The 56,215-nt window shown below is 65.8% G+C and carries 52 protein-coding genes (1 of these 52 running past the window's edge); 32 read left to right on the top strand and 20 right to left on the bottom strand.

Translation table 11 applies throughout. From position 1 onward, the window contains the following. Nucleotides 1–42 precede the first annotated feature (42 nt). From AC3FKH_RS04535 to purN, 3 genes are all read right to left on the bottom strand, one after another. Entirely contained in the window at nucleotides 43–1,419 is a 1,377-nt protein-coding gene (locus tag AC3FKH_RS04535) for a mechanosensitive ion channel family protein (protein ID WP_488673283.1), read from the bottom strand. A 69-nt stretch (nucleotides 1,420–1,488) separates the two neighbouring features. Then, the gene (locus AC3FKH_RS04530) at nucleotides 1,489–2,883 is read right to left on the bottom strand and encodes an RsmB/NOP family class I SAM-dependent RNA methyltransferase (protein ID WP_488673281.1); all 1,395 of its coding nucleotides are present in this window, start codon (nucleotides 2,881–2,883) and stop codon (nucleotides 1,489–1,491) included. After that, nucleotides 2,880–3,545 carry a phosphoribosylglycinamide formyltransferase gene (purN, locus tag AC3FKH_RS04525; protein ID WP_488673279.1) on the bottom strand — a complete coding sequence of 222 codons (666 nt, stop codon included), beginning with the start codon at nucleotides 3,543–3,545 and terminating at the stop codon, nucleotides 2,880–2,882. Before purN ends, AC3FKH_RS04530 begins: the two co-directional genes overlap by 4 nt. 236 nt (nucleotides 3,546–3,781) lie before the next feature. Between purN and AC3FKH_RS04520 the strand changes: the two genes are divergently transcribed. Then, complete coding sequence (locus AC3FKH_RS04520; protein WP_483709138.1) at nucleotides 3,782–4,441, top strand: response regulator; 660 nt, start codon at nucleotides 3,782–3,784, stop codon at nucleotides 4,439–4,441. 26 nt (nucleotides 4,442–4,467) lie between these two features. Here AC3FKH_RS04520 and AC3FKH_RS04515 read toward each other — a convergent pair whose 3' ends face one another. Beyond that, nucleotides 4,468–6,273, bottom strand: coding sequence for a hybrid sensor histidine kinase/response regulator (locus tag AC3FKH_RS04515; RefSeq protein ID WP_488673277.1), 1,806 nt, complete (start codon nucleotides 6,271–6,273; stop codon nucleotides 4,468–4,470). Nucleotides 6,274–6,492: 219 nt separating this feature from the next. On the opposite strand from AC3FKH_RS04515, the gene AC3FKH_RS04510 reads away from it, so the two are divergent. From AC3FKH_RS04510 to dut, 6 genes are all read left to right on the top strand, one after another. Further along, nucleotides 6,493–7,494 (top strand): bifunctional riboflavin kinase/FAD synthetase, encoded by a 1,002-nt coding sequence (locus AC3FKH_RS04510; protein WP_488673275.1) that lies wholly within the window; start codon nucleotides 6,493–6,495, stop codon nucleotides 7,492–7,494. A 133-nt stretch (nucleotides 7,495–7,627) separates the two neighbouring features. Then, a complete protein-coding gene (ileS, locus tag AC3FKH_RS04505) occupies nucleotides 7,628–10,519 on the top strand; it encodes an isoleucine--tRNA ligase (RefSeq protein WP_488673274.1) in 2,892 nt (963 codons plus the stop codon). Then, entirely contained in the window at nucleotides 10,519–11,070 is a 552-nt protein-coding gene (gene lspA / locus AC3FKH_RS04500) for a signal peptidase II (protein WP_488673272.1), read from the top strand. The genes ileS and lspA overlap by 1 nt, the downstream gene beginning before the upstream one ends. 78 nt (nucleotides 11,071–11,148) lie before the next feature. Then, nucleotides 11,149–12,351, top strand: a complete 1,203-nt coding sequence (gene coaBC, locus AC3FKH_RS04495; protein ID WP_488673271.1) for a bifunctional phosphopantothenoylcysteine decarboxylase/phosphopantothenate--cysteine ligase CoaBC — start codon at nucleotides 11,149–11,151, stop codon at nucleotides 12,349–12,351. 6 nt (nucleotides 12,352–12,357) lie between these two features. Continuing rightward, complete coding sequence (locus tag AC3FKH_RS04490; RefSeq protein ID WP_488673269.1) at nucleotides 12,358–13,383, top strand: LLM class flavin-dependent oxidoreductase; 1,026 nt, start codon at nucleotides 12,358–12,360, stop codon at nucleotides 13,381–13,383. A 51-nt stretch (nucleotides 13,384–13,434) separates the two neighbouring features. Further along, nucleotides 13,435–13,935: a dUTP diphosphatase gene (gene dut / locus AC3FKH_RS04485; protein ID WP_488673267.1), complete on the top strand. Its 501-nt coding sequence runs from the start codon at nucleotides 13,435–13,437 to the stop codon at nucleotides 13,933–13,935. Between the two features lie 12 nt (nucleotides 13,936–13,947). Here dut and AC3FKH_RS04480 read toward each other — a convergent pair whose 3' ends face one another. From AC3FKH_RS04480 to clpS, 4 genes are all read right to left on the bottom strand, one after another. Further along, a complete protein-coding gene (locus tag AC3FKH_RS04480) occupies nucleotides 13,948–14,796 on the bottom strand; it encodes a VOC family protein (RefSeq protein WP_488673266.1) in 849 nt (282 codons plus the stop codon). Next, nucleotides 14,796–15,797, bottom strand: a complete 1,002-nt coding sequence (locus AC3FKH_RS04475) for a Bug family tripartite tricarboxylate transporter substrate binding protein (protein ID WP_488673264.1) — start codon at nucleotides 15,795–15,797, stop codon at nucleotides 14,796–14,798. The genes AC3FKH_RS04480 and AC3FKH_RS04475 overlap by 1 nt, the downstream gene beginning before the upstream one ends. 122 nt (nucleotides 15,798–15,919) lie before the next feature. After that, nucleotides 15,920–18,217 carry an ATP-dependent Clp protease ATP-binding subunit ClpA gene (gene clpA / locus AC3FKH_RS04470; RefSeq protein WP_483730250.1) on the bottom strand — a complete coding sequence of 766 codons (2,298 nt, stop codon included), beginning with the start codon at nucleotides 18,215–18,217 and terminating at the stop codon, nucleotides 15,920–15,922. Beyond that, nucleotides 18,214–18,540, bottom strand: coding sequence for an ATP-dependent Clp protease adapter ClpS (clpS, locus tag AC3FKH_RS04465; RefSeq protein ID WP_116318045.1), 327 nt, complete (start codon nucleotides 18,538–18,540; stop codon nucleotides 18,214–18,216). Before clpS ends, clpA begins: the two co-directional genes overlap by 4 nt. 524 nt (nucleotides 18,541–19,064) lie before the next feature. On the opposite strand from clpS, the gene AC3FKH_RS04460 reads away from it, so the two are divergent. Further along, nucleotides 19,065–19,274, top strand: coding sequence for a cold-shock protein (locus AC3FKH_RS04460; RefSeq protein WP_483709152.1), 210 nt, complete (start codon nucleotides 19,065–19,067; stop codon nucleotides 19,272–19,274). Nucleotides 19,275–19,606: 332 nt separating this feature from the next. On the opposite strand, the gene icd is transcribed toward AC3FKH_RS04460, so the two are convergent. Continuing rightward, nucleotides 19,607–20,857 carry an NADP-dependent isocitrate dehydrogenase gene (gene icd, locus AC3FKH_RS04455; RefSeq protein WP_488673261.1) on the bottom strand — a complete coding sequence of 417 codons (1,251 nt, stop codon included), beginning with the start codon at nucleotides 20,855–20,857 and terminating at the stop codon, nucleotides 19,607–19,609. A gap of 253 nt (nucleotides 20,858–21,110) precedes the next feature. Between icd and AC3FKH_RS04450 the strand changes: the two genes are divergently transcribed. The 3 genes from AC3FKH_RS04450 to AC3FKH_RS04440 all read left to right on the top strand — a co-directional run bounded on the left by AC3FKH_RS04450 (nucleotide 21,111) and on the right by AC3FKH_RS04440 (nucleotide 22,657). Further along, the gene (locus AC3FKH_RS04450) at nucleotides 21,111–21,746 is read left to right on the top strand and encodes a pseudouridine synthase (RefSeq protein ID WP_488673259.1); all 636 of its coding nucleotides are present in this window, start codon (nucleotides 21,111–21,113) and stop codon (nucleotides 21,744–21,746) included. Between the two features lie 103 nt (nucleotides 21,747–21,849). After that, nucleotides 21,850–22,050 carry a hypothetical protein gene (locus tag AC3FKH_RS04445; RefSeq protein ID WP_483730253.1) on the top strand — a complete coding sequence of 67 codons (201 nt, stop codon included), beginning with the start codon at nucleotides 21,850–21,852 and terminating at the stop codon, nucleotides 22,048–22,050. Nucleotides 22,051–22,207: 157 nt separating this feature from the next. Continuing rightward, nucleotides 22,208–22,657 carry a DUF192 domain-containing protein gene (locus AC3FKH_RS04440; protein WP_488673256.1) on the top strand — a complete coding sequence of 150 codons (450 nt, stop codon included), beginning with the start codon at nucleotides 22,208–22,210 and terminating at the stop codon, nucleotides 22,655–22,657. 54 nt (nucleotides 22,658–22,711) lie between these two features. Here AC3FKH_RS04440 and AC3FKH_RS04435 read toward each other — a convergent pair whose 3' ends face one another. Further along, complete coding sequence (locus AC3FKH_RS04435; protein WP_483709162.1) at nucleotides 22,712–23,197, bottom strand: YajQ family cyclic di-GMP-binding protein; 486 nt, start codon at nucleotides 23,195–23,197, stop codon at nucleotides 22,712–22,714. Nucleotides 23,198–23,332: 135 nt separating this feature from the next. Here AC3FKH_RS04435 and murB point away from each other — a divergent pair, with 135 nt between their 5' ends. Next, entirely contained in the window at nucleotides 23,333–24,343 is a 1,011-nt protein-coding gene (gene murB, locus AC3FKH_RS04430; RefSeq protein WP_488673254.1) for a UDP-N-acetylmuramate dehydrogenase, read from the top strand. 18 nt (nucleotides 24,344–24,361) lie between these two features. Here the strand turns inward: murB and ppnP are convergent, their stop codons facing one another. Continuing rightward, nucleotides 24,362–24,673 (bottom strand): pyrimidine/purine nucleoside phosphorylase, encoded by a 312-nt coding sequence (gene ppnP, locus AC3FKH_RS04425; protein ID WP_483711532.1) that lies wholly within the window; start codon nucleotides 24,671–24,673, stop codon nucleotides 24,362–24,364. Nucleotides 24,674–24,763: 90 nt separating this feature from the next. Further along, nucleotides 24,764–25,687, bottom strand: a complete 924-nt coding sequence (gene argF, locus AC3FKH_RS04420) for an ornithine carbamoyltransferase (protein WP_483730257.1) — start codon at nucleotides 25,685–25,687, stop codon at nucleotides 24,764–24,766. A gap of 416 nt (nucleotides 25,688–26,103) precedes the next feature. Here argF and AC3FKH_RS04415 point away from each other — a divergent pair, with 416 nt between their 5' ends. Next, a complete protein-coding gene (locus AC3FKH_RS04415) occupies nucleotides 26,104–26,403 on the top strand; it encodes a DUF3579 domain-containing protein (RefSeq protein ID WP_011298910.1) in 300 nt (99 codons plus the stop codon). A gap of 122 nt (nucleotides 26,404–26,525) precedes the next feature. Here the strand turns inward: AC3FKH_RS04415 and rpsT are convergent, their stop codons facing one another. After that, nucleotides 26,526–26,792 (bottom strand): 30S ribosomal protein S20, encoded by a 267-nt coding sequence (gene rpsT, locus AC3FKH_RS04410; RefSeq protein ID WP_011298911.1) that lies wholly within the window; start codon nucleotides 26,790–26,792, stop codon nucleotides 26,526–26,528. Nucleotides 26,793–27,164: 372 nt separating this feature from the next. Between rpsT and murJ the strand changes: the two genes are divergently transcribed. After that, a complete protein-coding gene (murJ, locus tag AC3FKH_RS04405) occupies nucleotides 27,165–28,715 on the top strand; it encodes a murein biosynthesis integral membrane protein MurJ (RefSeq protein ID WP_488673251.1) in 1,551 nt (516 codons plus the stop codon). A gap of 82 nt (nucleotides 28,716–28,797) precedes the next feature. Continuing rightward, nucleotides 28,798–29,646 (top strand): SirB1 family protein, encoded by an 849-nt coding sequence (locus tag AC3FKH_RS04400; RefSeq protein ID WP_483730260.1) that lies wholly within the window; start codon nucleotides 28,798–28,800, stop codon nucleotides 29,644–29,646. A 19-nt stretch (nucleotides 29,647–29,665) separates the two neighbouring features. Here AC3FKH_RS04400 and AC3FKH_RS04395 read toward each other — a convergent pair whose 3' ends face one another. Continuing rightward, nucleotides 29,666–30,319 (bottom strand): VTT domain-containing protein, encoded by a 654-nt coding sequence (locus AC3FKH_RS04395; RefSeq protein WP_488673839.1) that lies wholly within the window; start codon nucleotides 30,317–30,319, stop codon nucleotides 29,666–29,668. Between the two features lie 140 nt (nucleotides 30,320–30,459). On the opposite strand from AC3FKH_RS04395, the gene mutL reads away from it, so the two are divergent. From mutL to AC3FKH_RS04380, 3 genes are read left to right on the top strand one after another with little or no spacing between them, the layout of a single operon-like run. Continuing rightward, nucleotides 30,460–32,421: a DNA mismatch repair endonuclease MutL gene (mutL, locus tag AC3FKH_RS04390; protein ID WP_488673248.1), complete on the top strand. Its 1,962-nt coding sequence runs from the start codon at nucleotides 30,460–30,462 to the stop codon at nucleotides 32,419–32,421. A 41-nt stretch (nucleotides 32,422–32,462) separates the two neighbouring features. Next, the gene (gene miaA / locus AC3FKH_RS04385) at nucleotides 32,463–33,419 is read left to right on the top strand and encodes a tRNA (adenosine(37)-N6)-dimethylallyltransferase MiaA (protein ID WP_488673246.1); all 957 of its coding nucleotides are present in this window, start codon (nucleotides 32,463–32,465) and stop codon (nucleotides 33,417–33,419) included. 45 nt (nucleotides 33,420–33,464) lie between these two features. Then, on the top strand, nucleotides 33,465–33,968 hold the full coding sequence (locus AC3FKH_RS04380) for a GNAT family N-acetyltransferase (RefSeq protein ID WP_488673244.1): 504 nt from the start codon (nucleotides 33,465–33,467) through the stop codon (nucleotides 33,966–33,968). A gap of 2 nt (nucleotides 33,969–33,970) precedes the next feature. On the opposite strand, the gene AC3FKH_RS04375 is transcribed toward AC3FKH_RS04380, so the two are convergent. Beyond that, complete coding sequence (locus AC3FKH_RS04375; RefSeq protein WP_488673242.1) at nucleotides 33,971–34,897, bottom strand: LysR family transcriptional regulator; 927 nt, start codon at nucleotides 34,895–34,897, stop codon at nucleotides 33,971–33,973. Nucleotides 34,898–35,014: 117 nt separating this feature from the next. On the opposite strand from AC3FKH_RS04375, the gene AC3FKH_RS04370 reads away from it, so the two are divergent. Next, the gene (locus AC3FKH_RS04370; RefSeq protein WP_488673240.1) at nucleotides 35,015–35,908 is read left to right on the top strand and encodes a sterol desaturase family protein; all 894 of its coding nucleotides are present in this window, start codon (nucleotides 35,015–35,017) and stop codon (nucleotides 35,906–35,908) included. Between the two features lie 46 nt (nucleotides 35,909–35,954). Continuing rightward, complete coding sequence (locus AC3FKH_RS04365; RefSeq protein WP_488673238.1) at nucleotides 35,955–37,394, top strand: coniferyl aldehyde dehydrogenase; 1,440 nt, start codon at nucleotides 35,955–35,957, stop codon at nucleotides 37,392–37,394. Between the two features lie 139 nt (nucleotides 37,395–37,533). Here AC3FKH_RS04365 and purM read toward each other — a convergent pair whose 3' ends face one another. After that, nucleotides 37,534–38,586 (bottom strand): phosphoribosylformylglycinamidine cyclo-ligase, encoded by a 1,053-nt coding sequence (purM, locus tag AC3FKH_RS04360; protein ID WP_488673236.1) that lies wholly within the window; start codon nucleotides 38,584–38,586, stop codon nucleotides 37,534–37,536. 157 nt (nucleotides 38,587–38,743) lie between these two features. On the opposite strand from purM, the gene AC3FKH_RS04355 reads away from it, so the two are divergent. From AC3FKH_RS04355 to AC3FKH_RS04315, 9 genes are all read left to right on the top strand, one after another. Further along, the gene (locus AC3FKH_RS04355; protein ID WP_488673234.1) at nucleotides 38,744–39,814 is read left to right on the top strand and encodes an AI-2E family transporter; all 1,071 of its coding nucleotides are present in this window, start codon (nucleotides 38,744–38,746) and stop codon (nucleotides 39,812–39,814) included. Between the two features lie 92 nt (nucleotides 39,815–39,906). Then, nucleotides 39,907–40,614, top strand: coding sequence for a DnaA regulatory inactivator Hda (hda, locus tag AC3FKH_RS04350; protein WP_488673232.1), 708 nt, complete (start codon nucleotides 39,907–39,909; stop codon nucleotides 40,612–40,614). An 84-nt stretch (nucleotides 40,615–40,698) separates the two neighbouring features. Beyond that, complete coding sequence (locus AC3FKH_RS04345) at nucleotides 40,699–41,373, top strand: histidinol-phosphatase (protein WP_488673230.1); 675 nt, start codon at nucleotides 40,699–40,701, stop codon at nucleotides 41,371–41,373. 1 nt (nucleotide 41,374) lies between these two features. Then, on the top strand, nucleotides 41,375–42,883 hold the full coding sequence (pcnB, locus tag AC3FKH_RS04340; protein WP_488673228.1) for a polynucleotide adenylyltransferase PcnB: 1,509 nt from the start codon (nucleotides 41,375–41,377) through the stop codon (nucleotides 42,881–42,883). Continuing rightward, on the top strand, nucleotides 42,880–43,407 hold the full coding sequence (folK, locus tag AC3FKH_RS04335; protein WP_488673226.1) for a 2-amino-4-hydroxy-6-hydroxymethyldihydropteridine diphosphokinase: 528 nt from the start codon (nucleotides 42,880–42,882) through the stop codon (nucleotides 43,405–43,407). Before pcnB ends, folK begins: the two co-directional genes overlap by 4 nt. A gap of 33 nt (nucleotides 43,408–43,440) precedes the next feature. Continuing rightward, nucleotides 43,441–44,085 (top strand): deoxynucleoside kinase, encoded by a 645-nt coding sequence (locus AC3FKH_RS04330; RefSeq protein WP_488673225.1) that lies wholly within the window; start codon nucleotides 43,441–43,443, stop codon nucleotides 44,083–44,085. Between the two features lie 103 nt (nucleotides 44,086–44,188). Then, a complete protein-coding gene (gene panB / locus AC3FKH_RS04325) occupies nucleotides 44,189–45,010 on the top strand; it encodes a 3-methyl-2-oxobutanoate hydroxymethyltransferase (protein WP_488673223.1) in 822 nt (273 codons plus the stop codon). A gap of 3 nt (nucleotides 45,011–45,013) precedes the next feature. Further along, nucleotides 45,014–45,712 (top strand): ABC transporter permease, encoded by a 699-nt coding sequence (locus tag AC3FKH_RS04320; protein WP_488673221.1) that lies wholly within the window; start codon nucleotides 45,014–45,016, stop codon nucleotides 45,710–45,712. Beyond that, complete coding sequence (locus AC3FKH_RS04315; RefSeq protein ID WP_488673219.1) at nucleotides 45,709–46,395, top strand: energy-coupling factor ABC transporter ATP-binding protein; 687 nt, start codon at nucleotides 45,709–45,711, stop codon at nucleotides 46,393–46,395. Before AC3FKH_RS04320 ends, AC3FKH_RS04315 begins: the two co-directional genes overlap by 4 nt. Before the next feature lie 21 nt (nucleotides 46,396–46,416). On the opposite strand, the gene AC3FKH_RS04310 is transcribed toward AC3FKH_RS04315, so the two are convergent. The 4 genes from AC3FKH_RS04310 to AC3FKH_RS04295 form a co-directional block, all read right to left on the bottom strand. Beyond that, complete coding sequence (locus AC3FKH_RS04310; RefSeq protein WP_488673217.1) at nucleotides 46,417–48,282, bottom strand: chorismate-binding protein; 1,866 nt, start codon at nucleotides 48,280–48,282, stop codon at nucleotides 46,417–46,419. Nucleotides 48,283–48,391: 109 nt separating this feature from the next. Further along, nucleotides 48,392–49,531: a molecular chaperone DnaJ gene (dnaJ, locus tag AC3FKH_RS04305; protein ID WP_488673216.1), complete on the bottom strand. Its 1,140-nt coding sequence runs from the start codon at nucleotides 49,529–49,531 to the stop codon at nucleotides 48,392–48,394. A 168-nt stretch (nucleotides 49,532–49,699) separates the two neighbouring features. Continuing rightward, nucleotides 49,700–51,640, bottom strand: coding sequence for a molecular chaperone DnaK (gene dnaK, locus AC3FKH_RS04300; protein WP_488673214.1), 1,941 nt, complete (start codon nucleotides 51,638–51,640; stop codon nucleotides 49,700–49,702). Nucleotides 51,641–51,845: 205 nt separating this feature from the next. Then, nucleotides 51,846–52,421 carry a cob(I)yrinic acid a,c-diamide adenosyltransferase gene (locus AC3FKH_RS04295; protein WP_483730280.1) on the bottom strand — a complete coding sequence of 192 codons (576 nt, stop codon included), beginning with the start codon at nucleotides 52,419–52,421 and terminating at the stop codon, nucleotides 51,846–51,848. Nucleotides 52,422–52,656: 235 nt separating this feature from the next. Between AC3FKH_RS04295 and AC3FKH_RS04290 the strand changes: the two genes are divergently transcribed. From AC3FKH_RS04290 to AC3FKH_RS04280, 3 genes are all read left to right on the top strand, one after another. Beyond that, the gene (locus tag AC3FKH_RS04290) at nucleotides 52,657–54,087 is read left to right on the top strand and encodes an FAD-binding oxidoreductase (protein WP_488673212.1); all 1,431 of its coding nucleotides are present in this window, start codon (nucleotides 52,657–52,659) and stop codon (nucleotides 54,085–54,087) included. 5 nt (nucleotides 54,088–54,092) lie between these two features. Beyond that, complete coding sequence (locus tag AC3FKH_RS04285; RefSeq protein ID WP_211945704.1) at nucleotides 54,093–54,983, top strand: LysR substrate-binding domain-containing protein; 891 nt, start codon at nucleotides 54,093–54,095, stop codon at nucleotides 54,981–54,983. Nucleotides 54,984–55,427: 444 nt separating this feature from the next. Then, nucleotides 55,428–56,215: the 5' portion of an FAD-linked oxidase C-terminal domain-containing protein gene (locus tag AC3FKH_RS04280; RefSeq protein WP_488673209.1), read on the top strand. It continues 733 nt past the right edge of the window; 788 of the gene's 1,521 nt are visible here — the first part of the coding sequence; the start codon lies at nucleotides 55,428–55,430; the stop codon falls past the right edge of the window.

Raw genomic sequence — 56,215 nt, 5'->3', positions numbered from 1 at the left:
TTTTTGTTCCCTTGTGCGGCTCCTGCCTGTTTCTTTATGAAGTCATGCCGATTTGGCCACTTCCGCGGGTGGCGCGGAAACCTCATCGACCGAGTGGAGTTCCTGCGGCGCATTGAGCACGCGGATTTCCCGCTGGGGATATGGGATCGAAATCCGGTGTTCGCGCAGCGTACGCCAGATTGCCCGGTTCATGGCCGACTGCACGCCGAGCTTCCCGTTCTGCGGGTCGGCAATATAGACGGCTACCTCATACTCGATGCCGCTATCCGCGAACATCACCAGAAATGCCGCCGGCGCAGGGTCCTTCAGCACGCGTGGCAGTTCGCGCACGCATTCGGTCAGCAGCATGATCACGGTCTCGGGATCCGCCGCATAATCGGCTTGCACCCGCGTCGCCACGCGGACATGCGTGTTGGAAAACGAGTGGTTCTGCACCGACTGCGCCACCAACTGCTCGTTAGGCACCAGGGTCTCGCCGTCGCCGTTGCGCACCACCGTGTAGCGGGTGCGGATCTGCGAGACAGTACCGGAGTACTTGTCCACCGTAATCTGGTCGCCCAGCTTGACCGAGCGGTCGAGCAGGATGATGAAGCCCGAAATGTAGTTGCTTGCGATCTTTTGCAGGCCAAGACCCAGGCCGACGCCAAGTGCACCGCCGAACACGGACAGCACGGTCAGGTCGATGCCCACCAGCGACAGGCTCAGCAGCAGCGAGACCAGCAGCAGCAGCGCCTTCGAAATGCGGGTCAGCACGACCTTCAGGTTCACGTCGAGACTGGCCGAGCGCATCAGGCGCTCTTCCAGCCAGGACCCGAACCACATGGCCACCAGCACCGTCAGCAGGATCCACACGACCGCCATCAGGATGTCCGCCAGGCTCACCTTCTGCTTGCCCAGCGAGAAGCGCATGGCCTCCATCCATCCCGTCACGTCGGAAAGCAGGCCGAGCACGTAAAGCGCCATGGCCACCCAGACCAGCGTGGTCAGCACTTTCTCGACCAATAGCAGCATGCCGTGCAACTGGCCGCTGCCGGACAGCACGCGCCGCAGGATATAGAACGTGAAGTACAGCGAGGTGATGCCGAACAACGGCACAAGCGCCAGCCGCAGCACGCTGATCGCCATCATGGGCTCCAGCCCGAAACGGGCCGCCATCACGAGCAGCCAGCCGAAGAGCGGGAACATGGCCCGCTCAAGACTGGCTGCGGCAAAGCGCAGCGAGAAACTCGACGATGCGTAACGATCCTCTAGCCGTTTGACGATAAAGCGCGCGAGCGGCCAGGCTGCCAGCAGGCAGCCGCCCAGCACGACAAGCTGCCAGATGAAGCCGGGGCCGCCCGCATCCCGGAGCAGGTCGTCGAGCATCCTGCCGAATGTCGTGTGCGTGGCCGTCAGGCCGGCCAATGGGTTTCCGCTCATGGAGAATCTGCCTGGACCTTGCTGCCGCACCAGTCGTCGCGCTTGCCGCGCGACGACTGGCGGGAGGGATTACTGCGTACGCTCCAGGACCGCGGCGAAGAAGCCGTCGGTCTGGTGCAGGTGGGGATACAACGCGAACATGCCGCCTTCCGTCGGCAAGTCAGGCACTTCGATCTTCTGCTCGGCCAGCACCTCTGCGACCGGAACCAGCCGGAAATTCGGGTGGGCGGCGAGGAAGCTGCGCACGATGGCCTCGTTCTCGGCTTCCAGCACGCTGCATGTCGCATAGACCACGCGGCCGCCGCCTTTCACCAGGCGTGCCGCCGCGTCCAGGATCGCGCTCTGCTTCGCGGTCAGCTCCAGCACCGATTCCGGGCTCTGGCGCCATTTCAGGTCCGGATTGCGCCGCAGCGTGCCAAGCCCGCTGCAGGGCGCATCGACGAGCACCCCGTCGATCTTGCCGGCCAGGCGCTTGACCTTGGCGTCGCGTTCCGAATCGATCAGCACGGGATGCACATTCGATAGCCCGCTGCGCGCCAGGCGCGGCTTGAGATTGGCGAGGCGCTTCTCAGATACATCAAACGCGTAAAGGCGGCCGGTCGAGCGCATCGCCGCGCCGAGCGCCAGCGTCTTGCCGCCGGCGCCCGCGCAGAAATCCACCACCATCTCGCCGCGCTTCGGCGCGACCAGGCTGCACAGCAGCTGGCTGCCCTCGTCCTGAACCTCCACCAGCCCATTCACGAACAGCGGCAACTGGTTCAACGCCGGCTTGCCTTGCAGTCGGATGCCGGCCGGCGCCATCGGCGTGGGCTCGGCGCGCAGGCCGGCTTCTTCCAGCTCGGCCAGCACGGCTTCGCGGGTGGCCTTGCCAAGATTCACGCGCAGATCCAGCGGAGCCGGGCGCAACCATGCATCCCCCAGTGCCGAAGCAAACGCTTCGCCGTGCTGTGCCACCAGGTTATCGAACAGCCATTCCGGCAGGTTTGCCCGCACGCGGGGCGACAGGCTGGCGCGCTCGATCGTGGTCAGGCGATCGAGCCACTCGCCTTCCTCCGGATACAGGAAAGGCGAAAGCACATCGCGGCCAAGGGTTGCCGCCAGACCCAGCAGCGCCAGGCGGCGCGACGCCGCGCCGGTGCCGCTCTCGGCAAACTGGCCGAACTCTACGCGGCGGCGCAGCACCGCGTAGACCGCCTCGGCGATGATGCCGCGTTCGCGATGGCCGAGCTTGGGGTTTTCGCGGAAGTAATAGCTCACCACGGCATCGGCCGGGCGCGCGAACAGCATGACTTTGCCAAGCAAGCGGTCGATATGCTGGATGTGCGTAGCGTGAAGTCCGCTCGAGGAACGTACCTGCTGACCGTCCGCACCGGGGGCCTTGCGAATAGGACTGGACTTGCGGGCCCGCGCAGGCTGGCGGGAATCCTTGGGCGCCGGGCGCGCCCCGGCCTGATGACGACTCATGGCTTTGCTCCTGCCGCCGGTACACCGGCGGAGATGGCCATAAGCAGTTGAGGCTCGGCCGGATTGACGTGAACGACCCCGTTCTGGACCAGCAGGCGTCCTTCGACAAACCATTGGACGGCACGGGGATAAATCAGATGCTCGCAATCGAGCAGGCGAACGGCGAGGCTCTCGGGCGTATCGACCGGCAATACATCGAGAGCCGCCTGAATCACAATAGGACCATGATCCAATTCAGGCGTGACGAAATGCACGGTGGCACCGTGCAGTTTCACGCCGGCGTCGAGCGCCTGCTTGTGGGTATTCAGGCCCGGGAAGCAAGGTAGCAGCGACGGATGGATATTGAGCAGGCGACCGGCATAACGATCCACGAAGCCCGTGGTCAGGATGCGCATGAAGCCGGCAAGCACCACCAGATCGGGTGCATAACCATCGATAGCCTCCGCCAGTGCCGCGTCGAAGCTTGCGCGATCGGGATACAGGCGGTGGTCGACCACGCTAGTGGCGATGCCGCGGTCCTTTGCAAACTGCAGCCCGGCCGCTTCCGGCCGGTTGGAAATTACCGCAGCGATGCGCGCCGGCCACCCGCCGGCCGCGCAGGCCTGGACGATGGCTTCCATATTGGAGCCCCGCCCTGAAATCAGGATGACGATTTTTTTCATCGCGCAATTCTACCAAGGGCAAGCACCAAACTCCGGCAAACCCAAATCATCAGGCGCTTAATTCGCGAGAATCGGAGTCGGGCCACTGCAACGGGCACGCGACAGTGAAGCCCCAAAGACCCGTTTGATAGATTGTGACGCCTCGCACCCTCTGATAGAGTGGCCCCTACGTCCACGCTCCAGTTTTGTGCAAGCTGGTGACAACAAGGACGAAACGGGAAATTACGGGAATTAGCATGTCGAACGCTGCACCGACGTTGTTGGTGGTCGATGATCATCCGATGGCCTTGTCAGGCACCACTGCATTCCTGACGGAGGTGATGCCAGATGTTGCAGTCCATGCCGCCGGCAGCGCCCGGGAAGCGCTGACGAGCCTCCAGCAAGGCCTGCGCCCGGATATCGTCCTGCTTGATATCTGGCTGAACGATGGCACCGGCTTCGATGCCATGCAGTCCTTCAAGACGGTAATTCCAGGCGCGCGGTTCATTTTCATGTCGGCGGAAGCCACGCCTGAAATCGTCGGACGCGCCCGCGCCCTGGCTGCCTGTGGTTTCGTGGGCAAGCACCTGGACGCGCACGCCTTCACCTCTGCGGTGCGCAAAGTGCTCGCCGGCGATACCTCGTTTCCGACCGATGAAGCGCTCAGCGGACGCGCCCAGTCGTTTGGACCGGCTCACGGCATCCCCGTGACGCCTGCCGAGCTGGGTCTGACGCCGCGCCAGGGCTCGGTGCTTGCGCTGGTGCTGGAAGGATTGCCGAACAAGGTGATCGCGCGCCGGCTCGGACTGACCGAGAACACCGTAAAGGAGCACGTTTCGGCCATCCTCCAGCGGCTCGGTGTCCGGACGCGCATGCAGGTCATGTCCCGCATGGAACGCTTCCGCCTGCGTCAGTAAGGCCGTCCAGCTTTCAAACCGGGCCTTCAGGCCGCGGAGCGCAGCCAGCGGCGCAGCAGTACGCGCAGCGATGCCGGGTCCACCGGCTTCGACAAGACGAAATATCCCGCATCCTCCGCCGCCGCCAGCGCGGCGGATTTCAGGTCGCCCGTCAGCAGGGCGCTGCGCGCCTGCGGCTGGGTGTTTTGCCAGCGTTCCAGCAGATCCAGGCCATTTTCGCTGCCCGGCAGGCGCAGATCACAGAAGATGATGTCCGGCCGCAAACCCATGGCAAACAGCTTGTCGGCTTCCGCGCCATGGGCAGCACAGGCCACCCGGATGCCCCACGCCTCCATCAACGCAATCCACGCCTTGCGGATCTGCGTATCGTCGTCGACCACCAGGACCGTGCCTTGCAGCTTGTCCGGCCTGGAATCCTCGGCCGCCGCCATGGCACGCATTTCACGCACGCTGGCCACTGTCTCGGCCGGCACCGGGGGCAGCGCGAACCAGAACACCGAGCCCTTGCCGGGCACCGACCGCACGCCGTACGTGCCGCGCATCAGGCGAACGCATTCCTTGAAGATGGCCAGCCCCAGCCCCAAGCCTTGCGACGGGTCTCGCTGCGGGTTATGGACCTGGTAGTACGGTGAAAAGATGTCCGGCAGGTGGTCGGGCAATATGCCGGCTCCGGTATCCCACACCTCCAGCCGCACATGCTTGCGCCGCTGGCGCGCGGTGATCAGCACGCCGCCGCGCTTCGTATAGCGCAAAGCGTTCTGCACCAGGTTGAACAGCGCGCGGCGCAGCAGCACCGGCTCGGCCATGGCATAAAGCTCGTCCGGCACGCGCGGCGTCAACGTCAGGCCGCTTTCGCGCGCATCGGCGGCGAACTGGCTCATGACGTCGCGGATCAATCCGCTCAGTTCACACGGTTCGAGGGTGGGCAGAACCTTGCGGCCCTCCAGCTTGGACAGATCCAGCAAGGAACGGAACAACAGGTCGATGGTCTGCGTACCGGCCGCCACTTGCTCCACCAGCGGATGAAGCACCGTGGACTGGTTGCGTGCGCGCAACGCTTCCACCAGCATCACCAGCGCATGAACCGGCTGCCGCAGGTCGTGGCTGGCCGCAGCCAGGAAGCGCGACTTCTCCTCGCTCGCATGCAGCGCACGTTCCTTCTCTTCCTGGAATTGCTTGGCCAGTCGGCGGCTGTCGCCCTCCAGCTGGATCGCCCTGACCAGCGTGCCCTGCAGGCCGACTGCATGGCGTCCCAGCATCAGCGCATAGATGACCAGCAGCAACTGCACGTAGATGCCGTGCCCCGGAAACGCAATCTCGGCCAGCAACAGGTTCGGGACCAGTACGGGCACGCCGGCATAGACCAGGTTTGACGGCACGGGAGCCTGCGATACCGCCCCGCCCGCCAGAACGCCGAGACTGAGCAGGTACAGCACGCTCGAGAAGAGCGTAGAGCCCGTATACATATGGAGCAGAGCCGAACTGCCCCAGGTCAGCCCGGTCAGGAACGCCACGGCGCGCATATTGCCCCACCACTTCCGCGTGTGCGCCGAACGGCTCATGGAAGCACCGTCGCGCTGGTATCCCAGGTAGAACCACACGCCGCCGCCGGCCAGCAACAGCATCACCGCGCCCCAGCCGAGCAGCGCGGCGTGGTCGGCGGCATCCCAGAAGGCGAAGATGGTCAGCGCCGGCAGCAGTACCGCCGCAAGCGTGCCCGACGGCGACCCCTTGTGGACGATCGCCATCAGTTTCGCGCGCGTCTCGGTATCGAGCGGGGCGCCGGCAGGCGGCAGGAATCGCGGCAACAGCCGGTTGAGCAGCGCGTTCAAGGGAATGGTGTGGGATCGAGGCTTGGACGCGCCGGCAGCCAAGGCCGCGCGTCTGGACTGGCGCCTATCATGCCGCCTTTTGCCCTATCGCGCCACGACGACAGGACGATTGCGCCACAAAAACCGCGGCGGTCGACGACACATGGGCGCCCGGCAGGGGCAATCGGACCCATTCGCCTTATAATGCCCGCTTTACCCGAAACATTTCCCGCCGTCCCCGTGAAAGTCTTCCGCGGCCTGCCCAACGCCGAGAGCCGGGCGCCTTGCGCGCTCACCATCGGCAATTTCGACGGTGTGCATCGCGGCCACCAGTCGCTGCTTGCGCGCGCACGCGCGGCAGCCGACGCGCGCGGCCTGCCGCTGTGCGTAATGACGTTCGAGCCGCATCCGCGCGAATTCTTCACGCCGGACAAGGCCCCGGCCCGTATCGCCCTGCTGCGCGACAAGCTCGAGAGCCTGCGACGCAATGGCGTGGATCGCGTGGTGGTGGAGCACTTCAACGCCCACTTCGCGGGCCAGTCGCCGCAGGCGTTCGTCGAGAACGTGCTGTGGCATGGCTTGCACGCGCGCTGGGTGCTGGTTGGTGACGATTTCCGCTTCGGCGCCAAGCGCGCCGGCGATTTCGCCTACCTGCAGGACGCGGGCCAGCGCTTCGGCTTCGACGTGGAGCAGATGGGCTCGGTGTCCGAGGGCGGTATTCGCATCTCCAGCTCGGCGGTGCGCCAGGCGCTGGCCGATGGCGACCTTGAGCACGCGCGCCGCTTGCTCGGCCATGGCTATGCCATCAGCGGTCACGTGATCCACGGCCGCAAGCTGGGCCGCGACCTGGGCTTTCCGACGCTGAACCTGCGCATCTCGCACAAGCGACCGGCGGTCAACGGCATCTTTGTCGTGCAGGTGCACGGCATTGCCGAGCATCCGCTGCCCGGCGTGGCCAGCATCGGCGTGCGCCCGACCATCGAGGACGCCGGCCGCGTGCTGCTGGAAGTCCACCTGTTCGACCTCAACGAGAACCTGTACGGCAAGCTGATCCGGGTCGAGTTCATGAAGAAGCTGCGCGATGAAGCGCGTTTCGATAACCTGGAAGAACTGACCGCGGCCATCGCCAAGGATAGCGCCGACGCGCGCGCCTTCTTCGGCCTGACCGCGCCGGACGCCTCCACCGGCCGCGCCGAGGGCGCTGGCGGCTTCGCCACGTCCGCCACCGACCGAATTAGCTAGCGGCCCGGCACCCCGCGGTGCCGGTTCGCGCTCCGCCCTATCCAGTCTTTCCTGCGCGCACGCCCCAGTGCGATCCATGCGTGGCCAGATCAACGGCCCGCTGCGCGCCAAACGAATTGCCCCGAGAATCGACATGTCCAACGACAAACGCGCCAAGCCCGAGAAAAGCAAATATCCGGTCAACCTGCTGGACACCACCTTCCCGATGCGCGGCGACCTGCCCAAGCGTGAGCCGCAGTGGGTCAAGCAGTGGCAGGACAAGCAGCTCTACAAGAAGATCCGCGCGGCTCGCAAGGGCGCCAAGAAGTTCGTGCTGCACGATGGCCCCCCGTATGCCAACGGCGACATCCACATCGGCCACGCGGTCAATAAGGTCCTCAAGGACATGATCGTCAAGGCGCGCGGGCTGACCGGCCTGGACGCCGTCTACGTGCCGGGCTGGGACTGCCACGGCATGCCGATCGAGATCCAGATCGAGAAGCAGTTCGGCAAGGGCCTGCCGGTGCAGGAAGTCCAGGCCAAGGCGCGCGCCTACGCCACCGAGCAGATCAAGCGCCAGATGGTGGACTTCGAACGCCTGGGCGTGCTCGGCGACTGGGACCACCCGTACCTGACCATGAACTACAGCAACGAGGCCGACGAAATCCGCGCCCTCGGCAAGATCATGGAAAAGGGCTACGTGTTCCGCGGCCTGAAGCCGGTCAACTGGTGCTTCGACTGCGGCTCGGCGCTGGCTGAGGCCGAGGTCGAGTACAAGGACAAGGTCGACTTGTCGATCGACGTGGGCTTCCCGTTCGCCGACACCGACAAGCTCGCGCACGCCTTCAAGGTGCCGTTCGAGCAGATCAACGCCAAGCCGGGCTGGATCGTGATCTGGACCACCACGCCGTGGACGATCCCGAGCAACCAGGCTCTCAACGTGCATCCGGAAGTCGAGTACGCGCTGGTCGACACCCCGCGCGGCTTCCTGATCCTGGCGACCGAGCGCGTCGAGGAACAGCTCAAGGTCTACGAACTGGAAGGCAAGGTCGTCGCGACCACTACCGGCGCCGCGCTGTCGGAAATCCGCTTCCACCATCCGCTGGCCAAGATGGACGCCGGCTATGACCGCCTGTCGCCGATCTACCTGGGCGACTACGTGACCACCGACACCGGCTCGGGCATCGTGCACTCGGCTCCGGCCTATGGCGTGGAAGACTTCCAGTCGTGCAAGGCGCACGGCATGAGCGACCACGACATCATCAGCCCCGTGATGGGCAACGGCGTGTACGCCGGCACGCTGCCGCTGTTCGGCGGCCTGTCGATCTGGGACGCGAACCCGAAGATCGTCGAGGTGCTGAAGGCGTCCGGCAACCTGTTCAACTCGCACAAGTACACCCACAGCTATATGCACTGCTGGCGTCACAAGACGCCGATCATCTACCGCGCCACCTCGCAGTGGTTCGCGGGCATGGATGTCGATCCGGTCGAACGGGACGGCAAGCCGGTGCCGACGCTGCGCGAAACCGCGCTGGCGGGCATCGAGGCTACCGAGTTCTTCCCGTCGTGGGGCAAGCAGCGCCTGCACAACATGATCGCCAACCGCCCGGACTGGACGCTGTCGCGCCAGCGCCAGTGGGGTGTGCCGATGGCCTTCTTCCTGCACAAGGAAACCGGCGCGCTGCACCCGCGCACGACTGAGCTGCTGGAAGAAGTGGCGAAGCGCGTCGAGCAGCACGGCATCGAGGCGTGGCAAACGCTGGACCCGAAGGAACTGCTCGGCGTCGAGGCCGACCAGTACGAGAAGAACCGCGACACGCTCGACGTATGGTTCGATTCGGGCACCACGCACTGGACCGTGATCCGCGGCTCGCACCGCGAAGACCTGTACGACCCGTCGGCCGATGACGCCGACGGCCGCCTGGCGGACCTGTACCTGGAAGGCTCGGACCAGCACCGCGGCTGGTTCCATTCGTCGCTGCTGACCGCGTCCATGCTGTATGGCAAGCCGCCGTACAAGGCGCTGCTGACGCACGGCTTCACCGTCGACGGCGAAGGCCGCAAGATGTCGAAGTCGGTCGGCAACACCGTGTCACCGCAGGACATCGCCAACAAGATGGGCGCCGAGATCATCCGCCTGTGGGTGGCCTCGACCGACTACTCGGGCGAGCTGTCGATCTCCGACGAGATCCTCAAGCGCGTGGTGGAAAGCTATCGCCGCATCCGCAATACGCTGCGCTTCCTGCTGTCGAACCTGTCCGACTACGACCATGCGAAGCACGCGCTGCCGGCTTCGGAATGGCTGGAGATCGACCGCTACGCCGTGGCATTGTCCGAGCGCCTGCAGAAGGAGGTGCTGTCGCACTATGACGCGTACGAGTTCCACCCGGTGGTGGCCAAGCTGCAGACCTTCTGCTCGGAAGACCTGGGCGGCTTCTATCTGGATGTGCTGAAGGACCGCCTGTACACGACCGCGCCGGACTCGAAGGACCGCCGTGCGGCGCAGAACGCGCTGTACCACATCACGCAGGCCATGCTGCACTGGATGGCACCGTTCCTGTCGTTCACCGCCGAGGAAGCCTGGCAAGTGTTCGCGCACGGCACCGGCCACACCGACACCATCTTCACGAGCACCTACTACACGCTGCCGGAAGTGGACCAGGCCGACGACCTGCTGCAGAAGTGGCATACCCTGCGCGAAGCCCGCGCGGAAGTCACGAAGCAGCTTGAGGCGGTGCGCGTGGAAGGTGCGATCGGCTCGTCGCTGCAGGCCGAGGTCAACATCCAGGCCGGCGGCCCGGTGCTGGACGCGCTGCGGAGCCTTGGCGACGACCTGCGCTTCGTGCTGCTGACGTCCGCAGCCACCGTCACGCCCGCGCCCGAAGCCGGCGACCTGCTCGTCACGGTCGCAGCTTCGACGCATGCCAAGTGCGAACGCTGCTGGCACTACCGCGCCGACGTTGGCCAGAACCCCGAACATCCGACCCTTTGCGGCCGCTGCGACAGCAACCTGTTCGGCGCCGGTGAACACAGGAGCCATGCCTGATGGCATCGTCCACGACCCGTTCCGCCCGCCCGGCACGCCGCAATAACAAGGCGTCGGGCCATAACAACAAGGCCTCGGGCAACGCCACGCCGCTGCTGTGGATGGCGTTCGCCCTGCTGGTGGTGGTGCTGGACCAGTTCTTCAAGATCGTCATCGTGCGTACGTTCTCGTACGGCGAATCGCGCCCGGTGACGCGCTTCTTCAACCTGGTCCTGGTCTACAACAAGGGCGCGGCGTTCAGCTTCCTTGCGGATGCCGGCGGCTGGCAGCGCTGGTTCTTTACCGGGCTCGGGCTCGTGGTCGGCGCGTTCATCGTCTGGCTGCTTTACCGCCATACCGGCCAGCGCCTGTTCTGCTTTGCCGTGTCGCTTATCCTGGGTGGCGCCGTGGGCAACGTGGTCGACCGCGTGATTTACGGGCATGTGATCGACTTCCTCGATTTCTACTTGCGCAACTACCACTGGCCGGCGTTCAACGTGGCCGACTGCGCCATCACCGTCGGCGCGGTGCTGCTGGTGGTCGACGAGCTGCGGCGCGTTCGTCGGCACTGAGCCGGCACCAAGCCGCCCCCGGCAGCCCGCGCGGGCTGCCGGTATCATGCCGACACCCCTTTCTTTGACGAGTCCCCCATGGATTTGCGCGGCAAGCACATCGTTCTCGGCCTGACCGGCGGCATCGCCTGCTACAAGTCGGCCGAGCTGGTCCGCCTGCTGACCAAGGCCGGCGCCACGGTTCAGGTGGCCATGACCGAGGCGGCGACCCATTTCATCACGCCGGTCACCATGCAGGCCCTGTCGGGCCGCCCGGTGTTCCTGTCGCAGTGGGATGCGCGCGTCGACAACAACATGGCGCACATCGACCTCTCGCGCGAGGCCGACGCCATCGTGATTGCGCCCGCATCGACCGACTTCCTCGCCAAGCTGGCCAATGGCCTGTGCGACGACCTGCTCACCACGCTGTGCATCGCGCGCGACTGTCCGCTGCTCGTGGCACCGGCCATGAACCGCCAGATGTGGGCCGCCGCGCCCACGCAGCGCAATGCGGCGCAATTGCGCGCGGATGGCGTCGTCATCCTTGGCCCCGGCAGCGGCGACCAGGCTTGCGGCGAAGTAGGCGACGGCCGCATGCTGGAACCGGAAGAGCTGGTCGATGACCTCATCGCCTTCTTCCAGCCCAAGCCGTTGGCGGGCAAGCGCGTACTGATCACGGCTGGCCCGACGTTCGAAGCCATCGACCCAGTGCGCGGCATCACCAATCTCTCGTCGGGCAAGATGGGCTTTTCCATCGCCCGCGCCGCTCGCGAAGCCGGTGCCGAGGTGCTGCTGGTGGCCGGCCCGACCGGCCTGCCCACGCCGCGCGGCGTGGTGCGCACCGATGTGCGCAGCGCCCAGCAGATGCATGACACGGTGCTGGCCCAGCTGCGTGACGTGAACGTCTTCATCGCGGTTGCGGCCGTCGCCGACTGGCGCCCCGCCGAGGTGGCGCAGCAGAAGCTCAAGAAGGCGAACGATACCGATACGCCAACGCTGCAGTTCGTGCAGAACCCGGACATCCTGGCGACCGTGGCCGGACGCGCCGATGCGCCCTATTGCGTCGGCTTTGCCGCGGAGAGCGAGAACCTGGAGCAGTACGGCGAGCAGAAGCGCCAGCGCAAGGGCGTGCCGCTGCTGGTGGGCAATATCGGCCACCACACCTTCGGCCTCGACGACAACGAGATCGTGCTGTTCGATGCCGCCGGCATGACCCGGCTACCGCGCGCCGACAAGCTCACGCTGGCGCGCCAACTGGTGGCTGCCATCGGCCAGCGCCTGCCGGGCCGCGCCCAACCCTGACGCATCATGACCGCGACCAAGCCCCGCCTGCGCCTGTCCGTGCTCGACCAGAGCCCGGTCATCGCCGGCCATACCGCGCGTGACGCGCTGGCTGCCACCGTAGAGCTGGCGCAGATGGCCGACGCGCTTGGCTACACGCGCTACTGGTGCGCCGAGCACCATGGCCTGCGCGGCGTCTGCAATCCCGCGCCGGAAGTCATGCTGGCGCGCATCGGCAGCGTCACGCAGCGTATCCGGCTGGGCTCGGGCGGCGTCATGCTGCCCTACTACAGCCCGTTCAAGGTGGCCGAGCAGTTCCGCATGCTCGAAGGCCTGTTCCCGAACCGCATCGACCTCGGCGTGGGCCGTGCGCCCGGCGGCGACCTGCGCACGGCGCAGGCCGTGGCAATGGGCCAGTACGACCGCGGTGCGCAGTTCGAGGAGCAGGTGCGCGACCTGTCCTGCCTGCTGCGCGGCGACGTGCCGCCCGGCCACCTGGCCGAGGGCGTGCTGCTCCAGCCCGTGGTCGATACGCAGCCTGAACTGTGGATACTGGGCTCCAGCGACTACGGCGGCGCACTGGCCGCGCGCCTCGGGTTGCGGTTTGCGTTTGCGCATTTCATCAACGCGCACACGGGCCATCATGTCGCGCGGCAGTACCGAGAGGACTTCCAGCCAGGCTATGAGGCCCAGCCTTACAGTGCCGCCGCGATCTTCGTGATCTGTGCCGACACCGACGCCGAAGCGGCCGAACTGGAACGCGCCGTGGATCTGCGGCGGCTGCAGATGGCCTATGGGGTCAACGCGCCGATCCCGTCGCTGGAGCAAGCCGAAAGCCATGTCCCGACCGAGCGCGACCAGCTGATCATCGAGCGCGAGCGTCCGCGCACCATCTGCGGCACGCCCGAACGCGTGGCGGAGCGCATGCTGGCGCTGCGCGAGCAGTTCGCTGCCGACGAGCTGGTGGTGCTGAGCGTGACCGCGACCTATGCCGCCCGGCTGCGCACGTACGAACTGCTGGCCGAAGCGTTTGAACTGAATTCCGAAAACTGAACCTCGTCAGGGCAAGCCGCCTTGCCGGAGATTCGCAGAACCGATCCCGAAATGAGCCAAGAACTGAACCCGTCCGTTGAAATCAAGGTGCTGGATTCCCGCCTGAACGAGTGGGGCCTGCCCGCTTACCAGAGCGACATGGCGGCTGCCATCGACCTGCACGCCTGCGTCGACGCACCGGTGTCGATCGCAGCGGGCACCGCCGCGCAACTGGTGCCGGCCGGCATCGCCGTGCATATGGGCAACCCGTACATGGCCGCGACCATCGTGCCGCGCTCGGGCCTGGGCCACAAGAAAGGCCTGGTGCTGGGCAATTCGATCGGCGTGATCGACGCCGACTACCAGGGCCAGATCATGGTCAGCGTGTGGAACCGCAACGCACCCGGCACCGAACCCATCGTGATCCAGCCCGGCGAGCGCATCGCGCAGATGATGTTCGTGCCCGTGCTGCGCCCGGTGTTCACGACGGTCGAAGAGTTCTCGGAAAACAGCGAGCGCGGCGCCGGCGGTTTTGGTTCCACCGGCGTGCACCACGCCAAGGCCAGCGCCTGACGCTGCCTGGCTTCAACCCTGCTGTTCGAACAGCAGGGCAACGCCGCCGGCGGCGCTCGCCGGAATCAGGGTCTCGTGCGGTCCGAGGTCCTGGGCCGGAATGCCGGCCGCGCGCCAGATCTGGCGCGCTTCTGCCAGTGCGCCAGTGCGCAGGCGGATCGCCGCATAGCCCGGCACATCGCGCTGGATGTGCGCGGTGCCGGTTGCCGCTGCCAGCGCCTGGGGCGTACTGATGACCAGCGTGGCATCGTCCACCGCGACGCTGCAGATGTGGTCGCTCAGCTGCGTCATTTCGCCACCGGTCAGCTCGGCATAGGCGCGGCCGGTGGCATCCACCAGCGCCGGCGCTACCACCATGAACATCGACGCAATCCCCTGCGCGCCATTGGCGTGCCGGATCCATTCCGGCCGCCAGAGCAGTTCGGGCGTGCGGTGCTCGCAGACGAAGTAGCGCGCACCCGGTGCGTCATCGAGCGCCGTGACGCGAAACGTGGCAGCGTGCTCGCTGCCATCGTCGAGCACCACAGGACGCGAAAACTCGATCGGCTCGGAAGTATGCCAGCCGCCCTCGCGCAGGCGGGCCGCCGTGGCGAAGGCATCGACGCTCTTGCATGACATGGCCGCACAGCCGCCACCACGCGCCTGGGCGTCCCAGTAATACTGCCGGCTTGGGTTCGGAGCGGTGACGTGGAGCAGCTCGACATAGTCGCGCGCCAGCATGATGCAGTGGTTCTGGGAACCCAGCGTGTGATAGCCGCGCGGCGTCAGCGTAAAGCCGAGCCGGCGCCAGGCGTCGGCGCCGGCATCGAGATCGGGGCAGACCACGACAGCGTGGTCGAACATTTCAGCGTTGCTTGCCATTACTCGAACTGGATATTGGCCTTGCGTGCCACGGCCTGCCACTTGTCGTGCTCATGCCGCACAAGGTTGCCAAGCTCGGCAGGACTGCCGCCGACGATCTCGAAGCCTTGCGCCGCCAGGGCATCGACCACGCGCGGCTGGTGCAGCGATTCCACCAGGGCGTCGTGGATGCGGCTCACGGTGGCGGGCGCCATGCCCGCCGGGCCGAACACGCCGATCCACGAATACGCCTCAAATCCGCGCACGCCCTGCTCCGCCACCGTAGGCACTTGCGGCAACTGCTTCAGCCGGCTGGTTCCCGTGACGCCAAGCACCTTGATGGTCTTGGCCGCGATATGGGCCTGCACGGCCGCGTAGCTGCTGAAGAAGATGTCGACTTCGTTCGACAGCACGGCCTGCACGGCCGGGCCGCCGCCCTTGTAGGGCACGTGCAGCATATGCACGCCGGTCTCGGTCGCCAGCGCTTCGGCGGCAAGCTGGTTGAGGCTGCCGATGCCGGACGAGGCATAGCGCACGCCGTCGTGCCTGGCCTTGGCCAGTGCCACCAGCTCTCGCACATTGGAGGCCGGCAGCGCCGGATTCGCGGCGATAACCAGCGGAAAACGCACCAGCTGCGAAATCGGGGTGAAATCGCGGAAGGTGTCGTAGGGCAGCTGCTTGTAGGCAAACGGGTTGATGGCGTGGGTGTCGAAAGCCATCAGCAGGGTATTGCCATCGGCCTTGGAACGCGCAACGGTACTGGAGGCGATCAGTCCGCCGGCGCCAGGCTTGTTGTCGACCACGATCGTCTGGCCGAGCAAAGCCTTAAGGCCCGGCTGCAGCTGGCGCGCCACGATATCGACACTGCCACCCGGCGGAAACGGCAGGACCATCGTGATCGGACGGCCGCTTGCGGGCGAATCGGCGGGCGCGCCGGCGGCTACCGCGGTCAGCGGTGTAGCGGCCAGCGGCAGGGCTTTGAGCAGCATGCGGCGCAGCCGCGTGCGTTCGGGACGGGACATCGGTCTTTCTGGAAGAGGCGGCCCACTGGCTGCCGTGACAAAAAACAAAGGGCGGCATTTCTGCCGCCCCTGTATTTTGCCCGAGGATGGCCGCAATTGCAGACAATGTCCTCGTGCGTCGCTCAGACCTCCGCGCGCTGCTCGCTTTCCGGCGCCTCGGGCGGCTCCGGATCGGCTTCGGAGAAGTCGAGCTTGATCTGGTCCTGATCGTCGAGATCGACCACCACCTTGCCCCCCGACACCAGCTTGCCGAACAGCAACTCGTCGGCCAGCGCCTTGCGGATCATGTCCTGGATCAGGCGCTGCATCGGGCGGGCGCCCATCAGCGGATCGAAGCCCTTGTGCGCCAGGAACTTGCGCAGTTTCTCCGTGAAGCTGGCTTCCACCTTCTTCTCGTGGAGCTGCTCTTCCAGCTGCATCAGGAACTTGTCCACCACGCGCAGGATGATTTCCTCGTCCAGCGAACGGAAGCTGATCATCGCGTCCAGCCGGTTGCGGAACTCCGGCGTGAACATGCGCTTGATGTCGGCCATTTCATCGCCCTGCTCGCGCGACGTGGTGAAGCCGATGGTGGCGCGGTTCATGGTCTCCGCCCCCGCATTGGTGGTCATGATGATGATCACGTTGCGGAAGTCGGCGCGCCGGCCGTTGTTGTCGGTCAGCGAGCCATGGTCCATGACCTGCAGCAGGATATTGAAGATATCCGGATGCGCCTTCTCGATTTCATCCAGCAGCAGCACGCAATGCGGCTTCTTGGTGACGGCCTCGGTCAGCAGGCCGCCCTGGTCGAAGCCGACGTATCCCGGCGGCGCGCCGATCAGGCGGCTGACCGCGTGGCGTTCCATGTACTCGGACATATCGAAGCGCAGCAGCTCGATGCCCATGATGAAGGCGAGCTGCTTGGCGACTTCGGTCTTGCCCACGCCCGTGGGGCCCGAGAACAGGAAGGAGCCGATCGGCTTGTCGGTCTTGCCCAGCCCCGCGCGCGACATCTTGATCGCCGAGGCCAGCGCCTCGATGGCCGGGTCCTGGCCAAACACCACTGACTTCAGGTCGCGTTCCAGCGTCTGCAGCTTGCTGCGGTCGTCCTGGTTCACGCTCTGCGGCGGGATGCGGGCAATGCGCGAGACGATGTCCTCGATCTCGCCCTTGCCGATGGTCTTCTTCTGCTTCGACTTCGGCAGGATGCGTTGTGCCGCGCCGGCTTCATCGATCACGTCGATCGCCTTGTCGGGCAGGTGGCGGTCGGTGATGAAGCGCGCCGACAGTTCGGCCGCCGCGGTCAGCGCCGAGGCCGCGTACTTGACGCCGTGGTGCTCCTCGAAGCGCGACTTCAGGCCGCGCAGGATCTGCACGGTCTGGTCGACGGACGGCTCGACCACGTCGATCTTCTGGAAGCGCCGCGACAGCGCCGCGTCTTTCTCGAAGATGCCGCGATATTCGGTGAAGGTGGTCGCGCCGATGCACTTGAGCTGTCCCGACGACAGGGCCGGCTTGAGCAGGTTGCTCGCGTCCAGCGTGCCGCCCGATGCGGCGCCGGCGCCGATCAGCGTGTGGATCTCGTCGATGAAGAGAATCGCGTTCGGGTTGTCCTTCAGCGACTTCAGCACGCCCTTCAGGCGCTGTTCGAAATCACCACGGTATTTTGTGCCGGCCAGCAGCGCGCCCATGTCGAGCGAGTAGACGGTCGCCTTTTCCAGGATGTCCGGTACTTCGTTCTTGGTGATGCGCCACGCCAGGCCTTCCGCGATCGCGGTCTTGCCAACGCCAGCCTCGCCGACCAGCAGCGGGTTGTTCTTGCGCCGGCGGCACAGCACCTGCACCACGCGCTCGACTTCGCTTTCGCGGCCGATCAGCGGGTCGATCTTGCCGGCCTTGGCCAGCGTATTCAGGTTCTGGGTGTATTGCTCGAGCGGGCTTTCCTTGCCGTCGCCGCCTTCGCCTTCGCCCGTGCCATCACCGTGCTTGGCCGGCTCGGACTGGTCCTTGCGGATCCCGTGGCTGATGAAGTTGACCACGTCCAGGCGCGTCACGCCCTGCTGCTGCAGGTAGTAGACGGCATGCGAATCCTTCTCGCCGAAGATGGCGACCAGCACGTTGGCCCCCGTCACTTCCTTCTTGCCGTTGGAAGTCGACTGCACATGCATGATCGCGCGCTGGATCACTCGCTGGAAACCCAGCGTGGGCTGGGTGTCGACCTCGTCCGTGCCGGGCACGACCGGTGTGTTGTCAGCGATGAAATTCTTCAGGCTCGTGCGCAAGTCCTCGATATTGGCCGCGCAGGCGCGCAAGACCTCTGCTGCCGTCGGGTTGTCGAGCAACGCCAGCAACAGGTGCTCCACGGTAATGAACTCGTGGCGTGCCTGCCGGGCCTCAACGAACGCCATGTGCAGGCTCACTTCCAATTCTTGCGCAATCATGCTTCCTCCATCACGCACTGCAGGGGGTGGCCCGCCTGCCGCGCGTGCGTTGACACCAGCTCGACCTTTGTCGCGGCGATATCTCTGGTGTAGATACCGCAGACGCCCTTACCTTCCCGATGAACGGTGAGCATGATCTGCGTCGCCGTTTCACGGTCCCTGCTGAAATACTGTTGCAGGATCATGACTACAAACTCCATCGGAGTGTAGTCGTCATTGAGCAGCACCACCTTGTACATAGCGGGCGGTTTGAGCGCCTGCTCTTTCCGCTCCAGAATGGTGCCTGCTTCGCGTTGTGGGACATTCGCCAGCCGTGTAGCCATGGCTTTATTCTAACCCTTACTCGCAACTCTGCAATTTGGGGAACTGTGGCGGGATTCAAGAGCCGCGCCACGCATTCCGCGTCGTTCGGAAAATGCCAAAGGCACTGCAATGCACGTGACGGGCGCACGCCGGCACGCAAGCGCCAACGTGCGCAACGCCACTGTGCGCATCCCCACACGGTACCATCAGCGGCCGTCCGATTCCCGCCACACCCTTCCGGGAGTGGGGAATCCGCCAGCTTGACAGTAAATGGGTTTGCCAGAAGAATCGGTCGCACATCAGGTTCAGGCCAGCGAGTCAAGCAAAAGGGCCGGACCTGGTGATCCGTGAGCAGGGAGGCTTACGAACCAGTGGCGACGATACTGGCACACCATAACCAGAAGCGTTGCCACGCGATTCACCCATGCTGCGTCATTGCCGTCCGCATCCCGAAGGGAAGCGGCTGCTTGGCGCCGCAGCGCGTGTCATCCAGCTGGCCGCAGGCTTCCCCGCTTTGAAATCTGCTATTTCGTTGGGGGAGTATATGGCAAGCGGTATCGTCAAATGGTTCAATGACGCCAAGGGCTTCGGGTTCATCAAGCCGGACGAAGGCGAGGAAGAACTGTTTGCGCACTTTTCGGCAATCCAGATGGCGGGCTTCAAGACGCTCAAGGAAGGTCAGCGCGTCTCGTTCGAGGTGACCCAGGGCCCCAAGGGCAAGCAGGCCACCAACATCCAGGACGCCCAGGGCTGAAGTGCGCCGCGACTGCACCCGGGCCGACAGAGTTTCGGGGTAGTCACCAAGGATGCGGGGGGAAACTCCCCCGGAACGGGATCCGCGAAAACAGCATGGCCTCCGCCCTCAGGGCCGCGGCAATGCCGTTGCACGGCTCTCAGCTGCACGCTACCGCATCCGACGAAAAGCCCGGCCTCGCGCCGGGCTTTCCGCATTCTGCGGCCGTGCGCCGTGTGGCAATACCCTGCCCGGATCCCGACGTCGCTCATCGTCGAAAAAAAGCCCCGGTCGCCGCATTTGCGGCGCCGGGGCTTTCGCACACAGGCGCGCGCGCCTGCCGAGCCCGTGGATCACATATTGTCGATCATCACCTGGCCAAAACCTGAGCACGACACCTGCGTCGCGCCTTCCAGCAGGCGGGCGAAGTCATAGGTCACCTTCTTCGACAGAATCGACTTTTCCATCGAAGCGATGATCAGGTCGGCCGCCTCGGTCCAGCCCATGTGGCGCAACATCATTTCCGCCGACAGGATTTCCGAACCCGGATTGACATAATCCTTGCCAGCGTATTTGGGCGCCGTGCCGTGGGTGGCTTCGAACATGGCCACGGAGTCGGACAGATTCGCACCCGGGGCGATGCCGATGCCGCCGACCTGAGCCGCCAGCGCGTCGGAGATGTAGTCGCCGTTGAGATTCAGCGTGGCGATCACCGAGTATTCGGCCGGACGCAGCAGGATCTGCTGCAGGAAGGCGTCGGCAATGGCGTCCTTGATGACGATATCGCGGCCCGTCTTCGGGTTCTTGAACTTGCACCACGGACCGCCGTCGACCAGCTCGGCACCGAATTCCGACTGGGCCAGCTCATAGCCCCAGTCACGGAACCCGCCTTCCGTGAACTTCATGATGTTGCCCTTGTGCACCAGCGTCACCGACGGCTTGTCGTTGTCGATGGCGTACTGGATGGCCTTGCGCACCAGGCGCTGGGTGCCCTGCTTCGATACGGGCTTGACGCCGATCCCCGAGGTTTCGGGAAAGCGGATCTTCTTCACGCCCATCTCGTTCTGCAGGAAGGCGATCAGCTTCCTGGCCTGCGGGCTTTCGGCTTCCCACTCGATACCGGCGTAGATGTCTTCGGAGTTTTCGCGGAAGATGACCATATTGGTCTTCTCCGGCTCGCGCACCGGCGAAGGCACGCCCTTGAAATAGCGCACCGGGCGCAGGCAAACATACAGGTCGAGCTGCTGGCGCAGCGCCACGTTCAGCGAACGGATGCCGCCACCGACCGGCGTGGTCAGCGGGCCCTTGATCGAGACCACGTATTCCTTGAGCACGTCCAGGGTCTCGTCGGGCAGCCACACATCGGGGCCGTAGACCTTGGTCGACTTCTCGCCGGCGTAGATCTCCATCCACGAGATCTTGCGCTTGCCGGCGTAGGCCTTGGCCACCGCGGCGTCCACCACCTTGATCATCACCGGGGTGATATCCCTGCCCGTACCATCGCCTTCAATGTAAGGAATGATCGGTTGGTCCGGGACATTCAGCGAAAAATCCTGGTTGACCGTGATCTTCTCGCCAGCCGGGACCTTGATGTGTTGATACATGACGTCTCCAGTACGGAACGGTTAAGACAGCCGCCCGGCACGCACGACCCGGCAGCAAAATGAGCGAGGCGGAGCGAAGGCATTGTAGCCGGAGGCCCGGGGCCGCCTGCGTTGCGCCGCACCACGTCAGTCTTATATAAGACACAAGACTAGCCAGTCATTATGCAGCAATTCCTGGCGATCTGCCACGCTGGACGGACGCGCCGACCCAGGAACGCCGGGGATCGCGACGGCTCCGGCATACTGTTGCCCCATGACGTTGATTGCCCTGAACAAGCCCTTTGGCACCATGAGCCAGTTTTCCGAGCACCCCTCGCGGCCGACGCTGGCCGAGTGGATCGCGACGCCTGGCGTGTACCCGGCCGGCCGACTCGATGCAGACAGCGAGGGGTTGCTGCTGCTCACCGATGACGGCGGCCTGCAGGCGCGCATCGCCGATCCCCGCCACAAGCTCGCCAAGACTTACTTCGCGCAGGTAGAGGGCATTCCCGACGAGGCCGCGCTGGCGCGCTTGCGGCAAGGCGTCGACCTCGGCGATTTCCATACCTTGCCGGCCAAGGTCCGCGTGGTCGAGGAGCCGTCGTGGCTCTGGCCCCGGCATCCGCCCGTGCGCTATCGCGCGGCGATCCCGACCAGCTGGCTCGAACTGCAGATCCGTGAAGGCAAGAACCGCCAGGTCCGTCGCATGACCGCTGCGGTAGGTTTTCCGACGCTGCGCCTGGTGCGCGCGACCATCGGCCGGCTTGATCTGCGCGCACTGGCGTTGCTGCCCGGGCAATCCTGTGTCGTGCAGCCGGATCTGCTTGGCCTGCCTCCCGTCCGCGGGCCACAGGCTATCCCGCGCGGGCCGGGCGCCGGCAACAAGGGTCGCGTGCGTTACAAAAACTAACACCGGACACGTCAACGCAGCGGGCGGTGTCCTCGTTGTTGTCGGTGACGCGTCCAATTGCGCGCCAACTTTCCGACTACAGTCACTCTTCGAGGTAATCGCAATGAAAAAACTGATCGCTGCCCTGGTTGTTGGTCTGTTCGCCACGGGCGCTTTCGCCCAGGCTTCGGCTCCGGCCGCCGCTGACGCAGCTCCGGCCGCCAAGGAAGCCCCGAAGGCCGCCAAGAAGAAGAGCTCGCACAAGAAGCACCACTCGAAGAAGGCAGCTTCGGCTGCAGCGGCTTCGGCACCGGCCGCACAGTAAGCACGCGGCCGCGCCGGATCTCCGGCGCACGTGTGAAAGGCAGGTTGCCCGGCAACCTGCCTTTTTTTGTATCCACCGGGCCGCCGTGCGGACGTCGCTCAGTCTGCCCGCGCGTGCGTTATGCTTGCGCCTGCCATCGACCCCCCGCCGCATTGCCATGCGAACCCTGACCAAGACCCTGCTTTTCCGCTGCATCCTGCTGGCCTCCACCGTCACCGGCCTGGCCCACGCACAGAGCGCCCTGCCCATGGTGCCTCTCACGGCCGGCATGTACGCCATTCAGGCAGAGGTCGCGTCGACGCCCGCGGCGCGCGAGCAGGGACTGATGTACCGCAAATCGATGCCGGCCAATGCCGGCATGCTGTTCGTGTTCGAGCAGAAGGCCGGACACTGCTTCTGGATGAAAAATACGGACCTGCCGCTGTCGATCGCCTTCCTGGCCGACGACGGCAGCATCGTCAATATCGAGGACATGGCGCCGCAGACGCAGGACAACCACTGCCCGAAGGCAGCGATCCGCTACGCGCTGGAAATGAACAAAGGCTGGTTCGCGCAGAAGGGCATCCGGGCCGGCGCGAAAATCGGCGGGCTGCCGCAGGCGCGCTGAGCGCGGCCCGCAGCCTCGCCAGGCGCCGGCATTGCACCGGCGCCGGCGCGGGAATCAGTCCCGGAAGTTGTTGAAGTCCAGCGGCGCCTCGGACACGTCCTTGCGCAGCAACGCGATCACGCCCTGCAGGTCGTCGCGCTTGGTGCCGGACACCCGCACGGCGTCGCCCTGGATGCTGGCCTGCACCTTGATCTTGCTGTCCTTGATCATGCGCACGATCTTCTTGGCCAGGTCGCCGGTCACGCCCTTCTTGATGGTGACGACCTGCTTGACCTTGTCGCCGCTGATCTTCTCGACCTTGCCGTAGTCGAGGAAGCGCACGTCGACATTGCGCTTGGCCATCTTGTTGATCAGCACATCCTTGACCTGGCCCAGCTTGAAGTCATCGTCGGCGAAGGCGGTCAGTTCGCCTTCCTTTTGCTCGACCCGTGCGTCCGAACCCTTGAAATCGAAACGCGTCGAGATCTCCTTGTTGGCCTGTTCGACCGCATTCTTGATCTCGACCATGTTGGCTTCGCACACTACGTCAAACGACGGCATTGCATTCTCCTTTTCACTTGCCTGCACGGCGTCCGGGCCCAGTTCGGGCCACGCCGGCACTTCCGTATAATCCAGCCTGCCTCGCACCATGAGGCGCCTGGCCGCGTTGTGTCGGCCGCATCACCTCTAGCTTGCATGGCAGATTTCCACGAATTTTATCCCCTGCGCCGCCACAATACATTCGGATTCGATGTCCGCGCGCGCTACGCCGTCCATGTCCGCAGCGAAGCCGACCTGCTGGCCGCGCTGGAAGACCCGCGCGGCCGGGGCCTGCCGCTGGTGGTGCTCGGTGGCGGCAGCAATGTCGTGCTGACCGGCGATCTCGACGCGCTGGTGTTGCTGATGGAGATTCCGGGATACCGCGTGGAGACCGGCACTGACGCATGGCGCGTCACCGCCGGTGCCGGCGAGAACTGGCATGGCCTGGTCTGCCGCACCATTGCGGACGGCCTGCCCGGCCTCGAAAACCTGGCGTTGATCCCCGGCACCGCCGGCGCGGCACCGATCCAGAACATCGGCGCCTATGGCGTGGAACTGCGCGAGCGCTTTGCCGGCTTGCGCGCGCTTGACCGCCAGACGATGCGCTTCGTCGACCTTGACCTCTCCCAGTGCGCGTTCGGCTACCGCGACAGCCTGTTCAAGCAGGCGGGCCGCGACCGCTACATCATCACGGCGGTCACGCTGCGGCTGCCGCGCGACTGGCAGCCTGTGCTCGCTTATGGGGAACTGGCACGGGAACTGGAAGGCAATGCCACACCTGACGCCGCAACGATCCGCGACGCAGTGATCGCCATCCGTTCGCGCAAGCTGCCGGACCCCGCGCAGATCGGTAATGCGGGCAGCTTCTTCAAGAATCCGCTGGTCAGCGCCGAGCAACGGCACGCATTGCTGGCCAGCCACCCCGGCCTCGTCAGCTATGCCCAGCCCGACGGCACGTTCAAGCTGGCCGCCGGCTGGCTGATCGACCGTTGCGGCTTCAAGGGCGTCAATGACGGCGCGGTGGGCGTCTATGGCAAGCAGGCGCTGGTGCTGGTGCACCATGGCGGCGGGACCGGCGCAGCGCTGCTGGCGCTGGCCACGCGCATCGCCGATACGGTCCAGGCCCGCTTCGGCGTGCGCATCGAGCCGGAACCGGTCGTGCTCTGACCGGCTCGGTCGCCACGATCAGGCGAAGTGGCAGACGTAGTCGAGCGTTTCCTGCACTTCGATATCGAAGCTGCTGTTGCCCGGCACGCTGAACTGCTGGCCGGCGCCATAGGTCTGCCAGTCTTCCGAGCCGGCCAGGCGCACGCGGCACACGCCCGCATTGACTTCCATGATCTCCGGTGCGCCGGTGTTGAACGTCAGCGTCGCCGGGAAGATCACACCCAGCGTCTTGCGCGTGCCGTCGGCGAACAGCACCGTGTGGCTCACGCACTTGCCGTCGAAATACAGGTTGGCCTTCTTGACGACCGATACGTTGTCGAACTGGCTCACTTCCCTCTCCTTGATTGCATTGATGTGGATGCGGTCACGTAAAAAGAGGGGCCATCATGGCCCCTCCCCTTGTGCCTGCCGGCGCGCGCTTCAGTAGCGGCCGCAGAGCAGGTATTCCATCAGCGCCTTCTGCACGTGCAGGCGGTTTTCCGCCTCGTCCCAGACCACGCTCTTCGGGCCGTCGATTACCGCGGCTTCGACTTCCTCGCCACGGTGGGCGGGCAGGCAATGCATGAACAGCGCATCGGGCTCGGCGCGGTCCATCATGGCCGTGGTCACCATCCAGTCCTTGAAGGCGCGCTTGCGCGTTTCGTTCTCGGCCTCGAAGCCCATGCTGGTCCACACGTCGGTGGTCACCAGGCTGGCGCCCTGGCACGCCGCCAGCGGATCGTCGAACACCTTGAGCTGCCCTGCGGCCGATGCCGGCACCATCGCCGGATCAAGCTGGTAACCCGGAGGCGCCGAGAAATTGAAAGTGAAGCCAAGCCGCTCGGCCGCCTGGATCCAGGTGTAGGCCATGTTGTTGGCGTCGCCGATCCATGCCACGGTCTTGCCGCGGATGCTGCCGCGCTGCTCGATGTAGGTGAACACGTCGGCCAGGACCTGGCACGGGTGGTATTCGTTGGTCAGGCCATTGATGACCGGCACGCGCGAATGCGCGGCGAAACGTTCGATGATGTCCTGCCCGAACGTGCGGATCATGATGATGTCGACCATGCGCGAGATCACCTGCGCCGCGTCTTCGATCGGCTCGCCGCGGCCCAGTTGCGAATCGCGCGTGTTCAGGAACACCGCGTGGCCGCCGAGCTGGTGGATGCCGGCTTCGAACGACAGGCGCGTACGCGTCGAGTTCTTCTCGAAGATCATGGCCAGCGTGCGGTCGTGCAGCGGGTGCCAGGTCTCGTAGTTCTTGAACTTGGCCTTGAGGATCCGTGCGCGGTCCAGCAGGTACTCGTACTCATCGGGAGACAAGTCGCTGAACTGGAGGTAATGCTTGATCGGGGTTGAGCTCATAAAACAAAGAAGGCGGCCCGGAGGAGACACGCCGTCATGAACCTGCATGACAGAAGCGCGTCGCGGAGCCGCCTTTCGCGTCGCATACGCAATTTACGTGCAACGATCATAAGGGATTATTTCTGCTTTGGCGAGCCCGGACGAACCCGCCTCGGCACCTGCTGACAGGTTCCCGACAGGTTTTCGGGCTTATGCGCAAGTCTTATATAAGATATAATACTTGCTGATTCACGCGGGGCCCGGCATACCCTTGCCGCCGCCCGCCGCCGGCATCAAAAGTGCCCCCGCAGACACCGACGCCCCGCCACCCCGGCCTGGAAAGAGCGAACCAAACACTCGCCGGCCGCGTCAAACGGGCGCCCGTTCCGCGGGTTTTCCGTCGAGTCACCTCGCCTCACCCGCAGTCGCCCAGTCTCATGAACCCCAATGTTCGCGAATACTTCATCCAAGGCATTACCAAGGAAGGCAAGACCTTCCGTCCAAGCGACTGGGCTGAACGACTCTGCGGCGTCATGGCGCAATTCCGTCCCGAAGGCGATACCGGCGATCCCCGCCTGACCTACTCCCCGTATGTGCGCCCGATCTTTTCGGGCAACGTCAAATGCGTGGTGGTCGATGTGCGCCTGCGCGAGATCGAACCGAAGGCGCTCGACTTCGTGCTGAATTTCGCGCGCGACAACAATCTGCAACTGGTCGAAGCCTGCTCGCTGGAATAAGACACCCAGCGCCGCCTGTAGCGGGGCCCGGAAAATAAAAAAGCTCGTCGGATGACGAGCTTTTTTATTGAGACGGGCACTTTGCAGTACCGTCGGGGCCGCCGGAGCGGCCCAGGCAACTATCAGGCAGCCATGGCCTTGATAGCAGCCGACAGACGCGACTTGTGACGTGCCGCCTTGTTCTTGTGCACGATCTTCTTGTCGGCAATGCTGTCGATGGTAGCTTGCGAATTCTTGAAGATTTCAGCAGCAGCAGCCTTGTCGCCGGCGTCGATGGCCTTGCGAACGGCCTTCACGGCCGTACGCAGGCGCGAGCGCAGGCTGGAGTTGTGAGCGTTTTGAGCAACGGCTTGGCGGGCGCGCTTGCGTGCTTGTGCGGAATTTGCCATGTAATTAAATATCCTGAATTCAGATGCGTGCCGCGGGGGACACAACAATTAAGTCATATCAAGCGACCCGGGATGCACTGACACACGAATCCGGAACGCAGCTGTCCTTGTGAATCGGCAATTATACACACACGCCGGAGCCACACGCAAGGCCGGACGCGGTATACCAAGCCGGGCCGGGGTTGCACCGGGGCGATCCGTATAATAGGCGCCACTTCGCCGCACGCAGCGTGCCGCTGCGGCAACTTTACCGCGCGCCGGGCGTCTGAACCGCCATCCGCGCCTGCACGCGATGCGCGGCACGCACGCCGCCATGCCCGCCAGCCAGTACCAGCCCTTACAGCCCGATCCACCGCTTCCCGCCGACTCACCTTGAACCTGCTCAAAGCGCTCGCCACCATCAGCAGCCTGACCATGCTTTCGCGCATCACGGGCCTGGTGCGCGAAATCCTGATTGCCCGGGCCTTTGGCGCCTCGGACATGACCGACGCCTTCAACGTGGCCTTCCGGATCCCCAACCTGCTGCGACGCATCTTCGGCGAGGGCGCGTTCTCGCAAGCCTTTGTGCCGATCCTGGGCGAATACCACGCCAAGCGCGGCGACGCGGAGACCAAACACCTGATCGACGCCGTCGCGACGATCATGACGTGGGCGCTGATGGGGGTGTCGTTGTTGGGCGTGATCGGCGCGCCGCTGGTCATGACCATCGTGGCGACCGGCTTCCGCGGCCAGGGCGAGACCTATACGGCGGCCGTCTTCATGACCCGGGTGATGTTCCCGTATATCGGCCTGATTTCGCTGGTGGCGCTGGCGTCCGGCATCCTGAACACCTGGCGCAAGTTCGCGGTGCCGGCGTTCACGCCGGTGCTGCTGAACCTCTGCCTGATCTTCGCGGCGCTGTTCGTCGGCCCGCGCATGGCGCAGCCGATCTATGCGCAGGCGTGGGGCGTGCTGGTTGGCGGCATCCTGCAACTGCTGATCCAGGTCCCCGCGCTCAAGCGCCTGGGCGCCATGCCGCGCGTGACTTTCAGCGTGCGCAAGGCCTGGGCCGATCCCGGCGTGCGCCGCATCCTCAGGCAGATGGGTCCGGCACTGCTGGCCGTGTCGGTGGCGCAGATCAGCCTGATCATCAATACCAATATTGCCTCGCGCCTGGCTGCCGGCAGCGTGTCGTACCTGACCTATGCCGACCGGCTGATGGAATTCCCGACCGCGCTGCTCGGCGTGGCGCTCGGCACCATCCTGCTGCCAAGCCTGTCGAAGGCGAGCGCCCAGGACAATCGCGCCGAATACTCGGGCCTGCTCGACTGGGGCCTGCGCCTGACATTCCTGCTGGCCGTGCCGTGCGCGGTCGGGCTCTATGTCTTTGGCGCGCCGCTGACGTCGGTCCTGTTCAACTACGGCAAGTTCGACGCGCACGCCGTCGAGATGACACGGCAGGCGCTGGTGTCCTACGGCACCGGCCTGCTTGGCCTCATTGTCATCAAGATCCTCGCGCCGGGGTTCTATGCCCGCCAGGACATCCGCACGCCGGTGAAGATCGCCCTGGTGGTACTGGTCATTACGCAGGCCTGCAACTACGCGTTCGTGCCGTGGATGGGCCATGCGGGCCTGGCGCTGTCGATCAGCGTCGGTGCCACCATCAACGCCCTGTTGCTCTTTGCCGGCCTGGTCCGGCGCGGCTACTACCGGCCCGCGCCCGGATGGGGACTGTTCCTGGCCCAGTTGTTCACCGCGGTGCTGCTGCTATCCGGCCTGCTGCTCTGGTTCGTGCGCAACTTCGACTGGGTCGGGCTGGGGGCCACGCCGCTGCTGCGCATCGCGCTGCTGGCTTCCTGCCTGGTACTTGCAGCGGTGGTCTACTTCGGTACACTGTGGCTCATGGGACTGCGATACGCCGCCTTCAAGCGCCGGACGGTCTAGGGCTCGTTCACCGACGGAACGGGCCGTAGCACGCAAGTGAGCGCCAGGGCACGGCACGGCCGTGCCGCATCAGGAATCCGCAATGACAAGTACGAAAGTCCTTGATTACTTCGCCAGCCTGGTGGCGGACGAGAACGGCATTCCCCTGACTGAAACCGCACTATCCATCGCGCAGGACGCCTTCCCCGACCTGGATCTTCAAGCCGAACTGGCCGCGCTGGATGTGCTGGCGCTGCGCCTCAAACGCAGGATTGCCGAAGGTACCCCGGCCATCCAGCGGCTGCGCCTGCTGAACCACTTCTTCTATCGCGATCTCGGTTTTGGCGCCAACGCCAACGACTACTACGATCCTGACAACTCGTACCTGAACGTGGTGCTGAAGCAGCGGCGCGGCATCCCGATTTCACTGGCCGTCCTGTACATGGAGCTCGGCCAGCAGATCGGCCTGCCGCTCAAGGGCGTGTCCTTCCCGAACCATTTCCTGGTGCGCATGACGATCCCGGCCGGGGAAGTCATCCTCGACCCCCTGACCGGCGAGACCCTGTCGAAGGAACAGCTTCAGGAAATGCTTGACCCCTACCTGGAGCGCGAGGGGATTTCCGATCCCGGCCAGGTGCCGCTGGGCCTGTTCCTGCAGGCCGCCAGCCACCGCGAGATCATTGCGCGCATGCTGCGCAACCTCAAGGCAATCTACCTGCAGGAATCACGCTGGCAGCGGCTGCTGGCGGTGCAGAACCGCCTGGTGATCCTGCTGCCCGGATCGATCGAGGAAGTGCGCGACCGCGGCCTCGCCTATGCCAACATGGAATGCTTCCGGCCGGCGCTGGAGGATCTCGAGGCCTACGTAAAGGCGCGCCCGGATGCCGCCGACATCGCCCAAATCCGCGACCGCATGCCGGCCCTGCGCATGATGAGCCGCAGCCTGAACTAGGACTGCGGCAGCGCTGCGCTCAGCGCTCGACGCTCGACGTGCTGCGCTTGTTGCCGCGCACGAGCTTCCACAGCCCGCCCAGCACCAGCGGGACCACGGCTGCGCCAATACCGGCCAGCACGATCAGGTTCAGGTACTGCTTGATGAACGGCAGGTTGCCGAAGAAGTAGCCCGCGAACACCAGCCCTGCCACCCACGCCAGCGCGCCGATCACGTTGAAGAACTGGAAGCGCCCGAACGTCATCTGCGAAACCCCGGCCACGAACGGCGCGAACGTGCGCACGATCGGGACAAAGCGCGCCATCACCAGCGTCTTGCCACCGTGGCGCTCGTAAAAGTCATGCGTGCGGCGCAGCGCCTTCTGGTCGAGGAAGCGCCATTGGTGGTCGAACACCTTCGGACCGATCCAGCTCCCGACCCAGTAGTTCACGGTATTGCCCGAAATCGCCGCGGTCAGCAGCAGCCCGATCAGCGCCCATTCGTTCATGGCGCCCGTGGCGCAGAACGCACCCGCGATGAACAGCAGCGAGTCGCCCGGCAGGAATGGCAGCACCACCAGCCCGGTTTCGGCAAATACGATCGCGAACAGGATGGCGTAGACCCAGACGCCATACTGCTGGATGACCGTGCCGAGGTATTTGTCGACGTGCAACAGCATGTCGATGAGCTGCAGAGCGAGATCCAAGTCTTTCCCCGTTGTGTTGTAAGTTGATCCAACAAGCGCGACATCATACAAGAGCCGCCCGACGCTTCGGTCACTGGGCGGCCCGGCAGCGGTCATCCCGCGTGCGGCACGGCACGTATAATCGCCGCATGCCAGCCTCCGCCTCCCGAACAGCGCAGCCGCCGCGCCCGATCCGCCCCCTGCCCGACCAGCTCATCAGCCAGATCGCCGCGGGCGAAGTCGTGGAACGCCCGGCCTCCGTGGTAAAGGAACTGCTCGAGAACGCGCTCGACGCCGGCTCCAGCCAGCTCGGCATCCGGCTCGAGGAAGGCGGCGTGCGGCGCATCGTCATCTCGGACAACGGTTGCGGCATCCCCGCATCCGAACTGCCCGTGGCGCTGATGCGCCACGCCACCAGCAAGATCGCTTCGCTCGACGAACTCGAGGCCGTGCTGACCCTCGGTTTCCGCGGCGAGGCCCTGGCCTCGATCGCTTCCGTGTCCCAGCTGTCGCTGACCAGCCGCACTGCGAATGATCCGCACGCCACGCTGGTCAGTGCCGATACCGGCGCCTTGCAGCCGGCATCTGGCGGAGTCGGCACAACCGTCGACGTCCAGCATCTCTACTTCAACACTCCCGCGCGCCGAAAGTTCCTCAAGTCGGAACAGACCGAGCTGGGGCATTGCCTGGAAATGGTCCGGCGCGCGGCGCTGGCCCGTCCCGACGTGGCGATCTCGGTCCACCACAACGGCAAGCCGCTCGAACACTGGAACGCCGGCGATGTGGCCACGCGCACGGCGCAGGTGCTCGGCAGCGATTTTGCCCGGGCCCGGTTACCGCTCGATGAAGCGGCCGGCGATCTCCATCTCTATGGTTTCGCCGGATTGCCCACGGCCTCGCGCGGGCGGCCGGACCAGCAGTACTTCTTCGTGAACGGCCGCTTCGTGCGCGACAAGCTGCTCAACCACGCGGTGCGCAGCGCCTACCAGGACGTGCTGCATGGCGACCGTTTCCCGTCCTACGTGCTGTGCCTGGACCTGCCGCCCGAGATGGTCGATGTGAACGTCCACCCGTCCAAGATCGAAGTACGCTTCCGCGAATCGCGCGCCGTGCACCAGTTCGTCTATCACGCCGTGCAGCGCTGCCTGGCGCGCCAGGCCGGCGAGAATGGCGACAGCCTGCACACCGGCACGGACGACGAGCCCGTACCCGCCCCGGGCGCCATCCGGCTGCAAGAGTCACGCGCGCCCTACGGTGCAGCGGGCAGCGGCAGCCAGTGGGTCAACTATTCGGCGGCGCGCCAGACCGAACTTGGCATCGCACAGCCACGCCAGGCCTATCTGGGCATGGTGCGTGACGCCACGGCGCCGCGGCCTTATATGCCGTCTTCCCAGCCTCCCGCGTGGCTGGCCGATGCGCAGGCCGCGCGGGCCGCGCGGGCCGATGAAGCGCCCGGCCTGCTCGATGGCATCGCCGTGGCCAGGCCACTCCCGCCCGCCGCGGATGACGCCGCCCTGGACACCGACGATCACCCGCTCGGCTACGCGATCGCCCAGCTCCATGGCGTCTACGTGCTCGCGCAGAATGCGCGCGGCCTGGTGCTCGTCGATATGCACGCGGCGCACGAGCGCATCCTGTACGAGCAGATCAAGGACGCGCTTGATGCGCGCGATCTCGCCGTGCAACCGCTGTTGCTGCCCGTGACCCTGCCAGCAAACCCGGTGGAGATCGGCACGGCCGAGGAGCATCGCGAGACGCTGGCGTTGCTCGGTTTCGACATCGCGCCGGTATCGCCGACCACGCTCGCCGTGCGCGCCGTGCCGGCTTTGCTGCAGCAGGCCGACGCCGAGGCGCTGGCGCGCGACGTGCTGCGCGACCTGAACGCCTACGGCGGCTCGCGCGTGCTGGCGGAGCGCCGCAACGAACTGCTGGCCACGCTGGCGTGCCACAGCGCGGTGCGCGCCAACCGCAAGCTCACGATAGAAGAGATGAACGCGCTGCTGCGCCAGATGGAGCAGACCGAGCGCGCCGACCAGTGCAACCACGGCCGCCCGACCTGGGTCCAGCTCAGCGTGGCCGAGCTGGACCGGCTGTTCCTGCGCGGCCAGTAAGGCCGCCCTCCCGCACCACGTCCTGCCCTGCCTGAGTCCTGATGTCCGCCTTGCCGTCGTCCGAACACCCGCCCATCGTCTGCCTGCTCGGCCCGACCGCCTCCGGCAAGACCGCTGCCGCGCTGGCCCTGGCGCAACAGGCAGCCGTGGAGATCATCAGCCTGGATTCGGCGCTGGTCTATCGCGAGATGGATATCGGCACCGCCAAGCCCACGCCCGACGAGCTGGCCGCGGTGCCGCACCACCTGATCGACATCATCGATCCGGCCGACAGCTACTCCGCCGCGCAGTTCGTCAGCGATGCTGAACGGCTGATCGGCGAGACCCGCGCGCGCGGGCGCCAGCCGCTGATCGTCGGCGGCACCATGCTGTACTACAAGGCGCTGACGCAGGGCCTGAACGACCTGCCCCAGGCCGATCCGGCCGTGCGCGCCGAACTCGACGAACTGGCCGCCGCACGCGGCTGGCCAGCGCTGCATGCGATGCTGGCGGAAGTCGATCCCGTCACGGCGGCGCGGCTCGCGCCCAACGATGCCCAGCGCATCCAGCGCGCGCTGGAGATCCACCGTCTGTCCGGGCAACCGATGTCCGAACTGCTGGCGCGGCAAGCTGACGGCCGCACCTTCACCGGCGCGGCCGACCAGCGCTACCGCGTGATCGCGCTGGAGCCCTCGGACCGCGCCGTGCTTCACGCGCGCATTGCCGCGCGCTACGACGCCATGCTGGCCGGCGGCCTGATCGAGGAAGTCGAACGCCTGCGCCGTCGCGGCGATCTCCACCCCGGCCTGCCTTCGATCCGCTGCGTGGGCTATCGGCAGGTCTGGGAGTACCTGGACGGCGACACCGACTTCGCGACGATGCGCGAGCGCGGCATCGCGGCCACGCGCCAGCTTTGCAAGCGCCAGATCACATGGCTGCGCAGCACGCCGGAACGCTTGTCCGTCGATTGCCTCGCGCCGGACTACGTCGCGCAAGTTGCGCGGCTGGCCGGGATGTGACGCAGCGGCGATAATCGCCGTTTGTCTCGGACCGTGCCCTGCGCCATGCCGTCTCCTTCCTTTGCCATCCGCCCCGCAGCGCCTGCCGACTGCACCACGCTGTTCCGCCTGATCTCGGACCTGGCCGAGTACGAAAAGCTGACCCATCTGGTCGAAGCCACGCCGCAGAAGCTCGAACAGGCATTGTTCGGTGCGCAGCCGCAAGCCGAGGCCGTCCTGGTCGATGCCCATACACCTGATGGCACGCGGCCCGTCGGCTTCGCGCTGTTCTTCCACAACTTCTCGACCTTCCTGGCCAAACCCGGCCTGTATCTCGAAGACCTGTTCGTCGAACCGGCCTGGCGCGGCCATGGCCTTGGCAAGGCGCTGCTCAGGCACCTGGCGGCGCTGGCGGTGGAGCGCGGCTGCGGCCGCTTCGAATGGTCGGTGCTCGACTGGAACACACCGTCCATCGAGTTCTACCAGGCAATGGGCGCGGACGTGATGCCGGACTGGCGCATCTGCCGCGTCACCGGCGACGCGCTGGCGCGACTCGGCGCGCCGGACTGAGCCTAGCGCGGCAAAGCATCCCCCTCGCCGCTGATTTCCGCTGCCACCCGCTCGATGCAGCGGATCGCCTTCACCGCCATCGGCGAAGGCGTCCGGTTGCGCAGGCTCACAATGCCCATGCCGGCCTTCATCGCCGGCAATCCCTCCACATCGAGCGCGACCAGTTCGCCAGAACCCAACTCTGCCCGGACCGACGTATCGGTGGCGCCAAGCACCATGTCCGTGGACAAGGTGACCGCGCGAATCACGGCGAAGTTATCGCACTCCAATGCCAGCATGGCGTCCTGGCCGGCCGGCAAGCCGAGCGTCCGGGCAAACACGGCCGTCACCACGCGCGGCGCCTTGACGCTGGCCACGCCGTACTGCCAGGCCTCCTGGATCGTGCATGTCTTGCCGGCCAGCGGATGTCCCGCGCGGACAAAGAAGCGCGCCGACTGGGCCGGCAACGGGCGCACGTCCAGCGACGCATCCTCTGCAAGGTCGCGCACGTCGGCAACGAAAAATTCGATGTCCTCCGCGCGCAGGCGCTCGAGCAACAGCACCCAGTTGCTCTCTTCGACACGTAACGCGACCTGCGGATGCTCGCGCCGAAGCGCCGACAGCACGCGCGGCATCAACGTCGCGGCGGGAAACGGTCCGACCCCGAATGCCGTATCGCCAAGCTGGGTGTCCCGGTAAAGATCGACATCGCGCTGCATGCAGCGTGCCTCGAACAGCAGCCGACGCGCGCGTTCCAGCACGAATTCCCCGGCCGGCGTGGGCCGGATATCGCCGGCATCGCGCTCGAAAAGCCGCACGCCGAGATCACTTTCGATGGCCTGGATGCTGCGGCTGAACGCCGGCTGGCTCAGGTGGACCTGTTCCGCCGCGCGGGCGAAGTGCAGTGTATCGGCAAGCGCCACCACATGGCTGAGCCGGCGGAGATCCATGGGCAACCTCATTGCGTATGACACATTGGAACGATGTTGATTATGCATTGGACGCATCGGCGGCGCCAACCTAGAGTTTCCGCACAAGCAGCATCGAAGAGATCGGAGACAACCCGCATGAACCTGCAGCTACAGAACCTGCTGATCGGCAGTATCATCCTTGGCTTTGCCGTCATGGAATTCGCCACGCGGCGCTACCAGCAAGGCGTGCGCGCCGACGCCAACGACACCAAGCTCGAGTTGCTGATGTTCGTCAGCCTGATCGCCGTGACGCAGCCGTTCGCGCTGCTGGGCGCCAACTGGCTGTGCAACTGGCTCATGCCCGACATGCGCGGCGCCTGGTCCCACCTGCCATGGTGGGCGATGACGGCGATCCTGCTGGTCGCCGATGACATGACGCAGTACTGGTGGCACCGTGCGTCCCATACGCCGTGGCTGTGGCCGCTGCATCGCGCGCACCATTCGGCGTCGTACATGAGCATCCGCATCACGTACCGGAACAATTTCTTCTACTACCTGATGATGCCGGGGCTGTGGAGCGCCGGGGTGCTGCTGTATCTCGGCTTCGGCAAGGTCTACGCCGTGTACATCGTGGTCAAGATGATGGTGATCCTCGGCGCGCACTGCGCCTGGCCCTGGGACGCGCCGCTGTACCGCATCCGCGTGCTGCGGCCGCTGATGTGGGTGGTCGAACGGACCATCTCCACGCCGGCCACGCACTGGGCCCACCACGCGCTGACCAACGCCGACGGCATCGGCCACTACAAGGGCAACTTCGGCAACCTGCTGTTCTTCTGGGATGTGCTGTTCGGCACGGCCCACATCACCCGTCAGTACCCCGCGAAGGTCGGACTGGAGGATGATCGCCGCTTCGGCGCCGAGCACTGGGCCGCGCAGATGTTCTACCCGCTGCGCCACTCGCAGCGCCAGCATACGGCCTTGCGCTTCGGCGGACAGGCTTACGGCGACCAGGACGCCGCCACCGATGCCACAGCCCCTGGCAATCCCTGACGCGCGCAGCGCATCAGGACGCCTGAAACAATCAACAGGAGACCCCGTGGGAGCCATTGACCTGCCAGCCGATCACGTGGTGATGCCGGAAGAATTCCCGGCCTGTTTTGCGCGTCAGCGGCAGGCCTACCTCGCCGACCCCGAGCCGGGCCATGCGCAACGGATCGCCGACCTGATGATGCTGTCGCGCATGCTCAAGGAAAACCGCGCGCAGATCGTCGAAGCGATCGGACGCGACTACGGCAGCCGTTCCGAATTCGAGACTCTGTTCGCGGAGTTCTTCGTCGCGCTCGAATCGATCCGCGACGCCCGCAAGCAGTTGCGCAAGTGGATGAAGCCGCAACGGCGCCATATCGACAGGCTGATGTACCCGGGTGCGCGCAACCGCGTCATCCCGCAGCCGCTGGGCGTGGTCGGGGTGATCGTGCCGTGGAATTTCCCGCTCAACCTGGCGTTCTGCCCGCTTGCCGCGATTTTCGCGGCGGGCAACCGCGCCATGGTCAAGATGTCGGAAAACTCGCGCCACCTCGCGCAACTGCTGGCGCGCATCAGCCCGCGCTACTTCCCCGAAGACAAGCTGAAATTCTTCGAAGATGGCGGCGGGCGCGGGCCGGCCTTTTCCTCGCTGCCCTTCGACCACCTGCTGTTCACCGGCTCGGGCGCCACGGGTCGTGCGGTCATGGCCAACGCGGCACGCAACCTCACGCCGGTCACGCTGGAACTCGGCGGCAAGGCCCCCGCGATCGTGGCACCGGACTTTCCCGTCCAGACCGCCGCCGAGCGCATCCTGTGGGTCAAGATGTTCAATGCGGGGCAGATCTGCACCAATGTCGACTACGTCTTCCTGCCCGAGGGCGCGGTGGACGCGTTCGTCGCGCATGCCAGGCGGCTGATTGCCGAGCGCTTCCCCGACCTGACCAGCAACGACTACACCGCCATCATCGACCAGCGCGCCTATGACCGCTTGCGCGCGACGCTGGAGGATGCCAGGGCAAAAGGCGCAACGATCGTCGAGCTGGCCACCGGCGACACCGCGACACGCAAGTTCGCGCCTTGCCTGGTGCTTGATCCCCGCGAAGACATGCTGGTATCGCAACGCGAGATCTTCGGGCCGATCCTGCCCATCCGCACCTATCGCGATCATCAGGAAGTGGCCGACTACATCAACGCGCATGACCGGCCGCTGGCGATCTACCCGTTCACGCATGACAAGGCGCTGCAGCGGTACTACATCACGCACGTGATGTCCGGTGGCGTATCGGTGAATGATGCGCTGCTGCACGTGGCGCAGCACGACCTGCCATTTGGCGGCGTCGGGCCGAGCGGGATGGGGCACTACCACGGCCGGGAGGGGTTCAATACCTTCTCCAAGCTGCGGCCGGTGTTTTATCAGGGGCCGGTGTCGCTGGTGCAGAAGCTGTTTCAGCCGCCGTATGCAGGCAGGGCCTTGAAGCTGATGAATCTGCTGACGAGGCTGAAGGGATAGCGCGGCGCGCTTCGGCTTTGCCGGGCGGTCCTGTCCAGCCTCGCCAAAGCCCAAAATCAAAAAGGGCACATGCAATGCATGTGCCCTTTCGCATCTCACCGTCGCCATGCCGGAAACCCGGCAGAGGACGAGCCGGTCGTCAGACCACCACGGTCTGCGCCTGGCCTTCCGCGCGCTCGCGGATCTCGCCGATCTGCCACACGGCTTCGCCGGCAGCCTGCAGATGACGGATCGCACGTTCGGCATCTTCCTTAGCGACGATCACCACCATGCCGACGCCGCAGTTGAACACGCGATGCATTTCGTCGTCCGCCACGCGGCCCTGCGACTGCAGCCACTGGAACAGCGGCGGCAGCGTCCAGGCGTCGCGGTGGAGCACGGCCGTGGTGTTCTGCGGCAGCACGCGCGGCACGTTTTCGGTCAGGCCGCCGCCGGTGATGTGGGCCATGCCCTTGACCGGCAGCGTTTCGATCAGCGACAGCAGCGGCTTCACGTAGATATGCGTCGGCGCCATGATGGCGTCCTGCAGGCGCTGGCCGTGGAAGTCGGCGTTAAGGTCCGGCTTGGCCACTTCAATGATCTTGCGCACCAGCGAATAGCCGTTGGAGTGCGCGCCCGACGAAGCCAGGCCCAGCACCACGTCGCCCGGGGCAATGGTGGTGCCGTCGATGATCTTGCGCTTTTCCACCGCGCCGACCGCAAAGCCGGCCAGGTCGTATTCGCCGTCCGGGTACATGCTCGGCATTTCGGCGGTTTCGCCGCCGATCAGCGCACAGCCCGACAGTTCGCAGCCGCGGGCGATGCCCTGGATCACGGTGGCGGCGGTGTCCACGTCGAGCTTGCCGCAGGCGAAGTAATCGAGGAAGAACAGCGGCTCGGCGCCCTGCACCAGGATGTCGTTGACGCTCATGGCCACCAGGTCCTGGCCCACGGTGTCGTGGCGGTTCAGCTGGAACGCCAGCTTGAGCTTGGTGCCCACGCCGTCGGTGCCCGACACCAGCACGGGCTCCTGGTACTTCTTCGACAGTTCGAACAACGCGCCAAAACCGCCGATGCCAGCCATCACGCCTTCGCGCATGGTCCGCTTCGCAAACGGCTTGATGCGGTCGACCAGGGCATCGCCAGCATCGATGTCAACACCGGCATCGCGGTAGGAAAGGCCTGCCTGGCCAGCGGTCGGGGAAGCGCTCATGGGAACCTGCTTGTGTCAGAGGAGATAAAGTGGTGAATTCGCCGCTCCGGCGGCCCCGGCAGCAGCAGGGGGCGGGCGCGAGTCCAGTAGAATCGCGATTTTAACGGATACAGGCGCCCGGCTACCAGTTTCGCCATTCCATCCTATGCGCCCACCGATGAACGCTCCCCTGCTGAACCAAGAGACCAAGCGCGTCCTGCTGTGGATTGTGGTCGCCGCTGGCCTGTTTGCGGCCATCGTCGCGCTTGCGCCGATCCTGACGCCGTTCCTGCTCGCGTTCATCTTTGCGTACATCCTGACCCCGGGCGTCGATTGGCTCCAACGCCGGCGCATACCGCGCGCCATCGGCGTGACGCTGATGATCCTGCTGCTGCTGGTGATCGGCGTGGTGCTGGTACTGCTGCTGATCGCCGTGCTCCAGCGGGAAATCCCCCAGGTCCGCGAACAGTTGCCGGTGCTGCTGAAGAAGCTCAACGCCGTGGTCGCGCCGCGCCTGGCCGACTTCGGCGTGCGCGTGCGCTTCGATTTCCCTGGCCTGCGCAGCATGCTGTCGGACCGTTTCTCGGCCAGCCCCGAAGACCTGCTGGCGGTGTTCCTGAACTATGCCAAGGTCTCGGGCTCGGCCCTGATCGAAGTGGCTGGCCTGCTGTTCATCATTCCCATCGTCATGTTCTACCTGATGATGGACTGGCACATGGTGATGCGGCGCATCGAAGGCCTGGTGCCGCGCCGCTGGGTGCCCAAGGTGCGCGAACTCACCAGCGAGACCGACGTGCTGCTGTCGCAGTACCTGCGCGGCCAGATCCTGGTGATGGTGATCCTGGCCTCGATCTATTCGATCGGGCTGACTGTTGCCGGCTTTGACGTCGGCGTGCCCGTGGGCGTGTTCACGGGCCTGGCGGTCTTCATTCCCTATATCGGCTTCGGCGTCGGCCTGGTGCTGGCGATCCTGGCCGCGCTGCTTCAGTTCGGCGACTGGTACGGGCTGGCAGCGGTCGCAGTCGTGTATGGCATCGGCCAGTTCATCGAGAGCTTCTACCTGACGCCGCGCCTGGTCGGGGAGCGCATCGGGCTGCACCCGCTGGTGGTGATCTTCGCCCTGCTCGCCTTCGGCCAGCTGTTCGGCTTCTTCGGCGTGCTGCTGGCGCTGCCGACTTCCGCCGTATTGCTGGTCGGGGCCAGGCAGCTGCGCCGCGTGTACCTGGCCAGCGACCTTTATCGGAAATAACAGAAGCAACGGGAAAAATGACGGACAATAGTCGGCTTGAGCCGATTCCAAGCGCACCGCGCGAGCTGTCCCCAGCAAGCAAGCCATACGTCATGTCCCCGCGTCCCAAGCAACTTTCGCTCGAGCTTGGCAGCCCCCCGCCTTCGACCTTCGACAATTTCGTCGTGGCTTCGAACCGCGAGGCGGTGCAGCGCCTGCACGACCTGCCCAATGCGGTCGCGCAGGAGCGCGCCGTGGACCGGCTGGTTTACCTGTGGGGCGAAGTGGGCTGCGGCCGCACGCACCTGCTGCACGCCGTGTGCGAAGCCACGCCGCAAACCGGCATCAACTGCCGCTACCTGAGCCCGCACCACCCGCTGTCGGACTTCCTGTTCGATCCGGCCTGCCAGCTCTATACGGTGGACGATGTCGACCTGCTCGACGAAGCGCGCCAGATCGCGGTGTTTTCGCTCTACAACGAAGTCCGGGCGCACGTGCGTACCGCGCTGGTCGTGGCCGGGGGCCTGGCGCCGCGCGCGATGCCGGTGCGTGAAGACCTGCGCACCCGGCTGGGCTGGGGCCTGGTCTACCAGGTGCAGCCGTTGTCGGACGAAGACAAGATGTCAGCTGTGCTGCAAGCGGCACGCGAGCGCGGACTGCAGCTTTCCCCGGAGATCACCCACTGGCTGGTGACCCGCCATTACCGCGACATGCCCAGCCTGATGGCGCTGCTCGATGCGCTCGATACGTACTCGCTGGAGCGCAAGCGCCCGGTGACCTTGCCCCTGCTTCGCGAAATGTTCGCGGAGTTCCGGGAATAATCGCCACTTGCTTCGTTCCGGCCGGAGCGGTCGCGCGGGTCACGTTGCCGACCGGTCTCCTCCCTTAAGGTAAAATCGCGCCCCATGAATCTGGCACTCTTTGATCTCGACCATACCCTGATCCCGACTGACAGCGACCACGAATGGGGCCGCTTCCTGGTGCGCCAGGGCGTTGTGGACGAGGAATCCTACCGCAGCAAGAACGACGAGTTCTACGGCCACTACAAGGCCGGCACCCTGGATATCCAGGCTTTCCTGCGCTTTGCGCTGGCGCCGCTGGCCGCCAACTCGCGCGACCGGCTCGACGCCCTGCGCCAGCGTTTCATGCATGAAGTGATCGACCCCGTCATGACGCCGCAGGCCCGCGCGCTGGTCTACAAGCACCTGGAAGCCGGGGACCTGTGCGCCGTGGTCACGGCCACCAATAGCTTCGTCACGGCGCCGATCGTGGCGGCGTTCGGCATCAAGCACCTGATCGCCACCGAACCGGCAACGGTCGACGGCAAGCCGGAAAGCCAGTTCACCGGCGAGGTCGACGGCGTGCCGAGTTTCCGCGAAGGCAAGATTACCCGCGTCGACGCCTGGCTGAAGAGCCAGGGCGCGCACTGGAACGATTTCGGCACCACCTACTTCTACAGCGACTCGGCCAACGACCTGCCGCTGCTGGAAAAGGCCAGCGAGCCCATCGCCACCAACCCGGATGATCGCCTGCGCGAGCATGCCGCTGCCGCGGGCTGGCGCATCATGGATCTGTTCTGACGTGATCAAGAAGCTCATCAACCGCCTGCTGGGCAATCCTGGCCCCAAGCAGCGCCGCATCGGCCGCGCCCACACGCCGCGCATCGTTACCGTGGAAGAGCACCGCATTGACCCGACCCTGCTGTCGCGAAATGCCGTGAAAGTCACTTCCACGTTGCAACAGGCAGGCTACCAGGCGTTTATCGTCGGCGGCGCGGTGCGCGACCTGCTGCTGGGCATCAAGCCCAAGGATTTCGATGTCGCCACCAACGCCACGCCCGAGCAGGTGCAGGCGCTGTTCCGGCGCTCGCGCATCATCGGGCGGCGCTTTCAGATCGTCCACGTGACGTTCTATGGCGGGCGCGAGCAGGAGATCATCGAAGTCTCCACGTTCCGCGCGCTGGTCGATGCCGTGGCCAGCGAAACGCTGCCCGAAGGCCGGCGCCTCAAGCGCTCCGAACTCGACAGCAAGACCCACGCGATCGATGCCTCGGGCCGCGTGCTGCGCGACAACGTGTGGGGCTCGCAGGCTGAAGACGCGGAACGCCGCGACTTCACCATCAACGCGATGTACTACGATCCGGCCGCGCAGACCGTGCATGATTACCATCACGGCATGGAAGACATCCGCGCGCGCACGCTGCGCATGATCGGCGACCCGGTCACGCGCTACCGCGAGGACCCCGTGCGCATGCTGCGCGTGGTGCGATTCGCGGCCAAGACCGGCTTCGGCATCGACGAGGCCACGCGCGAGCCGATCGAAGGCCTGGCCACGCTGATCCACAACGTGCCCAGCGCGCGCCTGTTTGACGAGATGCTCAAACTGTTGATGTCCGGCCACGCCTGGGCATCGCTGCAGGAACTGCGCAAGGCCGGCCTGCACCAGGGCCTGCTGCCGCTGCTGGACGTGGCGCTGGAGCAGCCCATGGGCCAGCGCTTCGTGCAGCTGGCGCTGGACAACACCGACCGCCGCGTGCAGTCGGGCAAGCCGGTGTCGCCGGGCTTCCTGTTCGCCGCGCTGCTGTGGCACCACGTGCTGCAGCACTGGAATGCCGAACGCGCACGCGGCGAGCACCCGATCGCGGCGCTCAACACGGCCATGGACGCCGTGCTGGAAAAGCAGACCGGCCAGCTGGCAATCCAGCGCCGCTTCGTCACCGACATGCGCGACATCTGGGGCATGCAGCCGCGTTTCGAGAAGCGCGTGGGCCGCATGCCGTTCCGCCTGCTGGAGTCGCCGCGCTTCCGCGCCGGTTTCGACTTCCTGCACCTGCGCTGCCAGTCCGGCGAAATGCCGGAGGAACTGTCGCGCTGGTGGCAAGATTTCCAGGACGCCGACCCCGACGAACGCGAAGGCCTGATCGACGGCGCACGCACGCCGCGTGGCACGGCGGCCGAGGGCGAGGGCCCGGCACGCAAGAAGCGCCGCCGGCGCAGTCCGCGGAAATCGGATAAAGTTTCTTCCCGGAGCGACACGGAAGCGGGGCAGGAAGTCCATGCCGGCCGCGACCAGCCGGAGGAACATCAATGAAACTCGCCTTCATCGGCATCGGCGCCAACCTGGGCGATGCCCGCCAGGCGCTGAAGGACGCCATCGTGTGCCTGGCCCAGCAGGTCGGCATCACGGTGCTGGCACGGTCCTCGCTGTACCGGACCGCGCCCGTCGATGCCGGTGGCGACGACTACTACAACGCGGTGGTCAAGGTGCAGACCTCGTTCACCGCCGCGCAACTGCTGCGCATCTGCCACCACATCGAAGACCAGTTCGGCCGCGAACGCCCGTTCCGCAACGCGCCGCGCACGCTGGACCTCGACCTGCTGGTGTTCGGTGACGAGCAACACGACGACGAACAGCTCACCGTGCCGCATCCGCGTGTCACCGTACGCGCCTTCACGCTCGTGCCGCTGCTCGAACTGGCCCCCGATCTCGTGATCCCCGGCATGGGCCCGGCGATCGACTACCTCGCCGGTGTCGGCGACCAGCGCATCGAGAAGGTTTCCTCCTGCAAGTGCCTGCGGGCGCTGGCAGCCGGCAACGCCGGCACCGGCGGCTGAGCCGCGGGGCCGCACGCCCGCGCTGTCAACGATATGCTCGAACATCTGCGCCGCATCGTGGTGGAAGGTCCGGTCGGCTCCGGCAAGACTGCGCTGGCCCAACGCCTCGCGCACACGCTGCACGCGACGGAGCTCCTCGACGGCGTCCGCGCCACCCCCTTCCTGGAACGCTTCTACCGCGAACCCGCCCGCTACGCGCTACCGCTGCAGCTGACCTGCCTGAACAAGCGCGCCGACCAGCTCCAGCAATGGCAGAACGCCCTGCTGGCCACGCAGCGCATGGTGGCCAATTTCCTCTTCGCCCGGGACCGCCTGTACGCTTCGCTGACGCTGCCCGAAGACGAACTGGCGCTCTATGACGCGATTGCCGCACGGCTGCAGCTGCCGCCGCAGCGCACCGACCTGGTCATCATGCTGCAAGCGACGCCGACATTGCTGCGCGAGCGCATCGCCCGCCGTGGCGCGCCCGGCGAGGCCACCGGCATCGACGAGTCATACCTGCAACGGCTCACGGACGCCTACGGCGAACTGTTCCATCGCTACGACGAAGCCCCGGTGCTGATCGTGGATACCGCCCATTTCAACCCGGTGGACAACGATGGGGATTTCCGTACACTACTGACGCGCATCGAGAACATGCGCGGCCGCAGGGCCTTTCTCAACCTGGCTGCGCCCTGACCGCAGCCGGGCAGCCGAGCGATGCCCGGGGCGGTACATAACCATAACGACAGCCGTGCCGGCCGCTACACGCCGAGCACCTCTCTCCTGACTCGTCACTGCCATGAGCTACCTCCTCGACCCCACCCGCAAGACCGTCACCATCACCCGTCTGCAGGCCATGCGCGACGCCGGTGAAAAAATTGCCATGCTGACCGCCTACGACTCCAGCTTCGGCGCACTACTTGATTTTTGCGGCGTGGAAGTCATCCTCGTGGGCGATTCGCTCGGCAACGTGATGCAAGGCCAGCAGACCACGCTGCCCGTGACGCTGGAGCACATGGCCTACCACACCGAATGCGTGGCACGCGCCAACCAGACCGCGCTGCTGGTGACCGACCTGCCCTTCGGCACCTACGGCACGCCGGAAATGGCCTTTGCCAGCGCGGTCGCGCTGATGCGCGCGGGCGCCCACATGGTCAAGCTCGAAGGCGGCGACTGGCTCGCCCCGACGGTCAAGTTCCTGGTCGAGCGCAGCATCCCGGTGTGCGCCCACATCGGCCTGACGCCGCAGTCGGTGCACGCGTTCGGCGGCTTCAAGGTACAGGGCAAGACCGACGAAGGCGCGGCCCAGCTCAAGCGCGACGCACTCGCGATGCAGGAGGCCGGCGCGCAGATCGTGCTGATGGAGGCGGTGCCCGCCACGCTGGCCGGCGAGATCACGCAGCAGCTCAAGGTACCGACCATCGGCATCGGCGCCGGTGCCGAGTGCTCCGGACAGGTGCTGGTGCTGCAGGACATGATCAACGTCTACCCCGGACGCAAGGCCAAGTTCGTGCGCAACTTCATGGAAGGCCAGACCACGATCGAAGGCGCCATCCGCGCCTACGTGGCCGCCGTGAAGGACGGCAGCTTCCCCGCAGCCGAGCACACCTTCTCCGCCTGACCGGTGGAGATCGGCGCCGCCACGCTGGCCGCGTTCCGCCTGCTCGCGAGCGGCGACGCGGCGCTCTGGTTCATTGTCTGGACCTCGCTGATGGTGGCGGTGCTGGGGCTGGCCATCGCCACCGCCCCCGCGGTGGGCGCGGCGTGGCTGATCGCCACGCATCAGTTTCCGGGCCGCCGCGCGATGGTCGTGGTGGCGCAGGCCTTCCTCTCGTTTCCGACCGTGCTGGTCGGACTCATCCTCTACCTGCTGCTGACGCGGCAGGGCCCGCTGGGCAGCCTGGCGCTGCTGTTCACGCCGGCCGGCATGGTGCTCGGGCAGGCGGTGATCGGATTTCCCGTGATTCTCGCGTTCTCGCTGTCAACGCTGCAGGGCGCCGATCCGCGCCTGCGCGAAACCGCGCGCGTGCTGGGCGCGGGGCGCTGGCGCACGTTCGTCACGGTTGTCCGGGAATTGCGTTTCGGGCTGATGGCGGCAATCGTCGCCGGCTTCGGCCGCGTCATTGCCGAAGTCGGATCGGCGCTGATGATCGGCGGGAATATCGAAGGCTCGACGCGCACCATCACCACGGCGATCGCGCTGGAAACCAGCAAAGGCGAATTCGCGCAGGGGATCGCACTCGGCATCGTGCTGGTGGCGCTGGCGCTGCTCGTGAACATTGCCCTGTCTTGGCTACAAGGCGCGGGAGGCTTTCGCCGATGAATGTCCCGACCATGCCATTGCTGACCGTACGCGGACTGTCGCGCCGCATCGGCGCGCGCCGGCTGTTCGAGATCGGCGAACTGGCCTTTCCGCGCGCCGCGGCTATCGTGCTGACGGGGCAGAACGGCGCGGGCAAGACCACGCTGCTGCGCATGGTCGCCGGTCTTGAACCTGCTCCCGGCGCCACCGTGCACTGGACCGATGGCGATGCCGCCGCACGCAGTGCACCGCTCGATCCGCTGCCGCGCGACCTGCGCACGCGCATCGCCTATCTGCATCAGCACCCTTACCTGTTCCGCACATCCGTGCGCGAGAACATCGCCTACGGCCTGCACGCGCGCGGCCTGCCGCAGCAAGAGATGACGCAGCGGGTGGACGAGGCGCTGGCGTGGGCTGGCGTCGCGCACCTGCAGGACACCGCGCCCGAGCGCCTGTCTGGCGGAGAAGTCCAGCGCGTCGCGCTGGCGCGCGCCAAGGTGCTGGAGCCGGAACTGATGCTGCTCGACGAGCCCACTTCCAGCCTGGACGGCCAGGCCCGCGAACAGGTCATTGCGCTGGTGCGCGAACTGGCGGCCGAGGGCCGCACCGTGGTGATGATCTGCCACGACCGCGACCTGATCAATTTGCCCGGCGTGGTGCGGTGGAAGCTGGGGGATGGGGTTCTGGATACGCAGCATCGGTAGCACTGCGATCGCCATCCCCTTCTAGCGCAACGTCGCCCGCATCGCTCCACGCAGCGAATTCACTGCAACGATCGCCTGCGCACGCATTAGCATCGCGCGCGTCACGGTGCCCTCGCGCGCGGGGCCATCAAGCAGGGCATCGCCCTGCTCCAGCACCACGGCCCGCATCACGCCAGGCAGGATGTCCGCGCTTAGCGGCGGCGTCAGCCATTCGCCATCGACCTTGACGAACACCGAGCTACGGCCACCTTCCAGCAATTCGCCGCGCGTGTTGAAGAACAGCCGATCGAAGCAGCCTTCCCGTTCCGCTGCCTGCCAGCCGGCGTCGTAGATCGCGCGCTCGCTGGTCTTGTGCCGGCGCAGGGGATCGGCATCCGGCAGCGGTTCAACCGCGCAATCAAGCATGGCGGTCTGCGCAGCCAGCGGCTGCAGTGCACCGCTGGCGAATACAAGCTTGCCGGCCTTGTCGACGCTCATCCGCAAGCGCCAGTTGCCGGCGCCAAGACGCGCGGCCTCGGCGTCGACAGCGGCGCTCGCTGCCGCGCGGTCGAAGGCAAACCCGAACGTCGCCGACGATAAGGCCAGGCGCGCCAGATGCCGGTCAAGGCGCAGGCAATGGCCGTCCTCGACACGCAAGGTCTCGAACAGCGTGAAGCCCGGATCATGACGGGTCACGAAGCGCGCCTTCCAGCCGCATTCGGCAAATTCGTCCGCCGCCACGCTGTCATGCACGATGCCGCCGCCTACGCCCATCTCGCCGGTCCGCAGCCCGTCAGGCGCCAGTGGCGACAGCGCCAGCGTACGGATGGCCACCGACATGGCGAAGCGGCACAAGTCGTGATCGCCGGCGGCCGGCGCGTCCAGCCAGCCGATCGCGCCCGTATAAAGTCCGCGCGGCGCGGATTCCAACTCGGCAATGATCTGCATGGTGCGCCGCTTGGGCGCGCCTGTGATCGACCCGCACGGAAACAGCGCGCCGAACAATTCGCCAAAGCGCGTATCCGGCCGTGCGGTCGCCGTGACGGTCGATGTCATCTGCAGCACCGCACCGAATGGCTGCACGACGAAGCGGTCGGGCACCGTCACGCTGCCGGGCTGCGCGATGCGGCCCAGGTCATTGCGCAGCAGGTCCACGATCATCACGTTCTCGGCGCGGTTCTTGGCATCGGCTGCGAGTGCGGCGGAAGCTTGCGCGTCCATTTCCGGATCACCGGAACGCGGCGCGGTGCCCTTCATCGGGCGCGTGACGAGGCGGCCCTCGCCGTCGTGCTGGACGAACAACTCTGGCGACAGCGACAACACCCAGGCATCGCCCGGCAGGCAGGCCAGCACGCCGAACGGCACAGGCTGCGCGGCGCGCAAAGCGGCATAGAGCGCACGCGGGTCACCGAAGGCGGAGAACGCCAGCCGCTGCGTGAAATTGACCTGGTAGGTATCGCCAGCCTCGATCCAGGCGTGGATGCGCGCGATCGCGGCGTCGAAGGCTTCGCGCGGGGTATCGCCGGTGATGTCCATGAGCCCGGCCGGCGCTTGCGCACCGGGGGGCGGAAGCCAGGCGCGAACGGCATCGACGTCCAGGCGCTGCATCTCGCGGAACCACAGCAAGCGCACGGCGCCGTCATGGAACGGCAGCCTGTTGTCCGTATGTGCAGTAGCACCGACCAGCGCGCCGCCGAACTCGTAAGGCGCGAACAGCGTGGCATGCCAGCCTTGGCGCCAGCCTTCGGCAAGGAGGGTGTCGAGTTCGGCGGGATTGCTGCCGGCTGGCAGCAAGTCTTCGCGGGCCAGACCGGTGTACAGGCGCGAGGCTGCTTCGCCTGGCGGCGCGCCAGCATCGTCCAGCAGTACGAAAGATTCGGGATTGGGGCAGGAATGCGGGGAAGGCACGGCGGAAGCGGGGGAAAACGCAGCGCCTGCATTATGCGCTGCCGGCCCGCATCGCGGGCACAAAAGCAAACCGGCCACGCGCTTGCGTGGCCGGTTTGCCGGGGTTGGCTTAGCTGAAGAAGCTCTTCACCTTGTCCAGCCAGGACTGCTCCTGCGGACTGTGGCGCGAGCCGCCTTCATGGACCGAGCGATCGAACTGGCGCAGCATGTCCTTCTGCGCATCGGTCAGCTTGACCGGCGTTTCCACGGCCACATGCACGTAGAGGTCGCCCGGATAGCCCGAACGCACGCCCTTGATGCCCTTGCCGCGCAGGCGGAAGGTCTTGCCGGACTGCGTCGCCTCGGGCACCGGGAAGGTGGCCTTGCCGTTCAGCGTCGGCACTTCCAGGTCGCCGCCCAGCGCCGCGGTGGCGAAGGAAATCGGCATCTGGCAGTGCAGGTCGTCGCCATCGCGCTCGAACACCGGGTGCGCCTTGATGTGGACTTCCACATACAGGTCGCCCGGCGGGCCGCCGTTGATGCCCGGCTCGCCGTTGCCGGACGAGCGGATGCGCATGCCTTCGTCGATGCCGGCCGGAATCTTCACTTCCAGCGTCTTCTGCGACTTCAGCTTGCCCTGGCCGTGGCACTTGGTGCAGGGCTTCGGGATGAACTTGCCGCTGCCGTGGCACTTCGGGCAGGTCTGCTGCATGCTGAAGAAGCCCTGCGATACGCGCACCTGGCCGGCGCCGTGGCAGGTCGGACAGGTTTCCACGCTCGAACCGGGCTCGGCGCCATTGCCGTGGCAGTGGTCGCACTCGTCCCAGTGCGGCACGCGGATCTGTGCCTCGTGGCCGTGCGCGGCCTGCTCCAGCGAGATTTCCATGCTGTAGCGCAGGTCGGCGCCGCGATAGGCCTGCGGGCCGCCGCCTCCGCGGCGCCCGCCGCCGCCCTGCTGGCCGAAGATGTCGCCGAAGATATCGCCAAAGGCCTCGGCAAAGCCGCCGTAGCCCTGGCCGCCGCCGAAACCGCCGGCCATGTTCGGATCCACGCCGGCATGGCCATACTGGTCGTATGCTGCCTTTTTCTCCGCATCGGAAAGCATCTCGTAGGCCTCTTTGACCTCCTTGAATTTTTCCTCGGATTCCTTGCTGTCCGGATTGCGGTCCGGGTGGTATTTCATCGCGAGCTTGCGATAAGCCTTCTTGATCTCGTCGTCGCTCGCGTTCTTGCCTACCCCGAGCACTTCGTAGTAGTCACGTTTTGCCATGGTGGCTCATTACCTTTTGGCCCGGAACCGCCGCTGCAGCGGCTCCCGGCGAATAGCAAAAAAGCCGAGCGAGGCATCCGACGGCGGTTTCCCGCTGGGTCCGATGTCCGTCGCCCGGCGTCGGGACGGGGCGGCGCCGGCGCATGCCCGCGCCGCCGCCCTTCCCGATTACTTCTTGTCGTTGACTTCCTTGAACTCGGCGTCGACCACGTTATCGTCCTGCGGCTGGGCCTGCTGGGCACCGGCGCCTGCGGCACCCGCCGCGCCCTGCTCGCCGGCCTTGGCCTGCATGTCGGCGTAGACCTTCTCGCCCAGCTTCTGGCTGACTTCCGACAGCGCGGCAACCTTGGCGTCGATCTCGGCCTTGTCGCCACCGCGAGCGGCGTCTTCCAGTTCCTTGACCGCAGCTTCGATCTTTTCCTTCTCGCCGGCTTCCAGCTTGTCGCCATATTCGGTGACAGCCTTCTTGGTCGAGTGGATCAGCGCGTCGGCCTGGTTGCGGGCGTCAGCCAGCTCGCGGGCCTTCTTGTCTTCCTCGGCGTTGGCCTCGGCGTCCTTCACCATGCGCTGGATCTCGTCTTCCGACAGGCCCGAATTCGCCTTGATGGTGATCCGGTTTTCCTTGCCGGACGCCTTGTCCTTGGCGCCCACGTGCAGGATGCCGTTGGCGTCGATGTCGAACGACACCTCGATCTGCGGCGTGCCGCGCGGTGCCGGCGGAATGCCTTCGAGGTTGAACTCGCCCAGCAGCTTGTTGCCGGTCGCCATTTCGCGCTCGCCCTGGTAGACCTTGATGGTCACGGCCGGCTGGTTGTCGTCGGCGGTCGAGAACACCTGCGCATGCTTGGTCGGAATGGTGGTGTTCTTCGTGATCATCTTGGTCATCACGCCGCCCAGGGTCTCGATACCCAGCGACAGCGGCGTCACGTCCAGCAGCAGCACGTCCTTGCGGTCGCCCGACAGCACCGAACCCTGGATCGCGGCACCGACGGCCACGGCTTCGTCCGGGTTCACGTCCTTGCGCGCTTCCTTGCCGAAGAACTCCTTGACCTGTTCCTGCACCTTCGGCATGCGGGTCATGCCGCCGACCAGGATCACGTCGTCGATGTCGCTGACCTTGACGCCCGCATCCTTGATCGCGGTGCGGCACGGCTCGATGGTGCGCGTGATCAGCTCCTCCACCAGGGATTCGAGCTTGGCGCGGGTCATCTTCAGGTTCAGGTGCTTCGGACCCGAGGCATCGGCCGTGATGTACGGCAGGTTGATCTCGGTCTGCTGCGAGCTCGACAGTTCGATCTTGGCCTTTTCAGCGGCTTCCTTCAGGCGCTGCAGCGCGAGCACGTCCTTCGACAGGTCGACGCCCTGGTCCTTCTTGAACTCGGCGATGATGTAGTCGATGATGCGCTGGTCGAAGTCTTCGCCGCCCAGGAACGTATCGCCGTTGGTCGACAGCACTTCGAACTGCTTCTCGCCGTCCACGTCCGCGATCTCGATGATCGAGATGTCGAAGGTACCGCCGCCGAGGTCATACACGGCGATCTTGCGGTCGCCCTTCTCGTTCTTGTCCAGGCCGAAGGCCAGCGCGGCCGCGGTCGGCTCGTTGATGATGCGCTTGACTTCCAGGCCGGCGATGCGGCCGGCGTCCTTGGTGGCCTGGCGCTGCGAGTCGTTGAAGTACGCGGGCACCGTGATCACGGCTTCGGTCACCGGCTCGCCCAGGTAGTCCTCGGCGGTCTTCTTCATCTTGCGCAGCACTTCGGCCGACACCTGCGGCGGGGCCAGCTTCTGGTCGCGCGCGCCAACCCATGCGTCGCCGTTGTCGGCCTTGACGATGGAATACGGCATCAGGCCGATGTCCTTCTGGACTTCCTTCTCTTCGAACTTGCGGCCGATCAGGCGCTTCACGGCATACAGCGTGTTGCGCGGATTGGTCACGGCCTGGCGCTTGGCCGGCGCACCGACCAGGATCTCGCCGTCTTCCATGTAGGCGATGATCGAGGGCGTGGTGCGGGTGCCTTCCGAATTTTCGATGACCTTGGGCGTGTTGCCTTCCAGGATCGCCACGCAGCTATTGGTGGTACCGAGGTCGATACCGATGATCTTTCCCATTTGTTCTCTCCTATTGAGCCATCGCCATCCGCGCGGCTGCAATTCATCCTGAGTGCGAAATGTGGCCGTCCAAGGCCATTTCAAGGGCGGAATCTGCAAATCCGAGTAATTTTCTCGGCTACTTCCATCCGGTCAACGGCGCGCCCGCGTCCGGCCTTGAACAATCCGTACCGGCAGCGATTTTTGAAGCCAAAAAAGCAGATCTTCAGTCACTTTTATCCGAAGAATTCGCCGTATCGCGTCCGCGCTGCCACAGCACGTCGCTTCCCCCATCGACACGGTTCAGCACCCGGGCCAGCACGAACATCAGGTCCGACAGCCGGTTCAGGTACTGGCGTGGCGCTTCATTGAGCGCCTCCGTGGCGCCCAGCGCGACCAGCGCCCGCTCGGCGCGCCGGCACACGGTGCGACAGATATGGGCCTGCGCGGCGGCCCGGCTGCCGCCCGGGAGGATGAATTCGGCCAGGCGCGGCAGCCCCGCGTTGTAGTGAGCCAGCCAGGCGTCGAGCTGCGCCACCTGCTCGGGCTTGAGCAAGGTGTAGCCGGGGATGGAGAGTTCGCCACCAAGGTCGAACAGGTCATGCTGGATATGCAGGAGCGCGTCACGCACGTCGGCCGGCAGCGTTTCGGTGAGCAGCACGCCGATCTGCGAATTGGTTTCGTCGACGTCGCCGATGGCGGCGATGCGCAGGCTGTCCTTGCCCGTGCGGCTGCCGTCGCCGAGGCCGGTGGTGCCGGCGTCGCCGGTGCGGGTGGCTATCTTGGACAGGCGGTGGCCCATGCCGGTCTCCTCTGGAAGTCTTGGGGATGGCGCGCATTATGGCGTGCTTTGCCGCCCGCGCGAACGCCGGGCGTCCGCTCGTCCCGATCCAGGGGAAGGGGTGCATCAGGCGCCGCGCGGCGTAGAATGGCGGCATTCCCCAATCAACAATCGGGTCGCGCCCCATTCCGCCGCCGACACCCGCCGACGGTTCCGGAGACTGGCCGCACGCCGCAGCGACCCGCCGGAGACCTGCATGAACCACCCCACGCCACACGCCGCCCTGGCACGCCGCCCCTTGCCGCCCGCCCTGCGTGACGCGCTGCAGGCCCGCTTCGGCGACCGCTTCTCGACGTCCGCCGGCGTCTGCGAACACCATGGCCGCGACGAATCGCCGTTTCCGCCGGCGCTGCCGGACGGCGTCGTGTTCGCCCACAGCACCGAGGAAGTGGCCGAAGTCGCGCGCCTGTGCAACGCGCACGGCGTGCCGCTGATTCCCTACGGCGCAGGCTCCTCGCTCGAAGGGCACCTTCTGGCCGTGGCCGGCGGCATCAGCCTGGACCTGTCGCAGATGAACCGGGTGCTGGCGATCCAGCCAGAAGACCTGACCGTGACCGTGCAGCCCGGCGTTACGCGCAAGCAGCTCAACCAGGAGATCAAGGACACGGGCCTGTTCTTCCCGATCGACCCGGGCGCCGACGCGTCGCTGGGCGGCATGTGCGCCACGCGGGCCTCCGGGACCAATGCGGTGCGCTACGGCACCATGCGCGAGAACGTGCTGGCCCTGACCGTGGTGACCGCCGACGGGCGCGTGATCCGCACCGGCACACATGCGCGCAAGTCGTCGGCGGGCTATGACCTGACGCGCCTGTTCGTCGGCAGCGAGGGGACTCTGGGCATCATCACCGAGGTCACCGTACGCCTGTACCCGCAGCCCGAGGCGATTTCCGCCGCGGTCTGCGCGTTCCCGAGCATGGGCAGCGCCGTGCAGGCCGTGATCCAGACCATCCAGCTTGGCGTGCCCATTGCGCGCGTGGAGTTCGTCGATGCGCTGGCCATCCGCGCCATCAACCGGCACGACAACCTGACGCTGCCCGAAATGCCGCACCTGTTCTTCGAGTTCCACGGCACCGAGGCCGGCGTGCGCGAGCAGGCCGAGACCGTGCAGCAGATCACGGCCGAGCATGGCGGCCAGGACTTCGAATGGGCCACGCGGCCGGAAGACCGCAGCCGCCTGTGGAATGCGCGCCATACCGCCTACTTCGCCATGCTGCAGCTCAAGCCGGGCTGCCGCGCGGTGACCACCGACGTGTGCGTGCCGATCTCGCGCCTGGCCGATTGCGTGGCCGAGACCGAGCAGGACCTGATCGCCTCCACGCTGCCCTGCCCGATCGTCGGCCATGTCGGCGACGGCAATTTCCACGTAGCGATCCTGGTCGATCCCGACAAGCCGGAAGAGATGGCCGAGGCCGAGGACATCAACCGCCGCATCGTCGAGCGCGCGCTGGCGATGGGCGGCACCTGCACCGGCGAGCACGGCGTGGGCCTGCACAAGATGGATTTCCTGGTGCGCGAGCATGGCGAAGACGCACTCGACCTGATGCGCGTGATCAAGCAAGCGCTCGACCCCAACGGCATCCTGAACCCGGGCAAGATCTTCCACTCCGTGCGCGGCCCGGGCGGCTGAGCGGGATGGCATCGATGTTCAACCGCGTTCCGCCGCTGCACCTGCTGGTCGCTTTCGAGGCCGCGGCGCGCCTGGGCAGTTTCGCGCGCGCGGCCGAGGAGCTGTCGGTCACGCCCAGCGCGGTGTCGCACCGCATCAAGAACCTGGAAGAACTCTGGGGCGAAGACCTGTTCGTGCGCTCCAACGCCGCGCTGCGCCTGACGGCGGCCGGCACGCGCTACCTGCGCAACGTGCAGGACGCGCTCAAGTCGCTCAACGAACTGGCGCGGCCCGAGTACAACAAGCTGCGCACGCGCCTGCGCGTGGCGATCCCGCCGACCTTCGGGCGCCAGCACCTGGTGCCGCGCCTGCCCGAATTCGGCGCGCTGTACCCGCATATCGATATCGAGCTGCACCTGGCCATTCCGTTCCTGGACGTGAAGGCCGAGGACAGCGATGTCGAGATCCGCTATGGCACCGGCCGCTACCCGGACCTGAAGACCACCCGGCTGCTGGTCGAACCCGTGTTTCCGGCTTGCGGGCGCGAGTACTACGAGCGCGTCAACGGCCGCGCCATCACCAGGCCCGAGCACCTGCACGGCCTGGTGCTGCTGCGCAGCCCGCTGGAGCCCTGGAAGCCGTGGTTCGAGACTGCCGGGCTGGATTGGCCCGAGCCGCAGACCGGCCCACAGTTCAACGATATCGGCCTGATGCTGGAAGCGATCGCCTCGAACCAGGGGGTGGCGCTGGTGCGCCAGCGCATGGCGCGGCACTGGCTGTCGCTGGGGCAGATGGTGCGGCTGCTCGATGTCGAATCGGTCTCGCCGCATGGGTATTACATCGTCGAGCGCGAACATGCGCCGCTCAAGCCCGAGGCGCGGTATTTTGTTGACTGGCTGTTGAGTCTGGACTGGTAAGGACGCGTGGGCACTGTTGCAAATTGTCTGGCTTCACTGGATTGCGGGGATTAGGGTTGGAGTGGGCGGCTGGGGTGTCGTGCTTGGCGGGCGCTGCTGTTCCGCCGGCGTAGCCGGCGGGTCACTTTTTGTCCGAGCGACAAAAAGTAACCAAAAAACGCGTTTTCCTGCGGGCATAAGCCCAAGCTCGTAGGGACCACCTCCTTCGAAATCGCTGAACTCTGAGTGGCCCCCCTTTGGATAGTTTGTGGCTCACGATTGGGCATAGCCTTTTCATTGCCGTTAATCCCCGGACACGGCCAGCCCGCATGATGAGCATTTTTGATCGGCCCGGCGCGCCGAATTCACGTACCCCGATGCGCTCGCGGCGCAGGCGCTGCGCTATAGTCACCCGTCCCCTCCGGCCCGCGCCGGCTTGGCCGACAGGCCCCCACAGGAGTTGCCATGAATGCCCCGCACGAAGCCCCACTGAGCGCCAGCGCCAGCCCCGGCAGTCACGGCGCCGACGACGGCCGCCGCAGCGCGCTGCTGGCGGGCCTGGCGCAGATCCTTCCGGATGCCGCGCTGCTGTGGAAACCGGAAGACACCGTTCCCTATGAGTGCGATGGCCTGGCCGCCTACCGACAGGTGCCGATGGCCGTGGCCCTGCCCGATACCGAGGAACAGGTCTGCGCGATCCTGCGCCTGTGCCACAAGCTGGGCGTGCCGGTGGTGCCGCGCGGCGCCGGCACCAGCCTGTCCGGCGGCGCCATGCCGATCGCCGAAGGCCTGGTGCTGTCGCTGGCCAAGTTCAAGCGCATCCTGAAGATGGACCCGCTTTCGCGCACCGCCGTGGTCCAGCCCGGCGTGCGCAACCTGGCCATCTCCGACGCGGCCGCGCCGCATAACCTGTACTACGCGCCGGACCCGTCCTCGCAGATCGCCTGCACCATCGGCGGCAACGTCAGCGAGAATTCCGGCGGCGTGCACTGCCTGAAGTACGGCCTGACCGTGCATAACGTGCTGCGCGTGCGCGCGGTGACGATGGAAGGCGAGGTCGTGGTGTTCGGCTCCGAAGCGCCGGACGCGCCAGGCCTTGACCTGCTGGCCGCGATGATCGGCTCCGAAGGCATGCTCGGCGTAGTGACCGAAGTCACCGTGCGGCTGATCCCCAAGCCGCAACTCGCGCAGGTGATCATGGCCTGCTTCGACGATGTGGAGAAAGGCGGCAACGCGGTGGCCGCGATCATCGC

Source organism: Cupriavidus sp. 21MJTG02-4, from assembly GCF_057798975.1.
The sequence above is the reverse complement of the archived record's forward strand: the minus strand, read 5'-3'. Positions and strand labels throughout refer to the sequence as shown.

Excerpts from the sequence above, each read along its gene's own strand:
- AC3FKH_RS04490 (WP_488673269.1), top strand. The coding sequence starts at position 12,358 with ATGACCGCGACCAAGCCCCGCCTGCGCCTGTCCGTGCTCGACCAGAGC.
- AC3FKH_RS04440 (WP_488673256.1), top strand. The coding sequence starts at position 22,208 with ATGCGAACCCTGACCAAGACCCTGCTTTTCCGCTGCATCCTGCTGGCC.
- AC3FKH_RS04415 (WP_011298910.1), top strand. The coding sequence starts at position 26,104 with ATGAACCCCAATGTTCGCGAATACTTCATCCAAGGCATTACCAAGGAA.
- AC3FKH_RS04445 (WP_483730253.1), top strand. The coding sequence starts at position 21,850 with ATGAAAAAACTGATCGCTGCCCTGGTTGTTGGTCTGTTCGCCACGGGC.
- AC3FKH_RS04460 (WP_483709152.1), top strand. The coding sequence starts at position 19,065 with ATGGCAAGCGGTATCGTCAAATGGTTCAATGACGCCAAGGGCTTCGGG.
- AC3FKH_RS04480 (WP_488673266.1), bottom strand. The coding sequence starts at position 14,796 with ATGGCAAGCAACGCTGAAATGTTCGACCACGCTGTCGTGGTCTGCCCC.
- AC3FKH_RS04380 (WP_488673244.1), top strand. The coding sequence starts at position 33,465 with ATGCCGTCTCCTTCCTTTGCCATCCGCCCCGCAGCGCCTGCCGACTGC.
- AC3FKH_RS04435 (WP_483709162.1), bottom strand. The coding sequence starts at position 23,197 with ATGCCGTCGTTTGACGTAGTGTGCGAAGCCAACATGGTCGAGATCAAG.
- AC3FKH_RS04285 (WP_211945704.1), top strand. The coding sequence starts at position 54,093 with ATGGCATCGATGTTCAACCGCGTTCCGCCGCTGCACCTGCTGGTCGCT.
- AC3FKH_RS04535 (WP_488673283.1), bottom strand. The coding sequence starts at position 1,419 with ATGAGCGGAAACCCATTGGCCGGCCTGACGGCCACGCACACGACATTC.
- dnaJ (WP_488673216.1), bottom strand. The coding sequence starts at position 49,531 with ATGGCAAAACGTGACTACTACGAAGTGCTCGGGGTAGGCAAGAACGCG.
- coaBC (WP_488673271.1), top strand. The coding sequence starts at position 11,149 with ATGGATTTGCGCGGCAAGCACATCGTTCTCGGCCTGACCGGCGGCATC.
- AC3FKH_RS04530 (WP_488673281.1), bottom strand. The coding sequence starts at position 2,883 with ATGAGTCGTCATCAGGCCGGGGCGCGCCCGGCGCCCAAGGATTCCCGC.
- hda (WP_488673232.1), top strand. The coding sequence starts at position 39,907 with ATGTCCCCGCGTCCCAAGCAACTTTCGCTCGAGCTTGGCAGCCCCCCG.
- AC3FKH_RS04370 (WP_488673240.1), top strand. The coding sequence starts at position 35,015 with ATGAACCTGCAGCTACAGAACCTGCTGATCGGCAGTATCATCCTTGGC.
- AC3FKH_RS04290 (WP_488673212.1), top strand. The coding sequence starts at position 52,657 with ATGAACCACCCCACGCCACACGCCGCCCTGGCACGCCGCCCCTTGCCG.
- AC3FKH_RS04375 (WP_488673242.1), bottom strand. The coding sequence starts at position 34,897 with ATGGATCTCCGCCGGCTCAGCCATGTGGTGGCGCTTGCCGATACACTG.
- clpS (WP_116318045.1), bottom strand. The coding sequence starts at position 18,540 with ATGGCTACACGGCTGGCGAATGTCCCACAACGCGAAGCAGGCACCATT.
- AC3FKH_RS04520 (WP_483709138.1), top strand. The coding sequence starts at position 3,782 with ATGTCGAACGCTGCACCGACGTTGTTGGTGGTCGATGATCATCCGATG.
- argF (WP_483730257.1), bottom strand. The coding sequence starts at position 25,687 with ATGAGCTCAACCCCGATCAAGCATTACCTCCAGTTCAGCGACTTGTCT.
- AC3FKH_RS04355 (WP_488673234.1), top strand. The coding sequence starts at position 38,744 with ATGAACGCTCCCCTGCTGAACCAAGAGACCAAGCGCGTCCTGCTGTGG.
- ileS (WP_488673274.1), top strand. The coding sequence starts at position 7,628 with ATGTCCAACGACAAACGCGCCAAGCCCGAGAAAAGCAAATATCCGGTC.
- murB (WP_488673254.1), top strand. The coding sequence starts at position 23,333 with ATGGCAGATTTCCACGAATTTTATCCCCTGCGCCGCCACAATACATTC.
- mutL (WP_488673248.1), top strand. The coding sequence starts at position 30,460 with ATGCCAGCCTCCGCCTCCCGAACAGCGCAGCCGCCGCGCCCGATCCGC.
- AC3FKH_RS04295 (WP_483730280.1), bottom strand. The coding sequence starts at position 52,421 with ATGGGCCACCGCCTGTCCAAGATAGCCACCCGCACCGGCGACGCCGGC.
- dnaK (WP_488673214.1), bottom strand. The coding sequence starts at position 51,640 with ATGGGAAAGATCATCGGTATCGACCTCGGTACCACCAATAGCTGCGTG.
- AC3FKH_RS04330 (WP_488673225.1), top strand. The coding sequence starts at position 43,441 with ATGCTCGAACATCTGCGCCGCATCGTGGTGGAAGGTCCGGTCGGCTCC.
- AC3FKH_RS04475 (WP_488673264.1), bottom strand. The coding sequence starts at position 15,797 with ATGTCCCGTCCCGAACGCACGCGGCTGCGCCGCATGCTGCTCAAAGCC.
- clpA (WP_483730250.1), bottom strand. The coding sequence starts at position 18,217 with ATGATTGCGCAAGAATTGGAAGTGAGCCTGCACATGGCGTTCGTTGAG.
- miaA (WP_488673246.1), top strand. The coding sequence starts at position 32,463 with ATGTCCGCCTTGCCGTCGTCCGAACACCCGCCCATCGTCTGCCTGCTC.
- folK (WP_488673226.1), top strand. The coding sequence starts at position 42,880 with ATGAAACTCGCCTTCATCGGCATCGGCGCCAACCTGGGCGATGCCCGC.
- icd (WP_488673261.1), bottom strand. The coding sequence starts at position 20,857 with ATGTATCAACACATCAAGGTCCCGGCTGGCGAGAAGATCACGGTCAAC.
- panB (WP_488673223.1), top strand. The coding sequence starts at position 44,189 with ATGAGCTACCTCCTCGACCCCACCCGCAAGACCGTCACCATCACCCGT.
- dut (WP_488673267.1), top strand. The coding sequence starts at position 13,435 with ATGAGCCAAGAACTGAACCCGTCCGTTGAAATCAAGGTGCTGGATTCC.
- lspA (WP_488673272.1), top strand. The coding sequence starts at position 10,519 with ATGGCATCGTCCACGACCCGTTCCGCCCGCCCGGCACGCCGCAATAAC.
- AC3FKH_RS04315 (WP_488673219.1), top strand. The coding sequence starts at position 45,709 with ATGAATGTCCCGACCATGCCATTGCTGACCGTACGCGGACTGTCGCGC.
- AC3FKH_RS04450 (WP_488673259.1), top strand. The coding sequence starts at position 21,111 with ATGACGTTGATTGCCCTGAACAAGCCCTTTGGCACCATGAGCCAGTTT.
- AC3FKH_RS04400 (WP_483730260.1), top strand. The coding sequence starts at position 28,798 with ATGACAAGTACGAAAGTCCTTGATTACTTCGCCAGCCTGGTGGCGGAC.
- purM (WP_488673236.1), bottom strand. The coding sequence starts at position 38,586 with ATGAGCGCTTCCCCGACCGCTGGCCAGGCAGGCCTTTCCTACCGCGAT.
- purN (WP_488673279.1), bottom strand. The coding sequence starts at position 3,545 with ATGAAAAAAATCGTCATCCTGATTTCAGGGCGGGGCTCCAATATGGAA.
- AC3FKH_RS04345 (WP_488673230.1), top strand. The coding sequence starts at position 40,699 with ATGAATCTGGCACTCTTTGATCTCGACCATACCCTGATCCCGACTGAC.
- rpsT (WP_011298911.1), bottom strand. The coding sequence starts at position 26,792 with ATGGCAAATTCCGCACAAGCACGCAAGCGCGCCCGCCAAGCCGTTGCT.